Source organism: Planobacterium oryzisoli, assembly GCF_015354315.1.
GTDB classification, from domain to species: Bacteria; Bacteroidota; Bacteroidia; order Flavobacteriales; family Weeksellaceae; genus Planobacterium_A; species Planobacterium_A oryzisoli.
In genome coordinates this window covers 1-56876 of record NZ_JADKYY010000008.1, presented here as the reverse complement: position 1 = coordinate 56876, position 56876 = coordinate 1, and the positions used below count along the sequence as shown (strand labels likewise).

Here is a 56876-nt window from a genome sequence, read left to right as displayed (position 1 = left end):
CCACCGGCGCCACGCGGTCCGTATCCTAGGTCCGGTGGGATAAGGAAGGTAGCCTCATCGCCTTCGTTGAGTAAAAGAATACCCTCGTCCCAACCTTTGATGACCATACCGTTACCCACAGGGAATTCGATAGGCTCTCCTCTTTTGAAAGAGTTGTCAAATTCGGTTCCATTGGTAAGCTTTCCTGCGTAGTGTACGGCTACAGTATTTCCTTTCTCTGCTTTAGGACCCTCACCTTTTTTGGTGATTTTGAACAGCAGTCCTGAAGGGGTCTGCTCCATACCTTCTTTCATCTTTGCAAACTCTTTTTCGGCTTTTTCTTTCTGCTCCTTCTCAAACTCTTCATTACGCTTTAGAATCTGCCCTTTTCCTTCCTGGAATACTTCTGCTGCATCGTAATTCTTATAGGCATCGCCCTTAGAGAATACCGATACCTTTTCCAGCACTACATCGGTTTTTGGCTTGTCCTGAGCGGATTTCTCTACTCCTGCGATCTTGTCCACCACTTCGATTCCTTCCACCACTTTTCCAAAGATGGTGTGTTTTCCGTCAAGCCAAGGTGTAGCAACCTGGGTGATGAAGAATTGGGATCCGTTGGAGTTAGGTCCTGAATTGGCCATGGAAAGAATCCCCTTTCCGGTATGCTGCAGGTCGTTTTTCTCGTCCTGAAACTTATATCCCGGATCGCCCATCCCTGTTCCAAGCGGATCGCCTCCCTGGATCATGAAGTTTTCAATTACACGGTGGAAAATGGTTCCGTCGTAAAACGGCTCGCCCTTTCCTTTCTTATCGTTCTTGATTTTGCCCTCAGCAAGGCCCACAAAATTAGCCACGGTCACTGGTGATTTCTCGTCTTCCAGTTTTACCAGCATGGCACCCTGTGAAGTTTGAAGGTTGGCATAAAGACCCTCGGAGAGTCCTTCATAAATTTCTTTGTCTACGTTCATCTTTTTATATATTGGTGTACAACTCATCAGCGAGATTCCCGCTAATGCCATTAAAATTTTTGGATAATTTTTGCCCATGATTTCTTTATAGCGCTACCGATAGAATTAGGTATTTTCTTTCTTTCCAGCAACTTTCCTGCAATATTAAGAATTTTCTGTATGCAAAAAAAACAACCGGAACAGGTGTCCGGTTATTTTGTTATTTAGTGCAAAGTGGATTAAGCTCCTTCCAGTACATGACGCTCTACCTTTACTCTCCATCCAAAAGGATCTTCAGCTTGGTTGGTTTGTATTGCCACTAGATCTCTTTGAAGGGTAAGCGCATAGCTGTCTTCAAATTCCAACTTCGGAAGGATGAGTTTTTCGTCTTTGTATCCTATGGCTTCAAAGACGCTGGTTACCACGGCGGTGCCCACGCCCCACACTTCCTTAAGGGTTTCGTTACGGTACGCATCAACTACGTCCTTTACTTTCACATCTCCAATGACCACCTCAATTCCTCGGCGCTTGGCCAGGTTAATGAAGCTATCACGCGTGACTCCATCGAGGATTTTTTCGGAAGTTTTCGGCGTATAGATCGTATCTCCGATCCGAACAAAAACATTCATGGTTCCACTCTCTTCAAAATTTTCGTGGGTAGTATCGTCGGTCCAAATCACCTGCTCGTAGCCTTCCTGGTTGGCAAGTTTGGTCGGATAGAACGAAGCGGCGTAATTACCTGCTGCTTTTGCAAATCCTACTCCTCCGCTGGCAGCTCTTGAGTAGTAGTCAGAGATCTTTACCGATACAGGGGCTGTATAGTAGCTCTTGGCAGGAGAAGCCACTATGGCAAACATATACTTATGGGAAACACGGGCCTTAAGGGCTTCTTCGGTTGCAAAGATCAGCGGACGGATATAAAGAGATTTTCCTTCTCCGTACGGTATCCACGCGCGGTCCACATCGACCAGTGCTTTTAGCCCATCGATAAAGACTTCCTTAGGTATTTCCGGCATGGCAAGCCTTGCGGCACTTTTATTAATTCTTTCAAAATTCTTCTCCGGACGGAACAAATACACTTCTCCATCCTTATCTTTATAGGCTTTCATTCCTTCAAAACATGCCTGACCGTAATTAAAAGCCATGTTGGCCGGCGAAAAAGAAAGTGGACCGTAGGGCATTAGCTTCACTTCACCCCATTTACCGTCCTGATATTCGCAGACAATCATATGATCGATGAAGTGGTCACCAAAAGAGTAACTTTCCGGGTCAAACGATCCGATGCGCGGCTGAGTAGATTTTTGAATTATCATTTTTATAAAAATATTTAGAATTAAGCACTATACTTTAATTTTTTAAATATATAAATTTAATTTAATTTTGGCAAATATAGCAATGGAAAGAGAGATTAAAACAACTTCTGACGGTAGCAAAACTTTGTACGTCAGTACTTTAGATGAGTGTTACCACTCCCACCACGGGGCTCTTCAGGAGGCCGAGCATGTATTTATCAAATTTGGATATAATTTACTAGATAATTACGAAATCAATATTCTTGAACTTGGTTTCGGGACCGGACTTAATGTTTTGGTAACAATTAATTCATTTTTGCAAAATGGCAAGAAAAGAAAAGTGCACTACCATACTCTAGAGAAATATCCCGTTTCTCTTCAGGAAATCGAGTCTTTGAATTATCCTTCCCTATTTTCTGGGTCTGATCTTTCGGAAATAAACCAAAAGATCCACTCAGCCCCCTGGGAAGAGGAAACGGAGATTGTTGCGGGTTTTTTTCTTACCAAGTACCAAAGAGATTTTTACGAGCTGGATAGCATAGCGATGCCCCCTATAGATCTAGTATATTTTGACTGTTTTGGCGCAAGAGTGCAACCCGATTTATGGGAAGCGCCCCTCTTTACCCTCGTACATAAAAAGATGCGCAGTGGAGGACTTCTTACCACCTACTCCTCTAAAGGCAGTGTGCGAAGGTTACTGCAGGAATTAGGAATGGAAGTCGAAAAAAGGGAAGGTCCGCCAGGAAAAAGAGAAATGATCACCGCTGTTAAACCCAGTGAATAACCTATGCTACATAAAGTGAACATCCGGGTCTACGGCCTGTATATTAAACAAGATAAGCTTTTGGCACTAGAGGAAATGTATGCCGGAGAAAAACTTCTTAAGCTTCCCGGAGGAGGTCTCGAATTTGGTGAAGGGACTCTGGATTGTCTTTCGCGCGAACTTTTTGAGGAACTAAACCTTCGGCCCAAATCCTTTGCGCATTTTTACACTCAGGAAGAGTATGTAGTTTCCCTATTCAACGCTAAGGAGCAGCTCCTTACCATCTACTACCGAATAGAAATTGAAAACCTCTCGGAACTTCAAATTAAGGATTCCAGCATCGAGAAAATACGATGGGTTTCCCTCTCAGAGGAAAACCCATTCGTTCTTCCGATTGACCGGAAAGTTTTTACTTTGCTGCAGCAGAAGCTGCCTTAAAGAACCTCATTGAGCACTTTTGCCAAACGAAGCCCTCCGTAGTATAATTGGCGTTCCAAAGTGGACTGGAAACGGTAGACATAATCATACGAATAGTTCTTGGCTGGCTCGGTGTAACTATAGAGGCTGTTTGCAATTTGGTGCGAATCGTAAAGCCACTCCTCTAAAGAGCCTTTCATGATGTCTTTCTTTTCCTTCTTGGAAAGTACATCAAGAACTCTTGCGTATTCGGTATAACTGTATTTATTATGGTCCACTAATTTACCGTCCCAAAGGGAATGTAAATTGGTATTGTCCCCAAAGAATTTCAACTTGATAAGATTTCCACCTAGGTCCTCTGCCCTGCCTGTATGCATGGGTTGGGAAAGATCCCCCATCAGGTGGATAAGGAATCGCAGATTTATTTCGCGCTCTTCTTTGGAAAGGTTCCGGTTGGAGAGTTTTTCAGAGGTTGTCTTAATCTCGGTATAGAGAGAAGGTCCTTTCTGCTCACGCAGGGCCTTTTCAAAACTCTGGAAATTGCTCTGTGGGGCAATATTGACATAGTGCCAGACGTCGGCATGTTTCCAGTGGCCGGTGGTATCGCTCTTAATGAAATCCGGCCAGTTGGCCCAGTAGGCCAGTTTCTGGTTTCCGATAAGTTTTTTAAGCTGGTGTCGTGCAGAAGGCTTTAGGTTGTTTTCTGCCACTTCCGCTATTACGCGGTGACCGGTCGTACCCCAGGCAAAACTCTGGGCCGAGACCATAAGGGCCGCTACGGCGAGTCCCTTTACTACAAGGTTTCGTATCATTCTTTGGATAATTTAAAATCCCGGTACCCGGGATACGGCTGCAAATATCCGATATTCCAGTTACTTTGCAAAAGGGATTCCACAAATTCGTCGTCCCGGTATCGGTACGGGTTGTATTCCCTGCGAAGTTCAATATCGGCAGCGTTGCCTTTTACGTTCCACCAAAATGCACTCCAACCCCCACGAAGTTCCTTTATAATGTCGTAGACACTTTTACCGGTCGCCCTATACATGAGCTTGGCAAAAACCTGTCCTTCACTGGTCGTTAAATCCCGAAGTTGGTTCTCATACTGCGTTGCAAGCTGCTCCTGCCGAATCTTTGCATATTGCCTGCGCTCGTTTCCGCTCATCTTGGAAAGCGTAGAATTTAACTCCCGGTATTGGGAGAGAGCCGTTAAAAACAGAGGATATACTCGATTGAGTTTTTTATTTAAAAAATAGTAGTAGTTAATATCCAATTGGTTATTGAACGTGGGTTTTTTCTGTAGGACTAGCTCGTCCATCACCACCACGGTCTCTCCGTTAATCTCGTAAATTTTGGCTTTCTGTCGCTCGTCGTAGTAGTAGGGAGTTCCAAACTCGTCTTTTTGAAGAAGTTCGGGTGGGTATTGGCTAAGGGGCCTAGCTATGGTGTCGTTCTGGGCACTGAGAAGGCCGGCCAAAAACACCATGGCAATGGGTAGTATTCTGTATAATTTCATTACTTTTACTCAACTTAAAATCACTCAATCAATCAACAAATAACGTTCCTTTTAATGAAATTTGAAAAAAAATCACTTAAATTCTTAGAAGAGTACCTCAATACCGCATCCCCCACCGGCATGGAGCACGCGGGACAGAAAGTCTGGATGGATTACCTAAGGCCTTATGTGGATGAACTCCACTCGGACCATTACGGTACCTGTTACGGTGTAATCAATCCTGAGGCCCAGTTCAAGGTAGTGATTGAAGCGCACGCCGATGAGATCTCCTGGTATGTAAACTATATTACCGACGAGGGGCTCATCTATGTGATTCGCAACGGAGGTTCTGACCAGATGATCGCACCATCCAAAGTGGTACATATTCACGGAGAAAAAGGCATTGTAAAGGGTCTTTTCGGATGGCCGGCCATCCACACCCGTGGCGTCAATTCCAACGAGCCGGTTCCCAAACTGGAAAACATATTCATCGACGTGGGAGCCACTTCCAAGGAAGAGGTCGAAAATTTAGGGGTGTATGTAGGATGCATGATCACGTATCCGGACGAGTTTTTTGAACTAAACGAGCGTTATTTTGTGTGCAGGGCACTAGACAACCGCATCGGAGGATTTATGATTGCCCAGGTAGCGCGGCTGCTTAAAGAAAAGAAAAAGAAACTTCCCTTTGGGCTTTATATCGTCAATTCGGTACAGGAAGAAGTAGGGCTTTACGGAGCGGATATGATAGCCGATACCATCCGGCCTAACCTGGCCCTCATTACCGATGTAACCCATGATACCACCACCCCAATGATTGACAAGAAAAAAGAGGGTGACCAGCGGTGTGGCAAAGGTCCCGTGGTATTCTTTGCACCCAGCGTCCACCATACCTTAAGGAGCGTGGTAGTGGAAGCTGCCAAAAGCAAAAAGATTCCTTTTCAGCGTGCTGCAGCATCCAGGGCAACCGGTACCGATACCGACGTGTTTGCCCATTCCAACGGTGGGGTTCCCAGCGCCCTTATATCCCTACCCCTTCGCTATATGCATACCACGGTAGAAATGGTGCACAAAGAGGACGTGGCACATGTCATAGATCTTATTTATGAAACTCTTCTTTCTCTGGATCCCACAATGAAACTGAAATACCATTAGAAATACCCGCATGAAAAACAGACTTATTGCTCCCTCCCTTCTTTCTGCAGACTTTGGAAACCTACAAAGGGATCTGGAAATGCTTAATCGCAGCCAGGCCGACTGGCTCCACGTCGATGTAATGGACGGACGCTTCGTACCCAATATCTCCTTTGGTTTCCCCGTGATGAAGACCATCCTCGAGCACGGAAAGAAATTCGTAGATGTGCACCTTATGATCCTTCAGCCGGAGAACTACATCAAGGAATTCATTGAAGCAGGGGCCGATTTGGTTTCTGTCCACGTAGAGGCCTCTACGCATCTTCACCGCACGGTAAGCCTTATACAGGACCTTGGCGCCAAAGCAGGGGTAGTGCTCAACCCTTCTACTCCGGTAGCAATGCTTGAAGACATTATAGAACAGGTGGATCTGGTGCTTCTAATGAGCGTGAACCCAGGATTTGGAGGTCAGAAATTCATTGAAAACACCTATAAGAAAGTAGCCCAGACCAAGGAGATGATTCTCTTAAGAAATTCCACTGCCCTTATAGAGATTGATGGTGGAGTGAATCTGGAGAATGCCTCGAAACTTTTTGCCGCAGGAGCGGACGTATTGGTAGCTGGCAATGCCGTCTTTGCTTCCCAGGATCCAGAGCGCACCATCGAACTATTAAAAATCTAAGAATCCCGAATGGAAGAATTTAATGCCTCTGATTCTAGAAAGGAGCTTATTGACCGCGTACTTAAGGAAGCTAAGGAACTTTACACTAAAAAGGCCTTCGAAGAGAGCTTCGACAAACTCTTAGAAGGTCTTAGAGAGGAGCCTTTACATCCTACTCTACTTGATTTGGCGCAGCAAGTAAGCCTTGCGCTCGAAGCGCACGGCGCCTCAGAACTTTTTGAGGGGGCCCTTAAGAGTCCCGACAACCCTGTGGTTTTTGATCAGCTTGGATCGATGTTTCTGGCAGGTAGCCAACATGTATTAGCCCAAAGTTATCTAAAAAAAGCACTGGAACTTCTCCCTGAGTACACTGCGCCCCGGCACGATCTGGCGCTCTCCTACTTTAAGACCGGCGCCAAGGAGAAAGCCAAGGAACTGCTCAGAGAAGATCCGCAGCCGGATTTCTGGAACACCTACCTTCTACTGCGCCTTGAGCTCTTTGAGGGCCACCTTAAGCGCGCACTAGAGCTCATAGCTCGCCTACCACAACTCATGACGGATCCCGAGCAGAAAGAAGCGCAGCAGGAAATAGTGGAACAGGCACAGAAGATGCCTTCCCGCTACGCTCTGTTTAAGTCCGACCAGCCTTTGGATCTTCAGCAGTGGCACTTCATCCTCTATGGCGGCGTTCTCTTACATACCCGCCCTGTAGATGAGTTCAACCCACATCCCCAATACACTTTTCTATCCCCTAGTTACGAGCAGATCGCCTCGGTGCTATTAGAGCTACAATCTACCCTGAAAGCACTTCAATTTACTCCGCGTAAAGTGCTGTATCCCACTATGGAAAAAAATGCCTGGCTTCTGGCTCAAGTGGTTTCCAGGCTAACCGGTGCCGAGCTCCAGGAAATGGACAAGCAGTCGGTACAGAATGAAGACACCATTGTGGTAGCCTCCAGCAGCGAGGAAATTGAGGTGGATATGGATCTAAAGGAAGTCTCAGGCCGTCAAATGACGTTTGCCTTTTTCCACAACTGGACGGCGGGCGCGTTCCAAACGCCTGATGTCATAGGACTCTTCGCTCAGCAACTAGTGTTCCCATGGGAAGGAGGTATGGTGGATTTTACTCAGGAGGAAGAAGATGGATCCAGCAGAGAAAAAGAGCTGGAAGACTGGGAAATAGTACAGAATATCCTTGATTTCATACCCGAGGATGGAGTAATCAAAAAAGCCCCCAAATGGCTACTTACCGCTAAACCTCTACTGAATTATACGGGAGTAGTGCGCATGCGCCCCGAGTATTCTCCGATCAGTCCCATAGAGGGAGCGTATTTCCTTTAGATTGGAAAACCTCTAAGAAAAAAAATGCTGCCGTCTGATTCGTAGTGACTGCAGCATTTTTTTTATCACTATAGCCCTACTGCTAAAGACTAATAAGTATTCTACTACGGATAATCCGCACGCTCCTGGGAAAAATTCAATAACCACTACAATTACTTGGAAACAAAAAAAACCCTCCAAACAAAAGTTTGAAGGGTCTGGTATTTAAGAAAGGTCAGGGATTATTCTCCACCTTCCATTTTCTTCTTAAGTTCTGCAAGAGCGTCGATATCACCAAGTGTGGTTTTCTCGTCTCCTGAAGAAGCAGCTGGCTTGTTGGAAGAAGAAGATTCTTTAACGTTTCTTCTTTCCTCATCCTTGAATGTTCCAGTATGGGACACTACTACTCTTTTGAATTCCTTGTTGAACTCGATTACCTTGAACTGCGCATCTTCCCCTTTCTTGATTTTGGTTCCGTCTTGCTTTTCAAGTAATCTTGAAGGACAGAAAGCTTCCACTTCTACGTCTTCAAACTGTACCTGAGCTCCTTTATCGAATACATCGGTAGCCTTACCATCGTGCACAGTTCCTTCTGCATACTTGGTTTCAAACTTATCCCATGGGTTCTCCTGAAGTTGCTTGTGTCCTAGGGAAAGTCTACGCGCTGCAGTATCTAGTTCTAGTACTACTACGTCCAGTTTATCTCCTACGTTACAGAATTCAGAAGGATGTTTGATTTTCTTAGTCCAAGAAAGGTCTGAGATGTAGATTAGACCGTCGATTCCTTCCTCAAGTTCCACGAACACTCCGAAATTAGTGAAGTTTCTCACCATTCCTTTGTGCTGGGATCCTACTGGATATTTTTCTTCGATCGCTTCCCATGGATCTTTGCTCAGTTGCTTGATACCTAGGGAAATTTTTCTGTCTTCTCTGTCTAAAGTAAGTACTTCTGCTTCCACTTCATCACCTACTTTTACGAAGTCACCTGCACTTCTAAGATGCGTAGACCAAGACATTTCAGAAACGTGGATAAGTCCTTCTACACCTGGGGCAATCTCAACGAATGCACCGTAGTCTGCAAGAACCACTACTTTACCTTTCACTCTGTCTCCCACTTTCATATCTGCAGAAAGGGCATCCCAAGGGTGCGCCTCTAGCTGCTTCATACCCAATTGAATTCTTGTTTTCTCATCGTCGAAGTCAAGGATAACCACTTTCACAGTCTGTCCGTCTTCAAGGATTTCGGATGGATGGTTCACTCTTGACCAAGAAAGGTCAGTGATGTGAATAAGTCCGTCTACGCCACCAAGGTCCACGAATACACCGTAGGAAGTAATGTTCTTAACGGTTCCTTCAAGTACCTGTCCTTTTTCAAGCTGGGCAATAATTTCTTTTTTCTGATCTTCGATGTCTGCCTCGATAAGCGCTTTGTGCGATACCACCACGTTCTTGAACTCAGGGTTGATTTTAACCACTTTGAACTCCATGGTCTTACCAACGTACTGATCGTAGTCTTTGATTGGCTTCACATCGATTTGAGAACCTGGAAGGAACGCTTCGATACCGTGGATATCTACGATCATACCTCCTTTAGTTCTGGATTTCACGTATCCGTTTACAACTTCTCCTGTTTCGTGAAGTTCGTTTACGCGGTCCCAAGCCTTAAGCGTTCTTGCTTTCTTGTGGGAAAGCTGAAGCTGTCCGGACTTGTCTTCTCTTCTGTCTACCATTACTTCCACTTCATCACCTACGGATAAATCTGGCTTGTAACGGAATTCGTTAAGAGAAATAACACCCTCACTCTTAAAGTTGATGTCTACGATAGCTTCCTTGTCTGTAAGGCGTACTACTTTACCAGTAAGTACATCGTTATCAGAAAGGTCGTTAAGTGATCCGTTGTAGATTTCCTCCAGGTCACTTTTCTCTTTTCTCGCATCTGCATCAAGTCCGGATTCAAATGAATCCCAGTCAAACTGCTCAGGTGCTACGTTTTGGTTCATACGAACCATGTCTTTGTTTTCAGACATAATAATTAATCTTTGTATTCCATGTTTTTAGAGCGGTCTTCTACTGCGGTGCTAAAAAAAATGGAAGATGTTAGTTTTAAGTGTGTTAACTTTCGAAGACCTTCCCACAAAAAGTGGTGCAAATTTACGGAAAATATTGAAACAATAGCATCTAGAGATGCATTTTTTCCAAGACCCTCTCGGTGCGCCCGATCTTATTTGACGCAGGGGCTTTGCGGTCCGTTGATTGACGTACTTTCATCAGGTCCGTGTACGGGCTTTAAGGCTCGAAACAAAATATGTATCTTTGGTTTCGCTATGAAACTGAATTTACCAGATAAACTCTATTACTCTATCGGTGAGGTGGCACGGGCCTTTGATGTGAACACGTCGCTGATCCGCTATTGGGAGCAGGAATTCCCTATCCTAATGCCTAAGAAGAATAAGAAAGGCAATCGCTATTTCACGCCCGAGGATATCAAGAATTTAAAAATCATCTACCATTTGGTAAAAGAGAAAGGGTATACTTTGGACGGCGCGCGTATAGCTCTTACCACCAATAGTAAAGTCTCTTCCACCGTATCGATGATCGACCGTCTGGAATTTGTAAAAAGCGAGCTATTAAAACTTAAGGATTCACTGGTTGAAAAACCCCGCGAAGAGGACTCCCAGCAGTAGTAGTATTCTTAGTCACTGGTTTTTTCCGAATCCTTTAGGATCTCTTCGAGCTTTGAGAGTTCTTTTTCTGTAAGGTCACGCCATTTCCCCACCGGCAGATCCAGATGGATATTAAGCACGCGGATACGTTTTAGTTTCTTGACCTCATAGCCTAAATATTCGCACATTCGTCGGATCTGACGGTTTAGACCCTGTGTGAGTACTATTCTAAAGCTCATGGTATCGAGCTGCTCCACTTCACATTTTTTGGTTACCGTACCCAATATAGGTACACCGCTACGCATCTTTTGCAAAAACGAAGGGGTAATGGGTTTATTTACCCGTACGATATATTCCTTACCGTGGTTGTTTCTAGAGCGCAGTATCTTATTTACAATGTCCCCGTCTGAGGTAAGAAGAATCAGTCCCTCACTGGGCTTGTCCAGCCTCCCTATGGGAAAAATCCGCTCGGGATGGCCTATATAATCAATTATATTATTCTTTTCCCTTCGGGTGTCGGTCGTACAGACTATTCCCACCGGCTTGTTAAAGGCAATATAGGTATGGCGCGCCTCAGGGTCTTTACGCACAGGGACCCCATCTACCCGTACGTCGTCCTCCGTACTAACCTTAGTTCCTAGTTCCACTGGGGTAGTTCCAATAGTGATGCGTCCTTCCTGAAGCAGCACGTCGGCCTGCCGCCTGGAACAGTAGCCAATCTCCGACAGGTATTTATTGATGCGTATTTTCTCCATCGCCGTTTGAAAATCTAAAATCGGATTCTAAATACTTGGAATGTGCGTTCGCTACATCGTATTCTCCAATACGGGTTCTGCGAAGGGCCGTAAGGTAAGCCCCTATGCCTAGCCGCTCTCCTATATCGTGCGCAAGGCTTCGTATATAGGTTCCCTTGGAGCAGTGCACCGTAAAACGCACATAGGGAAGTGAAAGCTCCAAATCCGTAATGGAATGGATGGTGGTTTTCCTGGATTTCATCGCAACCTCTTTACCCTGCCGCGCGAGATCATAGGCTCTCTTTCCCTCTATCTTAATGGCAGAAAATACCGGGGGAGTCTGGTCAATCTCGCCCTGGAAGGACAGTACCGCTTCACGAATGTTCTCTGCCGTTACATGGCTGTAGTCGGTGGGAAGTATCTCGGGTTTTTCGGTATCGTAGGACTCGGTCTGTACCCCAATCTTGATTTCCACCTGGTAGGTTTTCGCCGCATCCTGAATTTGGGATATCTGTTTGGTGGCTTTTCCGGTACACACAATCAGAAGACCGGTAGCCTTCGGATCAAGTGTACCTGCGTGTCCAATCTTGAGTTTCTTTAAACGGAACTCTGCCTTTAGCTTATACTTAAGTTTGTTTACTGCCTGAAATGAGGTCCAGTCCAGCGGTTTATCCAAAAGAAGGACCTGGCCTTCAAGAAGTTCTTCTACACTCATCTACTATTGAAACTGCGTAAAATAAACCAAAAGGACAATTCCTACAATGATACGGTACCAACCCCATGGTTTGAAACCGTATTTTGTCAAAACTCCAATGAAAAATTTTATAGCTACTACCGCTACCACAAAGGCCACTACGTTTCCCACAAGGAAAAGCATAAGGTTATTTCCTGTAAGAAGCATTTCGTAGCCCTTCTGCTCTACGCCTTGGTAGTTCCAGTCCTTTACAAAAACCGAGTACACCGCAACGGCAAGCATAGTAGGGACGGCAAGGAAAAAAGAAAATTCCGCTGCAGCCTTACGCGTTAGATTTTGTTGCATCCCTCCAATGATGGAAGCCGCACTGCGGCTGGTACCCGGCATCATGGCAAGGCACTGCCAAAATCCAATCAGAAGGGCACTCTTATAGGTGACATCTTTTTCATCGTCCACCACTGGATTTTTAAACAGCTTATCAATGAAAAGAAGAACAATGCCCCCTAATATTAGAACAATGGCAATGGGCACGGGGTCTCCCAAAACGGCTTCGATCTTATCATCAAAGATCCATCCCAGAACCAGTGCAGGAACTACCGCTAAGGCAAGTTTAAAATAAAATTTAAGATTGCTGAAGTCAAAGAATTTCTTCCAGTAAAGAAACACCACGGCAAGGATAGCTCCAAACTGTATAGAAACCTGGAACATCTTCACAAATTCGTCTTCCTGAATACCGTAGATGGAACTGGTAAAAATCATGTGCGCAGTGGAAGACACCGGCAAATATTCGGTTAGTCCTTCGATGATGGCAATAACTATTGCTTTTATTAAATCCATAGAGTGTATTAAAAAGACCATCAAGCTAGCGAAGGCTTAATGGCCGTAGGTATATAGTTAAACAGTAATTCTACAGGTCTTTGGGTCTCTTTAGAATAGCGTAGGCTTCTACGCACAGTCCCAGCACCACCAGGAAAGGAGCCACTCGGATCCTAACTACGGAGAAGATGCCTTCATTCCAGACAGCGGGATCGTATTTCCCGTCCACCGTATTGGCATCGGCACCGGTCATAAGAGCGTATCCTACCAGTATCAGCAAAAGGCCTATAAGCATCCATTTATAGTTTTCTTTTGCGAAATAAAAATAACCCTTTGAGTGGTTCTCTGTACCGCTTTGCGATTCATCGTAGATCTTCTTACCCATTAGTTGTAGTATAAATCGTCAATGTTCGTCTTAAGAAATCTCCAGGTTGCAAAAATGGTACTTACCACGGTGATCAGGACTCCCACCCCAATAATTAAAAGGGCTAAATAGAGATAATTCACATCGTTCTGGTTGAATTCCTGCCCGATCTGACTGGTGAAGTAATACCACACGCCAAGTAGCGCTGCAATTCCTATGAAAGCCCCTATAAGTCCAAGTAGAACTGCTTCCAGGATAAACGGCTTTAAGATAAACCTGCGGCGGGCACCTACCAGCTGCATGGTTTTGATGATGAAACGTTTGGAGAATATTTTAAGTCGGATGGAATTGTTGATTAAAACTACAGCCAAAACCAAAAAGAGAAGGGAGAATCCAAGGATCCACTGTAAGATGCGGTTCAAATTGTTGTAGACGTCTACCATGAGGGAAGAGTTGTTTTTCACTTCCACTACCCCCGGAACACTTGCAATCTGCTGAATGGCGCCGTCGATTTTCTTGGGATCGACATAGTCGGGCTTAAGGGCCACCTCTACAGACGAAGGAAATATATTGGTGTCGAAAAGCGCTTCGCTGTCAATTCCCATACTCTTTTTTGCCTCCTCGCTTGCCATCTCCCTGGAGATGTATGTAGCGCGCTTTACCGCAGGAAGAACCTGAATTTTGTCAAAAGCAGATTTTTCCAGCTTTGCAATCTTTAAAGAGTCTTTGGCATCGTAGTTCTCGTCAAAGTAGGCATTTACTACAAGCTGCTCCTTGATATAATCCGAGTATTTTTGGGCATTGATAAGGATCATTCCCATAAGTCCCAGTAAAAACAGAACCAACGCAATGGATATTACCACGGTGATGTTGCTTGAACGCAGGCGTCGCTTGTTAAAATCGTCTACAGATTTGGCCATCTAATCAAATTTTTCGGCTAAAATAGAAAAAAACTTCCGAAATTTGCGGGCAGAAGTGATAAAATCCGTGTTAAAAAAAACACAGCAATGGTTTGATTTTCTCAGGAATTTTTAAGACCCTAACCAACCCCACCAAACATGAACGTCAGAGCAAAAAAACACCTGGGACAGCATTTTTTAACCGATGAGAACATCGCAAGGAAAATAGTGGATTCGTTGCCACTTACCCCCTCGGATTTGGTCCTGGAGGTGGGCCCCGGTACAGGAGTACTGACTAAGTATTTGTTAGAGAGTCCGGCCCATGTGTTTTTGGCGGAGATCGACACCGAATCGGTTGCCTACCTCAAACAGCACTACGACGCGCTAGAGGAATCCAGCTTTATTGGGGATTTCCTAAAAACCGATTTTTCCTTTGCCTCAGGAAAACAGGTCCAGGTCATTGGTAACTTCCCCTATAATATATCCTCCCAAATACTTTTCCATGTAGTGGACCATGTCCTGAAGGTTCCTACAGTAGTGGGAATGTTTCAAAAGGAGGTAGCCGAACGTACGGCTAGTGCCCCGAGAACAAAGAGCTACGGCATACTGTCTGTACTTATTCAAGCCTACTATGACGTGGAGTACCTTTTTACCGTCCACGAAAACGTGTTCAATCCTCCGCCCAAAGTAAAATCGGGCGTGATACGTCTAACGCGCAATATTAAGCCGGGCCTTGAAGGAAACGAAGTCCTTTTCAAACGCATTGTAAAGGCAGGTTTTGGCCAAAGAAGAAAGAAACTAAGCAATTCGCTTAAGGTCCTGGGAATCCCCGAACCTATGCAGTCGCATCCGTTTCTCGATCAAAGAGCCGAGGAGCTATCTGTTGCGGATTTCATTGATTTCACCCTACTCTGGCAAGAGTCTATAAACAGTTAACCCTCGGCTTGCAGTATTGTAAAAGCGCTTTAGTACTAATTACTGAGCCAATTTCTGTAAATTTGCAAAACCCTAGAATTAAAATAGTTTTTCATCCTAAAATACAGCGTTTTGACTGAAAGCACACTACAGCAACACGACCACCTCAAGGAAGCCATTTCTCTTCGCAGCGTAAGTGAGGTCTCCTCCGTGCTTTTAGAGATGGAGGCAGTGGACATTGCCAAACTATTTGAAGAGCTCGACACCGAAGGACAGAAGTTTGTCTACGACTTAATGGGTAACGAGCAATCCGCAGAGATGCTTCTGGAGATCGATGAGGACGAAAGGAAAAAATTCTTAACGCAGCTCTCCTCCAAGGAGATCGCCGATGAGATCATCAACGAGATACATTCCGACGATGCGGCCGATATCATCGCAGAACTTCCCGAGAAGCAGCAGGATGAAATCATTCAGCATTTAGATGACGAGGAGCATGCACAAAACATCGTGGATCTACTCCGCTACGACGAAGATACCGCCGGAGGTCTTATGGCCACTGAACTAGTGCAGGTACGAGAGGATTTATCCATAATTGCTGCGGTAAAGGAAATGCGGAAGCAAGCCGAGGAACTGGAAGAAGTCTACTCTATTTATGTAGTGGATGAGACCAATAAACTCTTAGGAATTTTAAGTCTTAAAAAACTACTTACCACTTCTTCAGCCACAAGAGTTTCTGAGGTTTACAACTCCAAGGTTCGCTGGGTCAAGGACTCTGACGAAGCGGAAGAAGTAGCCCGTTTCATGCAGCGTTACGACCTTTTTGAAGTTCCTGTAGTGGATGCGTTGGGAAAACTTGTGGGAAGGATCACTATAGACGACGTGATGGACTTTGTAAAGGAAGAAACTGAAAAAGACTACCAGCTTGCCTCAGGTATCTCCAGTGATGTGGACCATACCGATACCATCTTCAGCATGACCAAAGCAAGGCTTCCATGGCTTTTCATTGGAATGGTAGGGGGACTTGTAGGTTCGCGCGTGCTGCAGGGCAACCAGTCGGCACTTCAGAACGTACCTGCCTTAATGTTCTTTGTACCACTTATTGCCGCAACAGCGGGAAACATTGGAGTACAGGCTTCGGCAATCATCGTACAGGGTCTTGCCAACGACACACTGGGCAAGGACACGTATAAGACGCTACTTAAGGAGGTCAGCGTTTCGGCGGCTTCCGGTGTAATTCTGGCTATTTTGATTTTCGGCTTTAACCTCCTTTTCAACCACCACGACCTTACGGTCTCCCTTACCATCTCTATTTCGCTACTGGCGGTAATACTAGTGGCGGCTGTCATTGGTACGGTGGTACCTATCATTCTTGATAAAAACAAAATCGACCCGGCCATTGCCACAGGACCCTTCATCACCACCTCAAACGACATCCTTGGAGTACTGATCTACTTCACCATTGCACGTCTCATGCTGCATATGTGATAGAGCCTTGTACGCAGGTACTTAACTGTTATGCATGCCCACATTCACTTGATACCTCGATACAAGGGAGATACAGAAAATCCAAGAGGTGGAGTGCGTGGAGTAATCCCTACCAAGCAGTCCTACTGATACAAGAAAAGTATACTATATATGTGCTAGAGCAAGTTACTTTTTTTAGTACATTTGGAGTTCATTCATCAGGAGCATTTCCTACACTAGAGGAAGTCACCAACCGAGAATAGCATTCCACGGTGGTTTAGTATGAGGACACAAGCGGTCAAAATATAATGCTTCTCCCTCCCTTTTGAATGGTTAGTTAAATTCACGTGAAAACATTTTAAGATGAAAAACGACCATTACGGATTCTCCGAGCGCTTTAGAACAATGTCCGGCGCCGAGTTAGTACGAACCTTTAACGAGAAGACCGTGACGTTCCAACCCGTTACTGCCTCTCATTTCTTTTTTTATGCCCTGCTAAAAGAAATGGAATTTCAGGGCATAGATACCAGCGTGCTGTATGTGAAAGGAGGCATCCAGCTAAGACGGCAAGTGGCACTACGCTACGGGAGACTAGAATTGCTAAACACTTAAGGTGAAAAATCCCCACTTACCCCCAGTCCAAAAAGTGCGTAATCGTACTTTCCCGGGTCCTTAGGATCGAGCGTTCGGACAATCAGGTCCAACTCCTCCACTGCCTTCCAGTCGTTCTGCCGGCGGGAAAGGATACCCAGTGCCCGTGCGATATTTCCAACATGCACATCCAATGGAAGCGAGAGTTTATGAGCGGGATGCGTCGTATAGAGCCCAAAATCCACTCCTCTACTGTCCCTACGGACCATCCACCTAAGGAACATTAAAAGCCTCTTGGCCGCCGAGTTTTTATAGGTACTGCTTACGTGCTTGCAGGAGCGGTGGGTACTCTCCAAGAGAAAAGCACAGCGAAATCGGTACAGGGCATGGTAGTAGTTTTCCTCCTGCTGCAAAGGAAGCAGCAGGGGCTCTAGACTTCCATATGCTGAAAAAATTCTCTTGAGATGGCCGGCAAAATGTGCAAAATCTTCACCACTGAAAGTCCGGTGAAGTGGTAGACCTTCAAAAGACTGTAGATCCTTTCGGGAATGGTTAAGTATAAAGTCGTGGGGAGAATTTCCCATCCAGTCTAACATTTTTTCTCCCGATGCGATAATGCTTTTACGGTTTCCCCAGGCAATGGTGGCCATAAGAAAGGCCATGATCTCTGTATCTTCTCGAGAAGAAAACCTATGAGGAATCTGTATGGGGTCGGAATCAATATAGGAAGGATGGTTGTATAGATCCACCTTCTCATCCAAAAAATCCTTCAGCATTTCCCTCTCCATCTAAATAGTTTATTTGATCTCCACTGGCTGAAGCGCTACAGGGAGATAAGTCTCAGCAAAGACCTCGCGCGCCTCTTTAGTAAATACCGAAAGATCGTGGTAGCGGTTGGAGAAGTGTCCAAGGATGAGCTTGCCCACGCCCGCCTTGCGGGCAATCCGCGCGGCCTCCAGTGCGGTGGTGTGTCCGGTATAGTCAGCCATTTTCTTTAGATCGTGTAGAAACGTGGCTTCGTGGTACAGCACATCCACACCTTCAATAATAGGAACTATGCTTTCCAGGTAGCGGGTATCGCTGCAGAAGGCATAGGACACGGACTTGGTAGGATCATTGGTAAGAGTCTCGTTTTTAAGAACGTATCCGTCGGAGAGAACAAAATCCTTTCCGCGCTTTAAGTTATGGTAGTCACAGGTTTCGATCTCCGGATATTTGGAGATTTCCGCCATGTTCAGGTGCCTGTCCTTGGGTTTCTCGCGAAAAAGGTAGCCATTACAGTATACTCTATGGTCCAAGGGAATCGTGGATACCTCAATACGACTGTCCTCATAGATTACCTCACTCTTCTTACTATCGAGCTCGTGGTACACAACTTCAAAACCTTTATGGGTATCGGTCAGGCGAAAGATGGTCTCGAGCATTTCTTGGATGCCTTTCGGACCGTAGATATGAATAGGTGTTTCTCTGCCCAAAAGCCTAAAAGAAGCAATAAGCCCCGGAAGACCAAAACAATGGTCACCGTGGAGGTGCGAGATGAAAATGTGGTTTATCTTTGAAAAGCGTGCTTTGGCCTTGCGGAGTTGGACCTGTGTACCCTCACCGCAGTCAATGAGAAAGTGGCGCTCCTCCATCTCGAGAAACTGCGCCGTAGGCGACGAGTTTACGGTTGGTATCGCGGAATTATATCCCAGAATGGTCAGATGTGCGCTCAAAGAGTGGATTTATTTAGTTAAAGCTGGCTGCAAAGGTATAAAATTTTCTTTGCAGAGCATGCGCTGCAAGGAGTTAGGTACGATAGAAATAGTCTCTTTAAGCGATAGCCTTTCGAAGGTTATTTTAAATCCTCAAGCCACTGGTCCAGGGCCCTCTTACGGTGGGATATCTGGTTCTTATCCTCTGGGAGCATCTGGGCAAAAGTGAGTTCGTGACCCTCGGGTACGAAGATGGGATCGTATCCAAATCCTTTATATCCGCGGTGCTCGGTGAGAAGATTGCCGTAAACCCGTCCCTCGTAGTACTTAGGGCCTTGGGATGTATAATAGCAAAGTACCGTAATGAAATAAGCGCGGCGGTTTTCCACGCCTTCCATTTCCTCTAGGACCTTCGCTATGTTTTTATCGAAATCGTGGTTGGAGGCGTAGCGTGCTGAATAAATTCCAGGCCTTCCGTCGAGGGCTTCAACAACGAGACCCGAATCGTCCCCTAACGAATCTACCTGAGTATTTTCGTAACAGAATTTCGCTTTTATAAGTGCATTCGCGTGAAAGGAATCCCCGTCTTCTTTTATCTCTTCTAAAAGGGCATAATCCGAGAGGCTTTTAATATGGAAGTGGCTCGAGAGAATTTGTTGGATTTCTTCTTTCTTATGGATGTTGTGGGTGGCTACAAGGAGTTCTTTCATTAAAAGGAATTTATTCGCTGTGGTGGATTTCGTATTTGTAGGTGAAAAGATAATAGAAAACGCCAAGCAAGACAAGTCCTAGCGCAAGAAGCAGGTATACAGAGATACCAAAATACTCAGCAAAACTCTCGGTACCTCCTACGTAGATAAGGACTGCTGCAAGGGCGTTGTTGAACATATGAAGCAAGATCGCCAGAAAGAGCGATTTGGTTCTTTCATAGACGTACCCTATGGCTGCTCCCAGGAGTACGGCACCTACAAATTGCCACGGGTTGGCATGTACCAATCCAAAAAGAAACGCTGCGATCCAGATTGCAGCCTTTGCGGAGTACCCCCGATTAATAAGGCCTTTCTGGATGATCCCGCGAAAAACGATTTCCTCAAATACCGGGGCCATCAGAACAGCCATTAGAATCATTCCCCAAAGCGAGGAGGTTAGCTGCTCCATCATCTCGGAGAAATACTCGTAGAGTGGTCCAAAGACAGGTCCTGAGATAGGAATCAGCGAGGTAAAGAATTCAGCGATAAATATAACGCCGAGCATAAGCGGAAACACCAAAAGGTAGGTAGAAAGGTTCTTCGTGGAAAAATTGAACCTTAGGTGCTTTCCGGTCTGAGGCCGGCAGATAAAATAATCAAACGAGAGAATGGCCCCACTCCACATCACCAGGTTCAAAAGCACCATATACCAGGTTTCAAACTGGTAGTTCACCTTAAAAAGCATCATCATTAGTACATTAATGATAGAAAGAGCCATGGCAGGCACAAAGCCGCCAAAGAACAGGGCTGCTGCGCCCTTCCAGTCGAATCGGTACTTAGGAAGAGCTTGGTTGGGGACTTGAGACATCCTTAAAGGGTTTACCGCAAATATAAAAAAAGTCTCACCTTATCCCTAGCGTTTTCTCATCTCGCTAAAAATCACGATTTTTGCACCCACAAATTACCTTATGTCCGAATTACTAGAACAAATACAGAAAAGAAAAACCTTTGGTATCATTGCCCACCCGGATGCCGGAAAGACTACCCTTACGGAAAAGCTGCTCCTCTTTGGAGGCGCTATCCAGGAGGCCGGAGCCGTGAAAAGCAACAAAGTAAAGAAAGGAGCCACTTCCGACTTTATGGAGATCGAAAGGCAGAGAGGAATCTCTGTAGCCACCTCCGTGCTGGCCTTTGAATACCGCGGGCATAAGATCAATATCCTCGATACTCCAGGACACAAGGATTTTGCAGAAGATACCTACCGCACCTTAACGGCCGTAGACTCGGTTATTGTGGTGGTCGATGTTGCCAAAGGGGTCGAGGAACAGACCGAGAAATTAGTTCAGGTATGTCGGATGCGTAACATTCCGATGATCGTATTTATAAACAAACTGGACCGTGAAGGAAAGGATGCCTTTGACCTATTGGATGAGGTAGAACAGAAACTGGGCCTTACAGTCGTTCCTCTGTCACTTCCCATCGGTATGGGCGGGGATTTTCAGGGCATATACAACCTCTGGGAAAAGAACATTGAATTTTTCCTGGAAGAGAAAAAACAGCGCGTTGGGGAGTCTGTAAAGATCACCGATGTTACGGATCCAAAGGTGGATGAGCTGGTCGGCGAAAAGGCGGCTGCTACACTTCGCGAGGAACTGGAACTCATTGAAAGCGTCTACCCCGAATTTAACCGGGACGATTATATGGCCGGAAACCAGCAGCCGGTATTCTTTGGTTCGGCCTTAAATAATTTTGGAGTACGCGAGCTATTGGATGCATTTATCGATATTGCGCCAAATCCACAGCCCAAGGAATCAAGCATTCGGTTAGTACGTCCCGAGGAGCCACAGTTTACCGGTTTTGTATTTAAGATCCATGCCAATATGGATCCCAAGCACCGCGACCGCCTGGCTTTTGTAAAGATCGTATCAGGGACCTTTAAGCGCAACGAGAACTACCTACTTGTTCGGGAGGGAAAGAAAATGAAGTTTGCTGCGCCCAGCGCTTTCTTTGCCGATAAAAAAGAAATCGTAGACCAGAGTTTTCCTGGCGACATCGTGGGTCTGCACGACACTGGTAACTTCCGTATTGGAGATACCCTAACCGCGGGAGAAAAACTGCAGTTTAAAGGAATTCCTAGTTTCTCTCCGGAGCATTTCCGCTATATAAACAACGACGATCCGTTAAAGGCCAAGCAGCTCGCAAAAGGCGTCGACCAGCTTATGGACGAGGGTGTAGCCCAGCTTTTTACTCTGGAAATGAACGGAAGAAAAATCATTGGTACCGTTGGGGCACTTCAGTACGAGGTAATCCAGTACCGACTCGAACATGAATACGGTGCTAAATGCAGCTACGAACCCCTCTCCATTCATAAGGCGTGCTGGGTGGAGGCAGACGAGAAAAGTGAGGAATTCAAGGAATTTGCACGTTTAAAGCAGCGTTTCTTAGCGCGCGATAAATACAACCAACTTGTATTTTTAGCCGATTCATCCTTCACCATCCATATGACTGAGGAGAAATTCCCAAGTATTAAGCTGCATTTCATCAGTGAGTTTAAAAGGGAGAATGCTTAAATAGAAATAAGACAGTTTTTTTCAGTACCAAGGACCGCCCGTAGCGGTCCTTATTTTTTGAAAAGTAGTTGTAAAACTCCATTACAATACCCTTACAATGAGCGCATTATAATTTTTACAAGTGGGTAGTAAAAGGTACTGGCATTCCTTATAAAAAAGAGGAATGCAAATTGCACTAGAGCAGTGCAAATCTAATTGTAACCTATCAATGAAGAACAGTATCAGTATCCTACTCCTGGCAATGGTTTTTGCCGGGTGTTCACAAAAAGAAATCAAAGAGGCCCGCGAAACCATGCGCAGTGCCGATAGTCTTATAAGTTCTACCAAAGAGACGGTAAAGGCGGTAGATTCCCTTACGCAGATCGTAAAAGACACTGCTGCACTGAACCGCGTCGTAGTTCCTGAAATAGAAAAAACAAAGCGAAGCGTAGAGAAAGTCATCACTTCAAATGCCAAGAGCCTGGACTCCATCAGTGCCGTTATCAAGAGTTCCACAAAGACCATTCAAAAAGGCCGAGAAATCCTTATCGACATGGACTCGGCCAGGGCAGTACTGGAAAACTCTTCCTCTCCCCTGGATGCCCTTGCCACTATAAGCAAAACACTGGATAAGATTTCTACCAGCATACAGAACGAGCCCCAGACTTCGGACTCTAAGCAGCCTACTCAGGAGCCTGAGTCTAAGGCCTCTAATGGGAGTGCCAGTGAGCAGCAGGAACCGTCTATGGCTCCCGCGCCAGTACCGTTAATGCGATCAGGAAAAGTAGAAATTGAAACAGAGGATTTTTCAGCAGCAACCAAGCTGACCCAGGAGCTCATTAACAGTTATGGTGGAGAGATCCAGTACGAGAGTTTTGCGCGGGCAGAGGACCGAAACTCACGCGAAATTCGCGCAGAGGTCCCTTCACAGTATTTCGATCGTTTTCTAGAGGAACTCTCTTCAGTAGGACTTATAACCAGTAAAGAGCTCGAATCCCGGGGCTCCGGCTCTGCGCCAAATGCTACGATGGCCCAAGTGGAAATACGGTTAATTGATATGGGACCTGTAGCGGCGCAAAGTCCGTTGGAGTCAGACAGTACTGCTACAGTAGAATCAAGCACGTATAAAGACAAAAGCGCCTCGGCGTTCATGAAAGGACTGGACCTTTTTAAAAGTGCCCTTTTGTTTGTGCTTCCTGCCTGGCCCTTTCTTCTCATTGCAGCGCTTGTTTGGTACTTGGTATACCGCTTCAGGAGACGAAAACAAGTGCCACAAAGTGATGTATTCGAAGAGGAGCGAACTGCCTCAGGGTATAATTCGGAAGATAGCGACTATAAGAGACCTAATGAAATGGAGAATAAGGAAAATACAACTCATGAGTCTAACCTAGAGACAAAATCTCCTTCGTACGAAAGCTCGAATAGTTCGCCCGAGTCATCAAAGGAGGAAGAAGATCCGTGGGCTAAATACAAACCCAAGCAGTAACCAAAAGAAAAGTCCCCCGCGGGACTTTTTTTTAGAGTAAGCCTGCCCCCTCCAGATAAAGGTACCCTCCTACAAGGGCTACCAAAAGAAGCGCCCCATAGATATAGGTTACGATCTTTTTGCCCTTAACTAAAGACACTACAAAGAGACCAAAGATTCCTACAAGAAGCAGCGGTATTTTAGTCAGCGGATCTTCTATAAATGCGGAGGCCACAATGGCCATAAGGGAAAGTAGATGAATTACCGCATGGCGTTTAAGCAGGTAGTTTTTCATGGTAGTACAATGAGGGTTGTAGTATAGTTTTTAAACTGAAGTTAGGAAAAAAGGCAGTCCTTCAAGACTGCCTTCCTTTGTTATAGTATACCTAATATAAGTTACTTTGCAATACTTCTGGAAATAACAATTTTCTGAATTTCCGAAGTACCTTCGTAAATCTGCGTGATTTTCGCATCGCGCATCATACGCTCCACGTGGTATTCTTTCACATACCCGTACCCACCGTGGATTTGCACCGCTTCAATTGTGGTGTCCATTGCTACTTGGGACGAATACAGTTTGGCCATTGCTCCACTCTCGGATATGTCCTTGCCTTCGTCTTTCTCCACCGCTGCCTTGAAGCACAGCATTCTAGCTGCAGTGATTTGCGTAGCCATGTCTGCCAGTTTAAAGGCAATCGCCTGGTGGTTGATTATCTCGGTGCGGAATGCCTTTCTCTGCTTGGCATAGTTAAGGGCCAGTTCGTAGGCTCCGGATGCAATTCCAAGGGCCTGGGAAGCAATCCCGATCCGTCCGCCATTAAGTACCGCCATTGCGAAATTAAATCCAAACCCGTCTTCACCGATACGGTTTTCCTTTGGTACCTTAACATCGGTAAACATCAAAGAATGCGTATCACTTCCCCGGATTCCCAATTTATCTTCCTTAGGGCCTATTTCAAATCCTGCCCATTCCCTCTCTACGATAAAGGCGTTGATTCCTTTGTGTTTTTTCTCAGGGTCGGTCTGGGCAATCACTACATAGTAGGAAGCAGTACCACCGTTGGTAATCCAGTTTTTCGTACCGTTTAAAAGGTAGTAATCTCCCATATCCACGGCTGTGGTTTTTTGGGAAGTGGCATCGGATCCTGCTTCAGGCTCTGAAAGAGCAAAGGCTCCCAATTTTTCTCCAGAGGCCAGTGGAACCAGGTATTTCATTTTCTGCTCTTCACTTGCAAACTTCTCTATTCCGGCGCAGACCAGGGAATTGTTCACAGACATAACCACAGCCGCAGAAGCGTCCACCTTGGCAATCTCTTCCATAGCGAGCACATAGGATACGCTGTCCATTCCGGCGCCACCGTATTTAGGGTCCACCATCATTCCCAAAAGACCCATCTCTCCCATTTTCTTCACCTGTTCGGTGGGAAACTTCTGGTCGCGGTCTCTTTCTATTACACCTGGCAGAAGCTCTTTCTGTGCGAAATCCCTTGCTGCCTGCTGAATCATTAAGTGTTCTTCAGATAAACTAAAATTCATAACTTTTTTAAATTGTTTGCCGGCTAAAATACAATTTTCGCATGGACCTATAAAATAAACTTTTTTTGGAGTTTAGATAAAAAATGATACATTTACGAATATCAAAATTAATATACAGTTAACTTAAAAAAACACCAATAATTATGTCCATCCGAAGACTCTTTGACATTCCCCACCAGGCTTTGGTGAAATTTCCGAACGAAGCAATGTTCGTTACCAAATATAATGGAGAATGGAAGAAAACATCCACCAAGGAATTTGTCAGTTTAGGAAATAAAGTCTCCCGAGGCCTTCTCAAACTGGGAATCAAACCAGGCGATAAGATTGCCCTAATCACTACGGCTTCTAGAACCGAGTGGGCAGTGATGGATCTTGGAATCTCTCAGATTGGAGCCGTATCGGTTCCGGTCTACCCTTCCATTTCTTCCGAGGACTACAATTATATATTCAATAACGCAGAGGTAAAATACTGTTTCCTATCCGATAAGGATCTTTATGAGAAAGTAGCTGCCATCAAACAGGAAGTCTCTACCCTACAAGGCGTATTCTCCTTTGATGAAATCCAGGGAGTACCCAACTGGATGGAAGTGGTGGACATGGGCGCAGACGATGCTAATCAGGGCGAGGTAGAAGACATTTCCTCTACCATTAATCCTGAGGACCTTGCCACCATTATCTACACCTCAGGCACAACCGGTAAACCCAAAGGCGTTATGCTAACCCACCAGAACATTGTCTCCAACGTTCTTGCCTCCGACCACAGGATACCTAGAAGACGGGGTATTGACTACAGGGAAGTAAAAGTACTAAGCTTCCTTCCTATCTGCCACATCTTTGAGCGTATGCTTTTTTATCTGTTCCAGTTCAATGGATTTGCCATTTACTTTGCAGAGAGCATTGAAAAGATGGGAGACAACATCAAGGAAGTGCAGCCGCATTACATGAGTGTGGTGCCAAGGCTTTTAGAGAAAGTCTACGATAAGATCTACGATAAAGGCACCAGCGCAGGAGGAGTGAAAAGTAAGATCTTTTTATGGGCTCTGGGCGTAAACCGGCGCAAGAAACAAATATCCAGACCTTCGGGATTCTCTGAAGTGCTTGCCGACAAGCTGGTATTCAAAAAATGGAGAGAAGGACTGGGAGGAAATATTATTACGCTGGTCTCTGGTTCTGCTGCTCTTTCCTCAAGGCTGAACTATTTGTTTCAGAATGCAGGAATTCCGATTCTAGAAGGCTACGGTCTTACGGAGACTTCTCCGGTAATCTCTGTGAACTCCTTTGAGCGAATGAAAGTAGGAACCGTTGGACACCCACTGGATAATCTGGATGTGAAGATCCAGGCCGATGGAGAGATTACGGTAAAAGGACCAAGCGTGTTTAAAGGCTATTTTAAGAACGAGCAAATGACCAGTGAGGCATTTACTCAGGACGGATACTTTAAGACAGGAGATATCGGCCACATCGATGAGGAGGGCTTCCTTCATATCACGGACCGTAAGAAAGAAATGTTCAAGACCTCAGGTGGTAAATACATCGCTCCACAGGTAATTGAAAACCTAGCCAAGGCTTCCAAGTTCATTGAGCAAATCATGGTGGTGGGTGAAGGCGAGAAGATGCCGTGTGCATTTGTTCAGCCGGACTTTAACTTTGTACGCAGCTGGGCCGAGAGAAAGGGCTATAAACTGGGAGATACTCCTAGGGAAATGGCGCAGAGCCCAGAGCTTAAAGCCCGAATTGAAAAAGAGATTGACTATTTGAACACCAAGCTTGGAAACTGGGAACAAATAAAGAAAATCCAGATCACTCCGGAAGTTTGGAGCATAGAGGACGGACAGCTTACGCCAACCTTAAAACTAAAGAGAAAAGCTATAAAAGAGCGCTATATGGATCTCTACCGCGCTATGTACGGAGAGGAAAAAGCATAACACTTTGGTACTTTATAACTTTCAGCAGGACCTTTAAAGGGGTCCTGCTTTATTTTATATTGAATACTCTATACCAATGAAAAAAGCCACCTTAACAGGTGGCTGTATGTAAAGAAAAAACTATTTCTTATTGGAATTTGATGATTTCCTTCATTTTCTCGGACTCCTCCATTACTAAATCATCGTCCACTAAGATCTTACCACTGTGCTCGTCGATAATGATCTTCTTTCTTTGGGCGATTTCCATTTGCTTCTGAGGTGGAACCATAAAGAAAGATCCTTTGGGTGCGCCTCTCTCAAGTCCTACTACAGCAAGACCGTTTGCAGAGTTGTCACGGATCTTCTGATACGACTTTAAAAGACGCTCGTCGATCTTCTGAGAAAACTCCTTGGATTTTTCAATTAGGTAGTCTTCTTCTTTCTGCGTCTCAGAGATAAGTCCCTCTAGTTCTTCTTTTTTGAATTTAAGGTGGTTCTTGAATTCTTCGATCTTAGTGGTAAGTTCCTCTAGACCTTCTTTCTTGAAATCGATCTTAGCAGAATGCTCTTTGATTCTTTTCTCAGAAAGCTGGATTTCCAGTTCCTGGTATTCTATCTCCTTAGCAAGGGCTTCGAATTCCTTGTTGTTTCTAACGTTGTCCTGCTGCGCCTTGTATTTTTCGATAAGCGTATTGGCATGAGCGATTACCTCGTTTTTCGTGTTGATCTCCGCAGTCTGCTCCTGAATCTCGCTTTCGAACTTCTGGGCTCTTTTTTCCAGTCCTTCGATTTCAATTTCCAGATCTTCCACTTCAATAGGAAGCTCTCCGCGGGTATTGCGGATCTCATCGAGTCTGGAATCGATGATCTGTAGATCGTACAGCGCTCTTAGTTTCTCTTCAACTGATATTTCGGTTGTTTTCTTAGCCATATGTTATTGAAAATAATTAACAGGATTAGTGTTTTCCCTAGATTTAGAGATTGCAAATTTAGGAAATTTTTCCGACAATAGGTCAAATAATTGTCCTACAACGAACTGCTCGGATTCGTAGTGGCCGATGTCAAGAATCACCATACGGTTTTCCCCTTGAAAGAAGTCGTGGTACTTAACGTCCCCCGTGATAAAGGCATCAATTCCTTTCGAGAGTGCCAGAGGTATATACTGTGCTCCGGATCCTCCCAAAACCCCTACCTTTTGGATAGGCCGCCCTATTAAGCTACTGTGCCGGATGACAGGAACATGGAAAGTCTCCTTTACAAACTCCAGAAACTCCCTACTTTCCATAGGACGCTCGAGCTCCCCGTAACGGCCTAGACCCAGATACTGGTTATCGTTAACGATTGGAGTCATCTGATAGGCTACCTCTTCGTAGGGATGCGCCTCTAAAAGCGCGGAAATAACCCTTCCTTTCTTGTAGCGCTCCAGAATCACTGCTACCCTATGCTCCGATACTTTCTCTAGTTCCCCCAAATCTCCCAAGAAAGGATCTGCCCCCGGACGCGGTCTAAACTGCCCTTCCCCTTCCAAGGAGAAACTGCACCGATCGTAATAACCAATCGATCCGGCGCCGGCTGCGAACACTGCGTCCAAGACCTTCTGCTTGTGCTCAGAGGGCACCTGGAAGGAGAGTTCGTACAGATCTTCCTTTTTTGGATCCAGGACTTTCTGCTCCTTTAGACCCAAAGCGTTACAGATCCGGTAATTTACTCCCAAATAGTCGTTATCGAGGGCCGTATGCACCGCAAAAATGGCGATCTTATTCTCTATAGCCTTGAGCAGTGCACGTTCTACATAGTTCTTTCCCGTGAGGGACTTGATACCTCTAAAAAGGATGGGATGAAAGCACACGATAAGATTACGGCCGAGTTCTATCGCTTCCTCTACCACCTTCTCCAGTGCATCGTGGCAGACCAAAATCCCGGTTATTTCCCTTGAAGGGTCTCCGCACAGAAGCCCCACATTATCAAAATCTTCCGCCTGAGCGAGGGGAATTCTACTTTGAAACTCAGAAATGAATTGGGTTATCGTCATTTTTGTTATGTTTGTAGCGAAATTAGTGATAATTTTCAACTACTTCTCTATGCAAGAACATCCGCACCTGGAAAGGGAGTTCCGTTATATTCCCGAAAAAGCCAAGTGGAAACGACAGCTCTGCCGCATCATTTACCGTGCGGATACGCCGATGGGGAAACTCTTTGACATTTCCCTTCTTATCCTGATATTCGTAAGCACCTTCATTGTCATGATGGAGAGTGTGCCGTCCTTTGACCTAAAGTACCATACGATCTTTGTCACCCTTGAGATTATTATTTCGGTGATCTTTACCATTGAGTACGTACTGCGTATCGTTACGATCCGCAATAAAAAAGACTACATATTCAGTTTCTTTGGAGTGATTGATTTCTTAGCTATCGTTCCGTTTTATTTAAGCCTCTTCTTCCCAGTCACCAAGTTCTTCCTTATCATCCGGATGCTTAGGATGCTTAGGATCTTTAGGATCTTAAACCTCCTGGATTTTATGAACGACGGCTTTTTAATCGTTAAAGCCCTTAAGAGCAGTTCTCGAAAGATATACATCTTCCTTCTGTTTCTAATGATTTTCTCAGTGGTGGTGGGCTCCATGATGTATATGGTGGAAGGCCATAAGGCAGGTTTTGAAAGTATCCCGCAGAGTATCTACTGGGCGGTAGTTACGGTAACTACCGTAGGGTATGGGGACGTCTCCCCTACCACGCCCTTGGGGAAATTCTTTGCCATCGTCCTGATGCTTGCCGGTTACTCCATCATTGCAGTTCCCACGGGAATCGTAACGGCCGAGATGCGCAACAAGAGGCAAAACCTGGAGAAAACCTGTCCACGGTGTAAAAATGAGGATATTGACGATGATGCCAACTACTGCAAAAAATGCGGGGAGAGCATTGTGCACTAACTAAAGAAGTACACTGCTGTAGGAACTTTTCGCAGCCTCGTACCCGATGGCAAACATCTCGTCCAGTCGAGGCTTCTTACTCTCAAACATACTGTAATTGGCCAGTTCTACGGGATTTATAAACCAATCGCATACGGTACTTTTTCCAAGCTCACTCTGCGAGGTCATAAGGTCGTAGGCCCTGGAGGTGATATCCAGAAGACTTTTTAAATCCCCCGTTTGAATCTTTTTCTGGGGAGAAAAATACACCCCTATGATTTTTCTTGCGTCGTACTTAAGTACGTCGGCAGGAAAATTATTTAAGATACCACCGTCGTTGTAGAGCGAGCCCTGAATTTTATAGGGCGTAGCAATCATGGGCACGGCGCACGAGGCAATAATTGCATCACTAACCTTTACGCTGGGCCCAAACACTTCTATTTTCCCCGAAACCATGTTGGTAGCAGTAATGCGTACCGTTTTATGGAGATCCCCTATCTTCATGTCGGAGAAAATAGGGTCCAGGTATTTTTTAAAGACGTCGGAATGGATGAATCCTCCCGGCCGCGTAAGGGCAAAGTGGTTCCACCGGAAAAAATACACGCTCTTAAAAAACGCCATAATTTCCTGTGGGCTCTTACCTACCGCATAGAGGCTGGCTACAATAGCCCCAGCACTGGTTCCCGAGAGAATATCCGGAGCAATACCCTTCTCATTTAAAAAGGTAAGGACCCCTGCGTGGGCTACCCCCTTGGTACCCCCACCCGAAAGGGCAAGTCCTAAACTGTACATAGCATAGTTATTTATGGGTAAAAGTACAAAAAAACCGCAGCGATACAGCTGCGGTTGTAGTATAGTTTTGTAAGGGATTAGATATGGATAACTTCTCCGTATGCTGCGGCCACCGCCTCCATGATCGCCTCAGAGACCGTTGGGTGCGGGTGAATGGATTTAATGATTTCATGCCCCGTAGTCTCTAATTTTCTAGCTACCACTGCCTCAGCGATCATATCCGTTACGCCTTCTCCGATCATATGGCATCCGAGCCATTCTCCGTATTTGGCATCAAAGACTACTTTGATGAACCCGTCGGTGTTCCCGTTGGCCGTAGCTTTACCACTGGCCGAGAGCGGAAATTTACCTACCTTAATCTCGTAGCCTTTCTCCTTAGCCTGTTTCTCGGTAAGACCCACGGAGGCAATTTCAGGGGCGCAGTAGGTACATCCCGGGATATTTCCGTAGTCGATTTTTTCGGTGTGGATTCCTTTGATTTTCTCTACGCAGGTGATCCCTTCGGCAGAAGCCACGTGGGCAAGTGCCTGGGTCGGGATGATATCACCAATGGCGTAGTATCCCGGAACACTGGTCTCGTACCATTCGTTTACCAGCACGCGACCTTTGTCGGTCTTAATTCCTGTTTCTTCTAGTCCTATATTTTCAATGTTAGCCGTAATACCCACTGCGGAGAGAAGGATATCGGCCTCTAAGGTTACCATTCCGTCCTTGGTTTTCACACTGGCTTTTACGCCCTCACCACTGGTATCCACGCTTTCCACAGAGGAAGAAGTCATGATATTGATACCTGCTTTTTTAAGGGATTTCTCAAGGTGCTTAGAGATTTCCTCGTCCTCTACAGGAACGATGTTTGGCATGAACTCCACTACCGTCACCTTTGTACCCATCGTGTTATAGAAATCTGCGAACTCCACGCCAATGGCGCCAGAGCCCACTACGATCATGCTTTTTGGCTGCTCTGCAAGAGAAAGTGCCTGGCGGTATCCAATTACTTTCTTTCCGTCCTGAGGAAGGTTAGGAAGCTCTCTGGAACGTGCACCGGTAGCGATGATGATATGGGAGGCAGATAGTTCAGATACTTTTCCGTCTTTATCGGTTACCTGCACTTTCTTGCCGGGCTTCACCTTAGCCTCACCCATCACTACGTCGATTTTGTTTTTCTTCATCAAAAACGAAATACCCCCGCTCATCTTAGTGGCTACCCCGCGGCTTCTCTGAATAACTTTTGAGAAATCGAACCCTGGGTTTTCCACCTTATTGAGTCCGTACTCCTCGGCATGGTTCAGATAATGAAACACGTGTGCTGATTTTAAAAGCGCCTTAGTAGGAATACATCCCCAGTTAAGGCAGATACCTCCTAGGTTTTCCTTTTCTATAATAGCGGTCTTAAAACCCAGCTGCGATGCTCTGATTGCAGTTACGTAACCTCCGGGACCACTCCCGACAACAATGATATCGTAGTTCATTTGATAAGTATTTAACTACAAAAATACGGAAAAATTTCTGGAATTCTCCTGCCCCAATCGCTGACATTTCTCTTGCTTCTAGGGCTGTTGTTTCTCTTTCAAAGCAATAAAAAGAACTGCCGTAAAAGACAGTTCCTTTGGTTTATACTTTTTGGCCACTACGTGCCACTGCTTAACTTTCCTCCTACGGCTTAGAGCGCAGGGTATTTCGATGGATTCACCTCATGGAATAGCATATAGATCTTCTCTACCATATCGTCTACGGAAGGCTTGGAAAAATAATCCCCGTCGCTGGCGTAGGCCGGTCGGTGGTCGTTCGCACAGATGGTAAGAGGATCGCTGTCCAGATGGCGGAAGCCTTTCTGCTTTTCCAGCACCTGTTGCAGGATAAAGGCAGAAGTTCCTCCCTCTACATCCTCATCAATTACTGCAAGACGGTTGGTTTTCTTTAGACTCTCCACGATATCGCTGGAAAGATCAAAAGGAATCAGAGACTGCACGTCGATCACTTCGGCAGAAATTCCAAGCTCTGAAAGTGCCTCGGCAGCTTCCATGACGAGTCTCCACGTGGAGCCGTAGGTCACGAGGGTAATATCGGATCCCTCACGGGTAGTTTCTACTTTTCCTACCGGTACGGTAAACTCTCCGAGATTCTCCGGCTGGCGCTCTTTAAGGCGGTAGCCATTAAGACACTCTACGATAAGGGCCGGCTCGTCGCTCTGAAGCATGGTGTTATAAAATCCTGCCGCTTTCGTAAGGTTTCTAGGAACCAGGACGTGGATTCCTTTGGAAAGATTTAAAATCCCCGCCATAGGAGATCCGGAATGCCAGATTCCTTCCAGTCGGTGGCCGCGGGTACGGATGATAAGAGGCGCCTTTTGTCCTCCACGGGTACGGTACTGTACGGTGGCCAGATCATCGCTCATGCCTTGGAGGCAGTACAGGATATAATCCAGATACTGAATCTCGGCTATGGGCCTAAGTCCGCGCATGGCCATACCTAGACCTTGTCCCAGGATCGTAGCCTCACGAATTCCGGTGTCCGCTACACGCAGCTCTCCGTATTTTTCCTGCATTCCCTCAAGTCCCTGGTTCACATCACCGATGTTTCCGGCATCTTCCCCAAATACTAGGGTCTGCGGGTATTTTTCAAATATCTTGTCAAAATTGTTTCTTACAACTACCCTTCCGTCCACTTCCGGGGAATCCTCGGAATACACCGGCGGCACCTCTTTAACTTCCGTTACTTTTTCACTACTTTGGGAGTAGAGATGAGAGGAGTAGTTTTCTTTTTCCTGCGCAAAAAGGGCTTGGAACTTTTCCTCCAGCGCTACTCTTTGCGGCGTACTGGAACTTCGTGTAAGAAGAAGAGCGCGTCGCGCCAGATGGAAGATATCTTTCTTGGCCTTGGACACCAGCCCTTCAAATTTTTCCAGTTCTTTTTGAACCTGCACACTCTCAATTGCAAGGTCCTTTACCAGCGGAAGTAATGCTGCGTTAATTTCCTTGATTGCTCCCTGGTAGCTTTCCCAGGCTTTTTTCTGTCCCTCGCGGGTTATTTGCTTGGCCTCGGCATCGATTATGTCGAGTTCCTCTACCGTGGCAAGAATATGCTCGGAGCCTTCAATCTCTACCGAATAGCTAAGGATCCACTCACGGAACTTCAGAAGCCCGTCGTATTTGCTTTCCCATTCCAGGCGCTCGCCGTTCTTGTAGCGCTCGTGGGATCCCGAGGTGGAGTGCCCCTGCGGCTGGGTGACTTCCACTACGTGGATCACCACAGGCACACTGTGGTTCCGTGCAAAATCTTCAGCCTTGGCGTAGGCATCCAAAAGCGCCGGGTAGTCCCAGGCTTTCACCTGGATGATCTCGCAGCCTTGATTCTCTCCCTGTTTTCTCTGGAAACCCGAAAGCATCTCAGAGATGTCTTTCTTGGCTCTCTGGTTGTGGGTAGGAACCGAAATCCCGTAGCCGTCGTCCCAGATGGAAACCACCATCGGAACCTGAAGAGCGCAGGCAGCGTTTAACGATTCCCAGAAATGTCCTTCGGCAGTTGAAGCATCCCCTATGGTACCGAAAGCCACTTCCCTACCTTTGGAGGAGAATTTCTCGCTTCCTTCAAATTCCACCTCCTTGAATACTTTGGAGGCAAGGGCAAGACCTAAGAGACGTGGCATCTGCCCTGCGGTCGGAGATATATCGGAAGAGATGTTCTTTATTTGGGTAAGGTCTTTCCAGGTTCCGTCCGGATTCAGAGTACGGGTAGCAAAGTGCCCGTTCATCTGTCTTCCTGCCGAAGCCGGTTCCCTTTCAACGCTAGTATCTGCATAAAGCTGCGCATAGAAACTCTCTACCGACAGGGCGCCGATCGCAAGAGCGAAGGTTTGGTCCCGGTAGTATCCGGCGCGCCAGTCTCCATTGCGGAAGACTTTAGCCATGGCCAGCTGCGGCAGTTCCTTTCCGTCGCCAAATATTCCGAACTTGGCTTTTCCGGTCAGAACCTCACGTCTTCCCATAAGGGACATCTCACGAGAAATTCTTCCCAGCTTGTAGTCCTCAAGCACGGTTTTTTTAAAATCCAGAAAAGAAATCTGCTGGGTTTCTATATAGGTTGTCTGCATGGGTCTTAATTGATTTTTACAAAGATAAGATTTTTGTTCAAATGCAAAAAAGGCCCCTGCATTTTATCAAAATCGCAATAGGAAAAACAAGAAAAAACAGGTAAAACAGCTCTAAAACTTACGTTCAATGACGTAGTCGAGCATCTGGTGAAGTGAGGTTTTGGCCTCTGAATCAGGGAATTCATTAAGCAGCGCCTTAGCTTTTTGCTGGTAGCTCTCCATCACTTCCACGGCGTAGGTAAGTCCTCCGGATTCCTTGACAAAATTTATCAGTTCCTTAACGCGTGAAGACTTCGTATTGTAGCGCTTTATGGTCTGAAAATGGTATTTACGGTCCTTTTCAGAGGCTTCTCTTAAGGAATAAATTAGAGGCAGGGTCATTTTCTGCTCCTTGATGTCGATACCCACGGGCTTTCCAATCACATTGCTGCTTAAGTAATCGAACAGATCGTCCTTTATTTGGAATGCCATGCCCGTGTAGGTCCCAAAATCCTTCATCTTTTCGGCAAGCGCCGCATCAGTTGATGTGGAAAGCACCCCTACTTCGCAGCAGGCCGCAATAAGGGTTGCGGTCTTCTGACGGATGATCTCGTAGTACACTTCCTCAGTGATATCTAATTTTCGGGCTTTCTCAAGCTGCAGCAGTTCCCCCTCACTCATCTCACGAATGGTCCGAGAAATAACGGAAAGAAGGTCGTACTCTTTATTGTCGGTGGAAAGAAGAACGGATTTAGCCAGAAGATAATCCCCTACTAGGACCGCAATCTTGTTCTTCCAAAGCGCATTGATGGAGAAAAAATTCCTGCGCTTATAGCTCTCATCCACCACGTCGTCGTGTACCAGCGTAGCCGTGTGTATAAGCTCTATCATCGAGGCTCCACGAAAGGTTTTTTCCGTTACCTCACCCACAAGCTTGGCACATAAAAACACAAACATCGGTCGCATCTGCTTGCCTTTGGTGGTCACGATAAAACGGGTGACTTTATCGAGTAAAGGCACACTGCTTTTCATCGATTCATAGAACTTTTGCTCGAAAAGCTTCATTTCGCCGGCAATCGGCCTTTTAATATCTTCTACAACAGTGGACACAGAACTCTATAGGCTTTGAAAAGGGTTACAATCTTACAAATATAAAGCTTTTCACCCTACAGAAAAATTTATCTTAGCTTTTCAAAGGGCACAAAGTACAGCATAGGCTCGGCTGAAAGAAACTTATAGGTAAAACGCTCGCCCGCAATATACAGGCCCTTCTCTGTTGCAGTGAGGGACTCGATCTGCCCTAGTCCCGAGGCAAGACCCAGATAGTGTTTCTTGTACGGAAGCGAAAAATAATTGCCTCGGAAGTCCCTTTGAAACACGGAAAGATAGACTTCCATCTTTTTGGTATAGCCGATAAGATACAGGGTTTCTTCATGCACCGCTGCATCGGTTACAAGATACCCCAGTTCTATACGCTCCTTTCTTTTAAGGGTCTGCTGTAAACCCGACTCCATCGTTGGATCCAGCTCGTAGCGGCTCGTTCCAAGGCTCTTCCACTCTTTTGTGAACAGGTGCAGCATCCTTTTGTCAAAGACCATCGCCTCCATGTCAAAATCATGTGCATGGGGCAGGTCCCTTATTTCTTTTTGCTCTTCAAAATCAAAAGAAAAGCTCCGAAGTATCTCACCGGATTCAGGCACTACTTTATAGATCTTTAGATCCTTTCGGTTTCCCCAGTTGTTTCCAAAATCCCCGATGTAAAGGAATCTCCCGTCCCCGGTTAGGGCCTCCCAGTCGCGGTTTTTTTCTGCGATATCTACCCTGGAGCGCACCGAACCTTGCCCTGGATCCAAACGGTAAAGCGCGGCGGGGTTTCCACCGTCGTTCAGTGCATAAAGCTGAGAATCCAGATAAAAGAGACCGGATATTTCTTTTAACTCCTTTTCTAGTGATGCAATCTTGTAGGGCTTAAGTTTTAGCCACTCTTCCCTAGGCTGCGAGGTGCAGGAATAGAGAAAAGAGAATAATACAAGTAGAAAAATTTTTTTAACCATAGCGTTTTCGTCTGTAGAGTGCATGCTGGACTTTAAAAAGGTCACGCACCAAACCAAAAATAAGTAAAATTCCCCCCACCAGAAGACTTCCGATACCTAAATAGGAAAATAGTACGCCTCCTAGTATTCCTCCTAGGAAAAACATCAAAATAATTATAAGGCGAAGGCGTATGGAGCGGTAAAGCTGCGCTTTTTTCTTGAGGTCCGAATAAAAAAACAGCTGCGAACATTCAATGCCCAGGTCGGTAAAAAGACCGGTAAGGTGCGTGGTGCGCACCACCGAGTTGGATATGGTTGTAACCAGAGAGTTCTGCATGCCCATGGCAAATAATAATAGCAGGGCTATAAGGTCGGGCGAATAATCTAGCAGTGCTTCTCCCCAAATTCCAAGGCAAAGCAGTATGCCCGCCTCAATAAGCGTTGGAATTACATACATCCTGGACTCGCGAAGACGGTAGATTTTCTCTACCAGGAAATTAGAAAAGAATGCGCCTAAAAAAAACATCAGCACATACAGAAACACATGCAGGGCCGCCGTATACTTTAAGTCAAAGACTTCCTTTACCATAAAAGCAAAATGGCCCGTGACGTTGGTGGTAAGCACGGCAACGGAGAAAAAACCTACTACATTTACAAGGCCTGCGACCAGGCTTAAGAGCGAAGCTAAAGAGAGGTTGTGGGCATTGGTTCTGGACTTACCCTTATGAAGAAACATTAGTCTGTTGCTTTATTGGCCAGCTGTCCGCAGGCCGCATCAATATCGGATCCCCTGCTTCTTCTAACCATAACGGTGATTCCTGCGCGGGTGAGTTCCCTTTCGTAACGCTCCTCGGCCTCTATGCTCCGATGGTCGAACTTACCTTCACCAATGGGGTTGTACTGGATTAAGTTTACCTTGGAAGGCACTTGACGGCAGAATTTGATAAGGGCCTGTATATGCTCCATGGAATCGTTTATACCTTTCCATACGCAGTATTCAAACGTAACCACCGAGCCAGTTTGCTCGTACCAGTAGCGAAGGGCTTCCATAATGTCTGTGAGAGGAAACTTCTCTGAGAAAGGCATGATTTCGTTTCGGGTGGATTCGATTGCTGAATGCAAGGAAAGTGCGAGCTTAACCTTAAGGTTCTCATCGGCCAGCATTTTTATCATCTTGGGTATTCCGGAAGTAGAGACTGTTATCCTACGCGGAGACATGCCCAGCCCGTCCGGCTGCGTGATCTTACGGATGGCTGCTACAACGTTCTTATAGTTCATCATAGGCTCTCCCATACCCATAAATACGATATTGGAAAGAGGCCTTTGGAAATGTTCCCTACTCTGACGGTCAATAAGTGCTACCTGATCGACAATCTCTGCAACCTCCAGGTTTCGCATACGCTTTAGGCGCGCCGTGGCACAAAACTCGCAGTTGAGCGAGCATCCCACCTGACTCGAAACGCACGCCGTGGTGCGTGTAGGCGTAGGGATAAGCACGGATTCTACAAGTAATCCGTCATGAAGCTTCACTCCGTTTTTAATCGTCCCGTCCTTAGACTGTTGAAACAAATCCACAGAAAGGGGCTTAATAATAAAATCCTTTGCTAGACGCTCTCTAAGCTCTTTCGAAAGATTGCTCATATCCTCTATCGAATGCTGGTTCTTGCTCCAGAGCCAGTCGTATACCTGCTTTGCACGAAAGGGTTTTTCGCCAAGCGCTACAAAATAGGCAGTGAGTTCTTCAAGGGATAAGGTTCGTATATCTTTCAACGTTCTGAGGGATTTAAATTTTAGCGCTGCAAAGATAGTGAATTTACCAAACAACTGATTTTTTGCGTTTTATAAGAAAATTTATTTGAAATTTTAAACTACTAACAGGATCAAATTAACTTTCTTTCAAATGGAAACACTACAGTTCTATTTACTTTTTAATACAAACTTTATGGTCCATACAATTATTACTTTACTTCTAACTTTTACTTTACTTCTAACTTTGGTTTTTGCTGGGTATCTTCCTAACCTTTCTCTCATTAAAAAAGATTGGAAAACCTTCTATCCTACCCTGGGAGTGGGCCTCTTTTTCCTCGCCGTCTGGAGCCTGCTGTACTACCTGTTTTTCTAAGGAAAGTTCTCCTTGGAAAAAAAAAAATCGTCTCCCTACGGATAGAGAGACGACGGTTGCAATACTGTATGAACTTCGTGTTTAGAGTATTAACATCGCATCCCCGTAGGAATAGAACTTGTATTTTTCTTTGATTGCTTCCTCATACGCATGCATGATGAAATCTTTCCCTGCAAACGCTGCAATCATCATGATTAGCGTTGATTTTGGGGTATGGAAATTAGTAATCATCGCATTGGCCACTCCAAAGTCGTGCGGAGGATAGATAAACTTATTGGTCCATCCGTGGTACGGTCCAATCTTACGGTTGGAAGATACGGAAGTTTCAACGGCGCGCATTGTAGTAGTTCCTACAGCGCACACTCTTCTTCCCTCTTCTACGGCCTTATTAATTATGTCGGCATTTTTCTGGTCTATGATAGCCTCCTCGCTTTCCATTTTGTGCTTGGAAAGATCCTCCACTTCAATAGGATTGAAAGTTCCTAGACCCACATGAAGGGTCACTTCTGCAAAATCCACTCCTTTGATTTCAAGTCTTTTCATTAGGTGTCTAGAGAAATGCAGTCCTGCGGTTGGTGCAGCCACAGCGCCTTCTACTTTGGCGTAGATGGTTTGGTACCTTTCTGCATCTTCCGGCTCCACTTCTCTCTTGATGTACTTCGGAAGTGGGGTCTCTCCCAGTTCCTTAAGCTTTGCACGGAATTCCTCGTAGGTTCCATCGTAAAGAAAACGAAGAGTTCTCCCTCTGGAAGTAGTGTTGTCAATAACTTCTGCTACCAGGGATTCATCCTCGGTGAAGAAAAGCTTGTTGCCAATACGGATTTTTCTTGCCGGATCCACCAGTACGTCCCATACGCGGGTCTCTTTGTCAAGTTCCCTAAGTAAGAAAACCTCAATCTTGGCTCCGGTCTTTTCCTTGTTCCCATAAAGACGGGCAGGAAATACTTTAGTATTGTTAAAGATAAAAAGATCGCCTTCATCGAAATAGTCAATGACGTCTTTAAAGAGTTTATGTTCGATCGTCTGGGTTTTACGGTGAAGTACCATCAGGCGCGCGTCGTCTCTGTGCTCGGAAGGATGCTCTGCAAGAAGTTCTGCAGGCAAGTCAAAATTGAAATCGGATGTTTTCATTTTTTAAATTACGGTTTAAAAATTAGCCTGCAAAGATAGGCTATTTGCCAGCGGAAGTCAAGGAGAATCTTTTTTTACTCACCAGCTGAATAAAAAAGTCCCCTGCACACATGCGCAGGGGACCCGTTGAAATTAAATCTTTTGATCAAAACTTAGAGCGTTTCTTTCAGCCATCCGAAGAATTCACGTTGCCATACCAGGGCATTGTGTGGATTAAGCACCCAGTGGTTCTCGTTCGGGAAATAAAGCAGTCGGGACTTAAGTCCTTTAAGCTGCGCGGCCTGGAAAGCGGCTTGGCCCTGTTCGTATGGCACGCGGTAGTCTTTACCCCCTTGCACTACCATTAATGGAGTATTCCACTTATGCACGTAGTTGGCGGGATTGAACTCGGTGAATGCCTTAGGTTTTGGATTTTCGTACGGACTTCCGATATCCCAATTAGCAAACCAGAGTTCTTCGGTGGTATGGTACCAGGAGTTCATATCAAATAGCCCGTTATGAGAGAAAAACGTCTTAAAACGGTTTTCGTGGATGCCTGCTAGCATAAGAACGCTATACCCTCCATAGCTGGCCCCAACAGCCCCTATTCGCTCTGGATCTACCCCAGGTAGTTTCTTAGCGTAGTCTACCGCAGATAAATAATCCTGCATCACCTGTCCGCCCCAGTCTTTGGAGATGTCCTCGTTCCATTTTGTTCCCCAGCCCGGCATTCCTCTACGGTTTGGAGCAATCACTATGTATCCCTGAGCCGCCATAAGTCCTAAGTTCCAACGCGTACTGAACGTCTGGGTAAGGGCCGACTGTGGTCCTCCCTGTGCGTAAAGAAGTGTTGGGTATTTCTTGTTAGGATCAAAATTCGGTGGGTATACCATCCAAACGCCCATCTCTTTTCCGTCGGTAGTAGGTACCATCTTAAGCTCGGTAGAGGCCGGCGTAATACTTGCGTAAAGTGCTTTGTTAATGTCGGTAACCTGCCCCATGGCACCTCCTTTAGTGTTTACGACATAAAGGTCGGCGCTGTGGTTCATATCGGTCCTAGAAACTAGTAACCTCTCTCCTGGCTGCGCGTATATATCGTTTACATCAAATTTTCCAGAAGTGATCTGCGAAATCTTTCCGGTCTTAGCATCGAGGGAGAAGAGTTGCTTGGTAGCCCTAAACGCAGCAGTAAAAAATATCCGCTTTGAATCCTTGTCCCAGAAGGTAGATCCCGTAACGCTCTCGTCCCATCCCTCAGTGAGGTTCTTTTTTACGCCCGTTTTCCAGTCCATTACTACAATATCGTTCTTATCCGCCTCATAGCCTTCCCTCTTCATGCTCTGCCAGAGCAGCATTTTTCCGTCCGGAGAAAACTTAGGATTCATATCGTACCCCATCATGCCTTCGGTAAGGTTCCTGGTGGTTGCAGTACCAATCTCGTATGCGAAAATATCGGTGTTTGTGGAAGTGGCATATTCTTTTCCACTCTTGGGTTTTACGACGTATAGAAGCGACTTTGAATCCGGGCTCCAGATAAAATCCTCTGCGCCCCCGAACGGCCGCTGCGGAGAATCCCAAAGTTTTCCTTCTAAAAGGTCTTTGGCGGAGCTTACTTCAGCGCCTACAGGCACCACAAAGACGTGGTGGTACCTGCCTTCACTGAAAGTGTCCCAGTGGCGATGGTTCAAATCATTGTATATATAGCCGGTAGAATTTGGCGTGTCGCTGTATTTTTCTTTTGCTAGAGTCTCTTCTAGTTTTACTTCCTTGGAAAAAGCGATGAATTTCTGGTCCGGAGAAATGCGGATGTTGTCGACTTTTCCAAGAGCATAAAAACTGCTCCAGGTTTTGCCTAGGTCTTTTGATATGTAGAGGGTCCCTTCTTCTAAAGCATACAGACCGTTCTTATCCCACTGCACGAGGGATTTTTTTCCAAGATCGATTTGCTTTGCTGCGCTGGTTGAAAGATTTAGAAGGAAGTTTTCACTGGAGGATTTCTCGGTCTTAAGGTCGGTTTTACTTACCTTGTAGATTAGTGCACTGTGGTCAGGAGCTACAGCCTGTACTCCCAGACGGTTCATGCTCCACATAAGTTCAGGCGTAAGCACCTGCTGCGCACCGATTAAAAGTGGAGCGATAAAGCCAATGGCCATTAAGCTGTGTTTTAAATTCATATCTTCTTTATTGGTACTTTTTAATTTCGTTTATTAGTTCTAAAGGATCCTGTGGACTTACCATGTAGGTCTTACCTTTCGCTGTTTTGAGTACTACCCTCTTGGACTTATTAGTAACAAGCCAAAGATCTTTTCCATTGTAGTAGCCAAAATAGCCAAATACACCTCCAATTCCAAAAGTGCGGATATTTATAGTTCTTTCTTGATCCATTTCTACCATTTTAATCTCCCTAATTGGGAGTTTAATGGAATAAAGAATACTTCGCATTTCAAAATGCGTAGGACTTACAAAAAGCCGAGGCCTTAGCATATAGCTTAAGGGCAAAATAAGTAGAAGTAGCACGGCTATTCCTACTCCCCAAACTCCAGCGTCACTCCATTCGCCTGCAAAATACATTGTTAGCGTCACCAGTATGAGGAATGCAACTACTATCGTCATGATTTTGGCAAATCGATCGATAGGCGCCGTGGGAATTTCTTTCATAGCATTGAATTTATTTACGACTTCTAATTTCTTCTTGCTCTAAGAGAAAATGGTTTCTTTTAAGCACCATTTTGGAAAGAAAGAGCGATGCCAATGATAACAAGATCACTAGAGCACCAAGGGACAGTAGCACGGCCTTTAGTGCTTGCCAGGCCTCTTTATCTAGTCTTTGCAGTCCCTCTGGAAGATAGAATACCACCAGGCCGCTCGAGGAAGGCCCTGAGAGTAGTACTACCACAAAGGCCAGCATTGCGCAACCAAGTACAATCCAAGAAAGCACGTACACAAACCCTACAATATAAGTACTACCTACCACTCCTGGAGTGGAATCTGCTCTTTTACTTCTTGTGGACATTCGAGCTAGTCTTCTTTGATGAAGAGGGAGCTAAGTACAGAAGTTACAATGGAAAGTAGGATACTGAAAATAAGAGCCCACCAGAACCCATCCACCTGCATACCTTCGACAAAATAGTCGGCAATTAAAATCACAATTGCATTAATAACAAAAGAGAAAAGTCCTAACGTAATGATGGTTAATGGAAGCCCCAAAATCTTTAAAATAGGCTTTAAGATCAGATTCAAAATTCCCAGAACCAGCGCAAAAACTAAGGTAGTGGTAAAATCAGAGAAATGGACTCCTGAGAGAATCATCTGTAACAGATAGGCAGATACTGCAGTAATTAGCAGTCTAATAAGCATATTCATAGGTTATAATTTTACTCAAATATAAGCCCTTACGGGAACTTCTGCAATTTCTTCGCGTGTAAATCAAACTCATAGAGCTCTTTAGTCTCCGGATCATAGAATAGCCACTGCAAAGTTGAAAGATTAGATCCACTTTTGGTGAAAATTCCCATCTGGATATAACTTCTGCCTTCCCATTCACTTCTCTCAAAGGAATAGCCCAATTGGGAGGACGGGTTTTCTAGGTGGTAAATCACCATATCGTTCTTAGAACTGCTGGTATAAAAATTAGCAACATTTTTAATCTCATCGAGTAGGCCCTTAGAGTACTCTTCTCTATCACGATTGAGCACTATTAGTTCTTTTTCAGTGGGAGTAAAACTTTGACTTGTCCCGTTTAGAGTTATTTCTTGTACAACATTGTTTTGGGCAGTAGTCACCTCTTTTTTCTCACAGCTACCAAGAACGGTAAGTAATAAAACACTTACAAAAAAGATTGATCTCATGGGTTACAGAATTAGCTTCTTAAAGATAGTGTATTTCAGTTGAATATCATTTCTTTAGCTAGTAGGTGTAACATACTACCTTCTTATACTACTAATGCCATAAATTAAAACTTAAAAATGATAACTATGAACTTCTTAAAGAAATCGCTGATCGCATCTACCGTACTTACACTATCACTAATCTCAGCCCAAGAGCAAACTGTTACCACATCCGATGGAGTAAACTTATTTACCAAGAAAGCAGGTAAAGGTCCAGTAGTTATCTATGTCCACGGAGGACCAGGAGCTTGGAGCCGCTCCTTTGAGGATTTAAAAGGAAATGAGCTTGAAAAGTTCATGACCGTGATTTACTACGACCAACGCGGCAGTGGAAGGTCCGAGTCTGCGCAAAATCAAGATTACTCTATTGCTAGGATGATTAAGGACATCGAGGAAATTAAAAACCACTACGGAGTCGATAAAACATATATACTAGCACACTCCTTTGGAGGAATTATCGCCACAAATTACGCATACCACTACCCTAACTCTTTAAAAGGGCTAATCTTAATGAACAGTACTCTGAACGTAGAATACTCCCTCCGAAAGCAAGTTGAATTTCTAAATGAATACACGGGAAAGAACCATCAAGTACGCTCTACTCATCTACTGGAAGATTTCATGAGCGCAAAAAAGGAAATTTCCGAGAAAGGTTTGGATTACATTTTACTAACTGATACCAAAGAAGCGTTTGACAAGCTTATGGAAGTAGACTTTGAAAAGCCACAGCAGTGGGATTTTGCTTCAAGAGTTTTTTCTATGCCAGAGTACTTTATGGATTATACCAGAATCTCTGATAAAATAATAACTCCCGTGCTGGTAATTAATGGAACTAAAGATGTAGCTATAGGCAAAGACCATCCCAATGATTTTAAATTTTCTAACATGAAGATTAAAAACATAGAGGGGAGTCATGTACTCTACTATGAAAAAAAACAATAAGTTAATAAGAGAAATAAAGAATTTTATTAAATAGTTTGTACGCAAGTTATCACAGTCCCTCCAATTCCACTCCTTATTTTATTAACCATCTGTTTTACAGTTGGTTGTTTAAAAGCTCCTAGTAGATATTACTACGGACTTAAAGAAAACTTTTTTTGATGAAGGGGGAAGTAGTAAAAAGATAAAATATAAACGAGGATGACAAGGAGATCTGGACGCTTTTTTTATTAAAAAATGAATTTTGTAGCACAAAACGTCTATTCCAACCACAAATATTAATAATATTATAAATCAATTAGTTACAAATAATAGTAACATTATAGAAATAGTATTAATTTCATCATATTTCGATACAGAAAGTGAAATTCCTTTTATTAATGATAGTTTTAGAGTATTGACGTGTACTAAAGTAGTACATAATTTATAATTATAAACCTGTTGTGCATTTAGGAATTAAAAAAGAAAAAAGATTGTCCATTTGATTAAAAAACCGTATATTTAATTGATTACCAAGTCATTAAATACATGAACAATCTTATTCAAAACTACAAAATTATTTTAAAAGAATTGACACACACCTGTAAATATATTACTGCAAGTAAGCAAATTAGGCTTCCAAAAATGTCTGATTTGGAACTTGTGGCACTCAACCTCACCGCAGAATATATGTCTATTAACTCTGAACTACAGTTATTTAGAACGGAATCAGGCTCTGATGAGGAGCAACCTGCCAGGGACAGTTTGGCCGACGAAATATAGTTTTCAAGGGCATCGCTTTTGGCGGTGCTTTTACTGGTCGGAAGGAGCACTGAATAAAGCTTTTCAGAATAAGGCAAAATCTTTATTTGAAGAGAACAGATACGAAGTTTTAGAAACAATGGTAGAAAACGGCTACGATCCGGCAGAAGAACTGGAAAAGCATCTGCAGTAAGATATCGTAATCTTGAAACGCGCGACTGAAGATATTTTCCACGAAGAAACCGAAGGTTTGGACGTACGATTTTTCTCGAACGAAATCGACGTTTCGGAATTGCCGAGTAGCCAAGAAAAGTGCAGCTTCCGCACGCTGCCAATTAGAAGGATTCGGTCTTGGTGAAATCCTTAATGAAGTAATGTCTTTTAGCTGCATTATGGCAGGAAGATAGGAGAAAAATGCGCCGTGGAAAAGGAAGAAGAAAAACAAGAAGTAAGAGAGCAGCGGAGGCTGCTCTTTTTGTATGAACTAATTTGGGAGATTAGGTTTTATAATTGGCAAAATAAAATCCTGAAATACCGTCTCGCTAAGTTTTATCAGTAAAATTCCTCTAATGGTTGAATAGGAAATGGCAGAGATTGCAAAACCTAACTGTGAATTCACTTTAAGCTCATCTCCATCGGCATGTGCAAGTTCCTCCAGATTTGAACAACTGTAAATGAGAACAAATTTGTAATTTGCTTTGGCTTCTTCCGAAGATTCAGAGTTGGTTAAAATTTCAAAATCAAATTCCGCCCTGATCAACTTCTGCTCCAGATTGAAAGAAATACTGAGCTGGTTTGTAGAACCAAATTCTTTAATTAGACTTTCATCAAAAAATTCGGGTACAAAAATATTTTCGCTGATAATTTTAAACGACTCTAAAGCCAATTTTTCAGCATCAAAAGGGTTAGGCATATCTTACTTTTTCCTCATTTAACCATTGTGTATCTTTAGAATAAGTTTCTTTACGTCGTTCAACGGTGAAACTTACTTCAAGTTTTTCCCATTCGTCTTTAAAGCACGCAGAAAAACGCTTCACCGGAATTTCGATAATAGGCTCTCCCAATTCTGCTTCCAGTTTGGCAATGCTTTTTAGGGTAATGTTTTGATTTCCGCTAAGCCATCGGCTGATTTCCGCAGGTTTTTTATCCATTCCTTCAGCAAGTTCTTTTTGAGAAATTCCCTTATCTCTAAGAATCTGATTGATCCGGATAATTAGATCGGAATATTTTTCCACAAAGATTTTAGTTTCCAATGGTGTTTCGTCTAAAATCTTTTTAAAAATTTTGCTTTTCATTTAGAATAATTCGGTGTAAGGTTTTTCTGTAGTTGTATCAAGAATTTCTCTCTTTTTTGCGCAGAGTTTAATATCTCCGTTATTTAAGGCCATCTGTATTTTATCAGCGTAGTGATTTGCCTCTCTGAAAGCTACTTTCGTTTCTCCATCCTGAGCCGTCCAACTTGTTTTTTCGCCGCCGTTAAACAAAATAACACAGGAAGATGATAGGCGCATACAATACAAACGTAGCGGGAAGTCTTCTCCAAAATCTACTTCCTCAATTTCAATTTTTGCAGGTGGTGGAAACGCCTGAGCTTTTCGTTCTTCCCTAAAAAAATCATTGATCGCTCCTCTTTTTGTTCCAATGGTATCTGAAATAAATACCGATAATTGCTGAACGTATGGTTTTAACCTATCTGTTTCATAATGTTTCTCAAAAAATTTATCGGTTTCTGAGAGTTCTTCACCATCCAGTTTTACTGTGTAAAACTGACATTTTGGACTTTCGTCATCAAAAATTTCTAGTGCAAAGTTACTCATATAAATTTAAAAAACAAAAAAAAATTAACATATATGTTAATTTATGAACAAAAATAGCAATAAAATTCAAAACAAGAAATAGGTTATTCTGACATTAATCCTGCTGCAATTAAGAAAGCAAACAGCGGCGACCTTTTTCTATAAATAACACTTGGCAATAGTTCTTTTATTGAAGCTGTGCTGAACGAATTCTGCTGTTTCAGAATTTCCAGAAATGCAATACAATCTTCGCTCAAAATACTTTCCGGCTCACCGTTATTTCTTGAGGGAGAAGAATAAATAATCTCAGCATAAGAAACATCCATAAGTTGATATACTTTTCCGGTAAGTGAATATATTTCTGCTTTATCTACAAGGCTGCCGCAGATTTTTAGCCAGAGTTTTTCGGAGGATAAGTTTGAGGATTTTTCTGATAGTTCATATTTCATAAATCAAATGTTCGATTATGCTTCTTCCTCTTCCTCCTCTTCCTCTTCGTTCGCACCTAAAGCTCTATCTATGATCTCTTGCTTCTCCTTTAATTTTCGTTTTGAGCTTGATTCCAAGATTGCAGCAACCTTGCCCATACCAGGAATACCTTCTAATTTATCAATTGCAAGTTGAAATTTATAACTTTGTTCTAAAGCTTCCATAACAGGATGATCGGAAGCTTCATAATTTGAAATTAATTTACCCGGATTCTCTGATGTCACTTGTAAGAAACTAGATAAAAGCCGGTATTTGAGTTCACTTGTTTGCTCTTCATCTTCAAGATTAGCAATTTGTTTAGACAGTCCTTCATAAGTTTTACTTAGTACTTCTTTGTGAGCGTATTCTTCAATTAATCTTTTTGATAAATTAAGTTTTTTGTTTGCGGAATATGTGAACCAAAGCACAGGAATATACATCGGGATGATTGCTAAGACTAATCTTGGTATCTTACTAATGACCTCTTCAAGTGCAGTTCCGGTGTAAAGAAAATATACACTGACAGCGAAAGGAAGCAAGCTGACCACTATCAACATATAAATTCCCATTGAAAAGCGACTTTGCAGCTGTTGGGAATTTTCTGCTTCTTCTCCTTTCTTTGTAGAAAATGCGGAACTCAATCCCGCTGTTAAAGCTGCCGGAAGTAGGCTTTCAATTTCGTTATTTATTTTCTCATAATTTGATTTGTGGCTGATTTCGAATTCGTCATATTTCTTTTTATAAGAATCTGTAATAGTTGTTATTCTATTGTTTGCTTGCTCAAGTTTTTCATGTAAATCTTCATAAGCTTCATCCAGATCGCTTTTCTTTCCTTCGATAACGATTTCATCACCTGCATCATCCTTATCGATGTAGCCAAAGATATCACGGTGAAAATCATCAATTTCCTTCTTCGTTTTATTTAATGCTGTTAAACTAAGTTTTGATTTTCCAAGATTATCTTCAACGCCAGAAACAAAATCGCTTATGACAGTTAATTTAGAATCTAGGTCAGGATAATCTTCCAGAAAAGAGTTTAGAGTATTTACTTTTAAAATTAACTCATCATACGACAATTTATATCCTTCCTCATTTGTTTCTAATATTGTTTTTAATTCTGTTGCTTTATCATTCTTTTCTCCAATACTTGCAAGCAATCTTTCAGCTTCATCAACTTTTGCCTGAATTGTAACAACAAAATCGTTTGCTTCTGTCGCTCTTTGCTCAGTTTTATTTCTGTATTCTGCCGCTTTCCTAGAACTTTGTGCGGCCTCTTTTTCCGCATCAGTTGCTTTTTTGTTAATTTCTGTTTGGAGTCTTTTATCTTCATTTTCAAGAGCAGTAATTCTTTGCCACAGTTTTTTTCTTTCTTCCTCCAAATATTCTATTTGTTTACTCTTTTTATCACCAAATATATCCATAGTTTTTTTGTTTTTTTAAGAATTCTTTTATGTTTGAGTATTGTACTTTAACTCATCTTCCGCCACCAAAGTCAACACTTCTTTTCTTTCCTCCTTCCCTTCCAGCGCTTCTCTCAACACCTGTTGCAGCAGTTGGGCATTATAGTTTTGGCTTTCTTTTACCGAGGCTTCGAGATTTTCTAAATGCAAAATAAGTTCTTCATATTTATCTTGAATCTCTTTTCTGATCAAAGGAATCGGCGTTTCTTCAATGGATGAAAGTTTTAAAGAAACATTTGCTGCTCCCTTCATTTTTTCAACAAAGAATGTTTGTTTATAAGTATCTAGATAATGAAACAAAAATTTCATATTAAAAAATGCAGGAAGGTATGTTTGAATACAGCCCAAAATATTTCCAACTGCAAACGAGCCTTCCTGATAATGAATTCGTTTCATACTGGCATGTCCATGCCCTGTGCTCGAAACTAAAGGAATTATTACACTAGGTCCGTCAAAATGAATTTCATTGTGAGATTGTCTTTCTTCACTAGTCACAACAAGTGGAATACTTCCAGATTTCTCTGCTCTTTGAATGCCAATTTTACCCTTTTCAACCTTACAAATTTCCCCAAGGCGAATAAAAGACAATTCTTCCGGTATCTCAAAAGGAATTTCTTCTTCGGAAATTGGCGGAAGCTGTTTCCCTTTTTTTATTTTTTTGTCTTTGATAAGTTGTTCTTTCTTGGCTTTTATTTCCGCCAGTAAATCTGCGCCGGTTTTGCCGTCGGAAGTTTCGTTGCTTACCAAAGTGCCCTGCATTGCCTCGCGAAGAAAAGCTTGCCTAAGTTGGGAAATCAGGGATAGTTGGTGCGTGAGTTCATAGGAGAGAATATTGGTAGTTTTAGAACTTTCGTGTAAATCTAAAATATGCTTTTCGATTTCAGGGTCAAAATAAAATTCCCTCTTAAAATCTTCATTTTTCAAATCGTTCAGAAAAGAAATAATCCCAATCTGAATGTCTTTCGGAGGAATAGAAACTTTAATTTTTTCAATCTGTTTTGGACTTACATTGGGAATTGCAGCACCCCAAGCCAAGTTTTTTATTGTATTGGCAACACTTTTTGCAAGCCAGTAAACATATTCTTTCTCAAAAATATTTTCATCAAGAACTTCAAACTTTCCGACACGCTGATTTAAATAAATCTTCCCAAGACCGCCTTGAACAATTCCAAGTTTTGCAATAGTTCCACCTGTCAAGCAAATAATGATATCTCCTTCTTCTAGTAAAAATTTTTGTAGAGATGCATCTTCATCATAAAAAACACAGGAAGACAAATCAATTCTTTCGTTGTTAAAATCAGAAATCCTTATGATAGGAATTCCGCTTTTTTTATAAGAAGAGGTTTTAAATGCGAATCCACCTGCAATCTTTATGAAATTTGCTAATGGTTCGGGAGAATACTTTTTTCCAAGTTCTTTATTGATAATCGACATATAAAAACCTACATTTTCAAAAAACAGTTTTTGCGATTTATCTATTTCAGAATTAATTGTGATTTTTCTGCCTCTACTCATTCTGCTGTAGCCATTTTAAGTTTCGCCAGCAAATCTTCAGATTTATGGAAAGAATCCGACAGTTTCTGCATCAGTTCAGCAGAAGTATGTTCTATAGTTTCCTCGGTTTTGTTCGGGTTTTTAATGTCCAAATCAAAATTGCGGGCTTTCAAAGTTTCAATATCAACTTTCCAGCAGATGTCACTTTCGGTGCGGTTGTTCCACCATTGTTTTATCGGTTCAAACTCTTCTTCTCGGATGGGTTTGGTTTTGCTGTAAGATTTTTGTCCTTCCGGCAAACGGTGTTCGTAATACCAGACTTCCTGCGTGGCAAAACCTGCAGTCTCGTTGTTGTGGTGCAGTTTTTCGAAAAACAGCAGATTCGTAGCCACGGTTGCATACGGCTGAAACACGGAGTTCGGTAAGCGGATAATGGTATGAAGTCGGCAGTCTTTCAACAGTTTTTCGCGCACCCGCATTTTCACACCGTCGCCGGTAAGCGAACCGTCGGGCAAAACAATTCCGGCTCTTCCGCCCACTTTTAAAAGATGAATCATGAGAATAAGAAACAGATCCGCCGATTCCTTGGTGCGGTAACTCTGCGGAAAATTATTTTCGTTGCTGTTCGCCACAATTCCTCCAAATGGCGGATTGGCTTCAATAATATCCACACGGTCAATTTCGCGGTATTGCGATAAAGGCTGATCGAGAGAATCGCGGTACGTAATGTCCGGAACTTCAATATCGTGCAGAATTAAATTGGTGGTTGCCAAAAGGTAAGGCAGTGGTTTGTATTCCCACCCTTTGATACTTTCCTGCAGAATTTTGTGGTCTTCCACGCTTTTCACCTGTGCCGAAAGATGTTCGATAACGCCGGTAAGATAACCGCCGGTTCCACAAGCCGGATCCAGCACTTTTTCGCCGAGTTTGGGATCGATCATTTTGGTGATGAACTGCGTAATGGCTCTCGGCGTGTAAAATTCTCCCGATTTTCCGGCGCTCTGCAAATCTTTGAGCAAAGTTTCGTAGATATCACCAAAATCGTGGCGGTCTTTAGACGAGTTGAAATCAATCTCGTTGAGTTTGTTCAGCACTTTGCGAATGTTGATGCCGCTTTTCATATAATTGTTGTTGCCGGAAAAAACCTCATGCACAATCACGGCACGCTGATTTCCGGTGCTTAAGTCGATGTCGCGCAGTGCCGGAAAAAGTTTTCGGTCGATAAATTCCAGCAGTTCGTCGCCGGTTAAACCTTCATCATCTGCTGCCCAGTTTTCCCAACGGAATTCTGCGGGAATGGGCGATTCGTAATTTTCCTGCATCAGTTCCAGCTCCTGATCTTTGTCGCAGAACACTTTCAGGAAAAGCATCCAGCCCAGCTGTTCCAGCCGCTGTGCATCACCGTTCAGGCCACTGTCCTGCCACATGATTTTTCTGATGGATTCTAAAACTCCGGATATGCTCATGAGATTTTTATTTGAGTTAGATAGTTATGTATTGTTTCTGCAACTTCATCTAAATTTAAATCAAAAAAGTTTTTACTTTCATTTAAAAGGACATAACCACGATGATTCCTTGCAAAACTGTAATTTTTGATAAGCTGTGTCTTACTTAAGACTTCGTTATTGCTGCTTCTCCCTCTTTCAAAAATATCTACAGTTAGTTTATCATAATCGACGTTAATATCAACGGCAATCTTTGAATCTTCTATAAGGAAATCATAAACAATTACATAACGTTCATATCGCCAAACTTTAACCAATGGATCTTCAAAATTAATTCTTTGACTTAATTGGTTTACAGTTCTATAGAGGCTGTTTTCCAGTTTCACTTTCTCGTTTTGTAGTTCAGTTATAGTTTCTGAATTGTCCATTAGAAAAGCAAACATCTCTTTGTTGATCTCTTCCATTTTGAAATGATTTTCAATAGTTTTCATGTAATCCAGTAAAAAAGCAAGATAGTTGCTTTCTCCTTTTAAGATGTATTGACCTAAGTTACTTTTAACTTTTTCAAAAAATTCTTCATAAGTTATACTTACGAAACTTCCTATAACGTTTTCTTTCTTTAATGACAAAACAACATGAAAAGTTTTGTTACCAAAGAATTTTCTATTAATATCAGCTTCGTAAATTTCTAAATCGTTGTGTAACCAATGAAATATTTTATTTTCAATACTAACGCACATCTCAGGGCATTCGACAAGAATATCAATACGCTTTAAGTTGCTGATACCATATTCCCTATAGATATTATTAGTTTTTAACCGATAGGCTGTTTCATCAAATCCTTCAATGCATTGCAAAAGAGATTTTAGAACCAAATCATTTAGCTTATGTTTTTGATTTGTATTCAGGAAAAAACTCAGGATATTGCTACTAACATTTTCAAAATGTGGGTAGCCTGCAATTTCCATATAGGTTGGTGCATTTACTTCAATTTTATTTATTTTTCTAAAATTGAGAAGCATTTTTTCATATTTAATAAAATGTAAAGATGATTTTTCTGCTACTTTCATTTTCTGAGTTTAAACATATTTAATGCCCGCTTCTTCCGAGCATTGGTTTATAATTTTTGTGTAAGGCGGTTTCGAGAATTTCCAGTATATCGGTTTCAATGTCTTCATCGGGCATCTCTACAAACGCGTAATGAATTTCAAGTTTCGCATCTTTCAGATAATTGTCTTCTCCCCAAAATTTCAACTGTAAGGCATAAGTTGAAGGGTTTGCAAGACCTAGATGAGCCTCAATCCTTTTCTTCATATTCCCTTTGGATTTACCTATGTAAAGAATTCTGTTTTCACCTACACAATTTTTCTCATTAACTTTTGGAAATTTGTATTTCCTTTTATTTTTCTTAAACGAATTTACCTTGCTGCAAATTTTTTCAGGTTTTATACTGCAATTTTCAGATAAGGCAATCATATAAATACCGTTGCTTTTATCCAATATTTTTAAATGGGATTCTTGGTAGTCAACGAAGTCTAACTTTATTTTTTGAAAAGATATGCCTTCTGAATATTTGGCAACCCTTTCTAATGTTGCTGTAAGATTTTCGATGTAACTTTTTGCAGCATTTTTTATATCAATCATTTTCCTCTTACTACAGCGTTTTCTATTTTTCCTTCTTTAAATTCATAATGTTCTGCCATCCATCCGAAATAATCAAATTCCTTAATTTTCCATTTGCCTTTTTTATACTCAAAACCGTAGTCAGTCCGGCACTCATTCTCTCTAAACTGAACCGAAATCAGCAATCTGTCCTTTTCAAAAAACTCAAGTGGTTTGTCAAAAATATTCTGTTCGTTAAGCTTCTTCAAAAGTATCTTGGGATTATCGGGATTGTTAATTTGAAGGAGCGTTTCCCAAGAAATAGGCTGTCCCACAATTATTTCTCCTTTTTCGGGATTATACCGGAACAGCATCCAATAATGCTTCAAATTTTCAACATTTGAAACTTTGCAGGTGCACAAGACAATTTTATCTGAGACCGAACACATATTTACGCAAACGAATAAATTTCATCTTCCAGTTCACGCACAGCCTGCAGATACTGATCTTTCCCACCAAAAGATTTTACAATTTCGAGTGGCGAACCAAAATCTGAAAGCGGATTCAGTTTCAGCACTTCCATACTTTCAATATTTTCGATACCTTCATCGGCATATTTTTCGATAAGTGCTTCAATCACTGCTCTTGCTTTTTCGCCGTATTTAGTAAAATAGTTACGCTTCTTCACATTGTTGGCTCGTTCTTTCCGTGTCAACGGCTTTTGGTCGAAGGCAACGTGGCAAATAATATCGAACAGATCGCATTCGCGGTTTACGGCTTTCAGCAGTTCTTCAACGGGAATTCCCTGCTCATTCAGTTCCTCAATGAGAGCTTCCTTACGGTCGGCTGATTTCCAAAGGTTCAGAAATTGGTCGAGCGATTCATACTTTTCACTTAACAGCGACTTGGTATAGTCTTTCATGCTCATCGTGACAGGTTTTCCATCCTTGTCGAAATACATTTCACGGGAATTTAAGATGGTGACGTCCACACCGTTGATATAGATTTTCTGAAGTTTTGTTTTTTTCTTTGTGAATGGATCATCATTACCGTAATTTTCGGGTGGATCTTTTACAACGGGTTTTTCGACATCATTAGGTTCATCATCTTCAGCAGGATCGTTATCGCCTGTAATTGGTTCATCACCTTTGATTTCCTTAATCCTCACCGGATCGCCATCAAAATCTTTATCTGCGAATTTGTCCGTCGCATTGCGGAAATCCATAATGGTAAAATACAGTTTTCCGAACTCTTCGTTCACTCTTGTTCCACGCCCCACAATCTGTTTAAACTTCGTCATTGAACCGATTTCCGTATCCAAAACAATCAGTTTACACGTTTGGGCATCAACTCCGGTCGTCATCAGTTCGGAAGTGGTGGCAATAACGGGATAAGTCTGTTCGGGATCAATAAAATTATCGAGTTCGCGTTTACCTTCATCATTGTCACCTGTAATCCGCATCACATATTTATGATTTTGCCCTACCAAATCCGAATTCAGATTGGCCAAAGCGGAGCGCATTCTTTCCGCATGATCCACATCGCGGCAAAAGACGATAGTTTTTTGGAAACGCCCGGAATTTTTAAGAAACTCTGTCACTTTTTGAGCAACAATTTGTGTTCTTTCGTCTATAACCAAATTGCGGTCATAATCTTTGCGATTGTAGATTCGATCTTCAACAATATTTCCGTCTTTGTCTTTCTTATTCTTATCTGGTCTATAACCTTCTAAATCCACATCAATACTTACTCTCACAACTTGATAAGGTGCAAGAAATCCGTCTTCGATACCTTGTTTTAAAGTGTAAGTATAAATTGGTTCTCCAAAATATTCAGAATTACTGATTGTGTCCGTTTCTTTTGGAGTCGCAGTTAAACCGATTTGAGTGGCGGATTCAAAATAGGTTAAAACTTCACGCCAAGCAGAATCTTCATTTGCACTTCCACGATGACATTCGTCGATCACAATTAAATCGAAAAAGTCTTTGCTAAACTGCTTAAAAATATTTTTTTCTTCCTCCGTTCCGGTCAATCCTTGATAAATTGCCAAGTAAACTTCATAAGATTTATCGACCTGCCTTTTTTGAACAATCGTCATTTTATCTTTGAAGTGCTTAAAATCCCCACGTTTAGTTTGGTCAATCAAAGCATTTCGATCCGCCAAAAACAAAATTCGCTTCTTCGTTTTTGACTTCCAAAGTCGATGAACAATTTGGAATGCCGTATAAGTTTTACCAGTTCCTGTCGCCATTACTAAAAGGATTCTATTTTGTCCTTTCGCAATGGCTTCAAGCGTTAAATTAACTGCATTTTGTTGATAATATCTTGGAGATCTTCCTGAACCGTCAAAGAAATAATCTTGCTCCACAACCTTTTTTGCTTCATTAGTTGCAATGCCTTTGTGTTTCAAGTATTTTTCCCATAAAACTTCGGGAGATGGAAAATCAGTTAATTCAATTTCACTTTCAAGATTTTCGGAATTTGTTTTATCGTGAAATAAAAATCGATCTCCATTCGTAGAAAAGACAAAAGGTAAATCCAAAATATCGGCATACTCTAAAGCTTGTTGCATTCCAGCTCCCACGGAATGGTTATTTTCTTTAACCTCAATAATCCCAATTGGAATATTGGGTTTGTAATAGAGTATGTAATCTGCCCTTTTCCTTTTTCCTCTCGTAGAAAGCTTTCCACGAATAATAATTCTACCATCTGTAAAATTAACTTCCTCTTTGAATTGACGAAATTTATCCCACTCTGAATTTTCAAGAGCGGGAGTTATGAATTTCGTGCAAATATCTCTTTCAGAGAGTAATTTTTTATCCATTCAATAAAATGATAGAATTTCAAATTTAAGAATTTTTATCATCCTCGTCCGATAAACATTAAGTTATAGATTATTTATTTTTTATCATTGTTGTCCGATAAAACAAGAAGCCAATTTAATGGCTTCTTGAAAACATCGTAAATTTGTGTTTGCGACATAAAAAATACGATGAGTAAAAATAGTCATTTTTCGACAAAATCCGTTTT

Annotated in this window: 58 protein-coding genes, 1 pseudogene and 1 riboswitch (1 of these 60 running past the window's edge); of the genes and pseudogenes, 16 read left to right on the top strand and 43 right to left on the bottom strand. The window is 43.3% G+C overall.

The window, feature by feature from the left end:
* Both IC612_RS07435 and IC612_RS07430 read right to left on the bottom strand, forming a co-directional pair.
* A protein-coding gene (locus tag IC612_RS07435) for a peptidylprolyl isomerase (RefSeq protein WP_194739588.1) crosses the window boundary here: on the bottom strand, positions 1–947 show its 5' portion. Its footprint begins 58 nt before the window's first position; the window shows 947 of its 1005 coding nt (coding positions 1–947); the start codon lies at positions 945–947; its stop codon lies beyond the left edge, outside the window.
* A 218-nt stretch (positions 948–1165) separates the two neighbouring features.
* Complete coding sequence (locus tag IC612_RS07430; protein WP_194739554.1) at positions 1166–2239, bottom strand: branched-chain amino acid aminotransferase; 1074 nt, start codon at positions 2237–2239, stop codon at positions 1166–1168.
* Between the two features lie 82 nt (positions 2240–2321).
* Between IC612_RS07430 and mnmD the strand changes: the two genes are divergently transcribed.
* Positions 2322–3002 (top strand): tRNA (5-methylaminomethyl-2-thiouridine)(34)-methyltransferase MnmD, encoded by a 681-nt coding sequence (mnmD, locus tag IC612_RS07425; RefSeq protein ID WP_194739587.1) that lies wholly within the window; start codon positions 2322–2324, stop codon positions 3000–3002.
* Between the two features lie 3 nt (positions 3003–3005).
* Positions 3006–3419 (top strand): NUDIX domain-containing protein, encoded by a 414-nt coding sequence (locus IC612_RS07420; protein ID WP_194739553.1) that lies wholly within the window; start codon positions 3006–3008, stop codon positions 3417–3419.
* Here IC612_RS07420 and IC612_RS07415 read toward each other — a convergent pair.
* Both IC612_RS07415 and IC612_RS07410 read right to left on the bottom strand, forming a co-directional pair.
* Positions 3416–4210: a S1/P1 nuclease gene (locus IC612_RS07415; protein ID WP_194739552.1), complete on the bottom strand. Its 795-nt coding sequence runs from the start codon at positions 4208–4210 to the stop codon at positions 3416–3418. The two genes, IC612_RS07420 and IC612_RS07415, sit on opposite strands and share 4 nt — an antisense overlap.
* Entirely contained in the window at positions 4207–4911 is a 705-nt protein-coding gene (locus IC612_RS07410) for a DUF4294 domain-containing protein (protein WP_194739551.1), read from the bottom strand. Before IC612_RS07410 ends, IC612_RS07415 begins: the two co-directional genes overlap by 4 nt.
* A gap of 54 nt (positions 4912–4965) precedes the next feature.
* On the opposite strand from IC612_RS07410, the gene IC612_RS07405 reads away from it, so the two are divergent.
* Genes IC612_RS07405 through IC612_RS07395 form a run of 3 tightly spaced genes read left to right on the top strand, consistent with a single transcriptional unit; the run spans position 4966 to position 8023 of the window.
* Positions 4966–6042: a zinc-binding metallopeptidase family protein gene (locus IC612_RS07405; RefSeq protein ID WP_194739550.1), complete on the top strand. Its 1077-nt coding sequence runs from the start codon at positions 4966–4968 to the stop codon at positions 6040–6042.
* 10 nt (positions 6043–6052) lie between these two features.
* Positions 6053–6703: a ribulose-phosphate 3-epimerase gene (gene rpe, locus IC612_RS07400; protein WP_194739549.1), complete on the top strand. Its 651-nt coding sequence runs from the start codon at positions 6053–6055 to the stop codon at positions 6701–6703.
* Positions 6704–6712: 9 nt separating this feature from the next.
* Positions 6713–8023 (top strand): tetratricopeptide repeat protein, encoded by a 1311-nt coding sequence (locus IC612_RS07395; protein ID WP_194739548.1) that lies wholly within the window; start codon positions 6713–6715, stop codon positions 8021–8023.
* Positions 8024–8244: 221 nt separating this feature from the next.
* On the opposite strand, the gene rpsA is transcribed toward IC612_RS07395, so the two are convergent.
* On the bottom strand, positions 8245–10029 hold the full coding sequence (rpsA, locus tag IC612_RS07390; RefSeq protein ID WP_194739547.1) for a 30S ribosomal protein S1: 1785 nt from the start codon (positions 10027–10029) through the stop codon (positions 8245–8247).
* A 297-nt stretch (positions 10030–10326) separates the two neighbouring features.
* On the opposite strand from rpsA, the gene IC612_RS07385 reads away from it, so the two are divergent.
* Positions 10327–10686: a MerR family transcriptional regulator gene (locus IC612_RS07385; RefSeq protein ID WP_194739546.1), complete on the top strand. Its 360-nt coding sequence runs from the start codon at positions 10327–10329 to the stop codon at positions 10684–10686.
* An 8-nt stretch (positions 10687–10694) separates the two neighbouring features.
* On the opposite strand, the gene IC612_RS07380 is transcribed toward IC612_RS07385, so the two are convergent.
* The 5 genes from IC612_RS07380 to IC612_RS07360 all read right to left on the bottom strand — a co-directional run bounded on the left by IC612_RS07380 (position 10695) and on the right by IC612_RS07360 (position 14193).
* A complete protein-coding gene (locus IC612_RS07380; protein WP_194739545.1) occupies positions 10695–11420 on the bottom strand; it encodes a pseudouridine synthase in 726 nt (241 codons plus the stop codon).
* Positions 11398–12114: a tRNA pseudouridine(55) synthase TruB gene (gene truB, locus IC612_RS07375; protein ID WP_194739544.1), complete on the bottom strand. Its 717-nt coding sequence runs from the start codon at positions 12112–12114 to the stop codon at positions 11398–11400. Before truB ends, IC612_RS07380 begins: the two co-directional genes overlap by 23 nt.
* A gap of 3 nt (positions 12115–12117) precedes the next feature.
* Positions 12118–12930: an undecaprenyl-diphosphate phosphatase gene (locus IC612_RS07370; protein WP_194739543.1), complete on the bottom strand. Its 813-nt coding sequence runs from the start codon at positions 12928–12930 to the stop codon at positions 12118–12120.
* 70 nt (positions 12931–13000) lie between these two features.
* Positions 13001–13294 carry a DUF3098 domain-containing protein gene (locus IC612_RS07365; RefSeq protein WP_194739542.1) on the bottom strand — a complete coding sequence of 98 codons (294 nt, stop codon included), beginning with the start codon at positions 13292–13294 and terminating at the stop codon, positions 13001–13003.
* Positions 13294–14193: a cell division protein FtsX gene (locus IC612_RS07360; protein WP_194739541.1), complete on the bottom strand. Its 900-nt coding sequence runs from the start codon at positions 14191–14193 to the stop codon at positions 13294–13296. The genes IC612_RS07365 and IC612_RS07360 overlap by 1 nt, the downstream gene beginning before the upstream one ends.
* A 138-nt stretch (positions 14194–14331) precedes the next feature.
* Here IC612_RS07360 and rsmA point away from each other — a divergent pair, with 138 nt between their 5' ends.
* From rsmA to IC612_RS07345, 3 genes are all read left to right on the top strand, one after another.
* The gene (rsmA, locus tag IC612_RS07355) at positions 14332–15108 is read left to right on the top strand and encodes a 16S rRNA (adenine(1518)-N(6)/adenine(1519)-N(6))-dimethyltransferase RsmA (RefSeq protein ID WP_194739540.1); all 777 of its coding nucleotides are present in this window, start codon (positions 14332–14334) and stop codon (positions 15106–15108) included.
* A gap of 156 nt (positions 15109–15264) precedes the next feature.
* Entirely contained in the window at positions 15265–16572 is a 1308-nt protein-coding gene (mgtE, locus tag IC612_RS07350; protein WP_407676052.1) for a magnesium transporter, read from the top strand.
* Positions 16573–16761: 189 nt separating this feature from the next.
* A riboswitch (SAM-I-IV-variant riboswitch) is annotated at positions 16762–16867 on the top strand.
* A 47-nt stretch (positions 16868–16914) separates the two neighbouring features.
* A complete protein-coding gene (locus tag IC612_RS07345) occupies positions 16915–17163 on the top strand; it encodes a hypothetical protein (protein WP_194739538.1) in 249 nt (82 codons plus the stop codon).
* Here the strand turns inward: IC612_RS07345 and IC612_RS07340 are convergent.
* The 4 genes from IC612_RS07340 to IC612_RS07325 form a co-directional block, all read right to left on the bottom strand.
* On the bottom strand, positions 17160–17930 hold the full coding sequence (locus IC612_RS07340; RefSeq protein WP_194739537.1) for a TIGR02757 family protein: 771 nt from the start codon (positions 17928–17930) through the stop codon (positions 17160–17162). The two genes, IC612_RS07345 and IC612_RS07340, sit on opposite strands and share 4 nt — an antisense overlap.
* A gap of 9 nt (positions 17931–17939) precedes the next feature.
* Positions 17940–18857: a ribonuclease Z gene (locus tag IC612_RS07335; RefSeq protein WP_194739536.1), complete on the bottom strand. Its 918-nt coding sequence runs from the start codon at positions 18855–18857 to the stop codon at positions 17940–17942.
* 119 nt (positions 18858–18976) lie between these two features.
* Entirely contained in the window at positions 18977–19546 is a 570-nt protein-coding gene (gene rdgB, locus IC612_RS07330) for an RdgB/HAM1 family non-canonical purine NTP pyrophosphatase (protein ID WP_194739535.1), read from the bottom strand.
* A 10-nt stretch (positions 19547–19556) separates the two neighbouring features.
* Entirely contained in the window at positions 19557–20393 is an 837-nt protein-coding gene (locus tag IC612_RS07325; protein WP_194739534.1) for a CPBP family intramembrane glutamic endopeptidase, read from the bottom strand.
* Between the two features lie 100 nt (positions 20394–20493).
* On the opposite strand from IC612_RS07325, the gene IC612_RS07320 reads away from it, so the two are divergent.
* Together IC612_RS07320 and IC612_RS07315 are read left to right on the top strand one after the other, a co-directional pair.
* Positions 20494–22095 (top strand): peptide chain release factor 3, encoded by a 1602-nt coding sequence (locus IC612_RS07320; protein ID WP_194739533.1) that lies wholly within the window; start codon positions 20494–20496, stop codon positions 22093–22095.
* Positions 22096–22303: 208 nt separating this feature from the next.
* Positions 22304–23560: a DUF4349 domain-containing protein gene (locus IC612_RS07315; protein ID WP_194739532.1), complete on the top strand. Its 1257-nt coding sequence runs from the start codon at positions 22304–22306 to the stop codon at positions 23558–23560.
* A 31-nt stretch (positions 23561–23591) separates the two neighbouring features.
* On the opposite strand, the gene IC612_RS07310 is transcribed toward IC612_RS07315, so the two are convergent.
* Together IC612_RS07310 and IC612_RS07305 are read right to left on the bottom strand one after the other, a co-directional pair.
* A complete protein-coding gene (locus IC612_RS07310; RefSeq protein ID WP_194739531.1) occupies positions 23592–23834 on the bottom strand; it encodes a hypothetical protein in 243 nt (80 codons plus the stop codon).
* A 101-nt stretch (positions 23835–23935) separates the two neighbouring features.
* Positions 23936–25075, bottom strand: coding sequence for an acyl-CoA dehydrogenase (locus tag IC612_RS07305; protein WP_194739530.1), 1140 nt, complete (start codon positions 25073–25075; stop codon positions 23936–23938).
* Positions 25076–25218: 143 nt separating this feature from the next.
* On the opposite strand from IC612_RS07305, the gene IC612_RS07300 reads away from it, so the two are divergent.
* Positions 25219–27000: an AMP-dependent synthetase/ligase gene (locus IC612_RS07300; RefSeq protein ID WP_194739529.1), complete on the top strand. Its 1782-nt coding sequence runs from the start codon at positions 25219–25221 to the stop codon at positions 26998–27000.
* A 127-nt stretch (positions 27001–27127) separates the two neighbouring features.
* Here IC612_RS07300 and IC612_RS07295 read toward each other — a convergent pair whose 3' ends face one another.
* The gene (locus tag IC612_RS07295; RefSeq protein ID WP_194739528.1) at positions 27128–27910 is read right to left on the bottom strand and encodes a zinc ribbon domain-containing protein; all 783 of its coding nucleotides are present in this window, start codon (positions 27908–27910) and stop codon (positions 27128–27130) included.
* Positions 27911–27913: 3 nt separating this feature from the next.
* Positions 27914–29011 carry a Nif3-like dinuclear metal center hexameric protein gene (locus IC612_RS07290; protein ID WP_194739527.1) on the bottom strand — a complete coding sequence of 366 codons (1098 nt, stop codon included), beginning with the start codon at positions 29009–29011 and terminating at the stop codon, positions 27914–27916.
* A gap of 49 nt (positions 29012–29060) precedes the next feature.
* Between IC612_RS07290 and IC612_RS07285 the strand changes: the two genes are divergently transcribed.
* Complete coding sequence (locus IC612_RS07285; protein WP_194739526.1) at positions 29061–29909, top strand: ion transporter; 849 nt, start codon at positions 29061–29063, stop codon at positions 29907–29909.
* Here IC612_RS07285 and IC612_RS07280 read toward each other — a convergent pair whose 3' ends face one another.
* The 7 genes from IC612_RS07280 to rlmN form a co-directional block, all read right to left on the bottom strand.
* Entirely contained in the window at positions 29910–30680 is a 771-nt protein-coding gene (locus IC612_RS07280; protein ID WP_194739525.1) for a patatin-like phospholipase family protein, read from the bottom strand. It lies immediately after the preceding gene.
* Positions 30681–30757: 77 nt separating this feature from the next.
* Positions 30758–32149: a dihydrolipoyl dehydrogenase gene (lpdA, locus tag IC612_RS07275; RefSeq protein WP_194739524.1), complete on the bottom strand. Its 1392-nt coding sequence runs from the start codon at positions 32147–32149 to the stop codon at positions 30758–30760.
* 191 nt (positions 32150–32340) lie between these two features.
* The gene (locus IC612_RS07270; RefSeq protein WP_194739523.1) at positions 32341–34770 is read right to left on the bottom strand and encodes an alpha-ketoacid dehydrogenase subunit alpha/beta; all 2430 of its coding nucleotides are present in this window, start codon (positions 34768–34770) and stop codon (positions 32341–32343) included.
* Between the two features lie 111 nt (positions 34771–34881).
* Positions 34882–35814 (bottom strand): polyprenyl synthetase family protein, encoded by a 933-nt coding sequence (locus IC612_RS07265; protein ID WP_228512933.1) that lies wholly within the window; start codon positions 35812–35814, stop codon positions 34882–34884.
* A 113-nt stretch (positions 35815–35927) separates the two neighbouring features.
* Positions 35928–36827 carry a hypothetical protein gene (locus IC612_RS07260; RefSeq protein ID WP_194739521.1) on the bottom strand — a complete coding sequence of 300 codons (900 nt, stop codon included), beginning with the start codon at positions 36825–36827 and terminating at the stop codon, positions 35928–35930.
* A complete protein-coding gene (locus IC612_RS07255) occupies positions 36796–37518 on the bottom strand; it encodes a YoaK family protein (RefSeq protein WP_194739520.1) in 723 nt (240 codons plus the stop codon). Before IC612_RS07255 ends, IC612_RS07260 begins: the two co-directional genes overlap by 32 nt.
* Positions 37518–38552 carry a 23S rRNA (adenine(2503)-C(2))-methyltransferase RlmN gene (rlmN, locus tag IC612_RS07250; RefSeq protein WP_194739519.1) on the bottom strand — a complete coding sequence of 345 codons (1035 nt, stop codon included), beginning with the start codon at positions 38550–38552 and terminating at the stop codon, positions 37518–37520. The genes IC612_RS07255 and rlmN overlap by 1 nt, the downstream gene beginning before the upstream one ends.
* A 130-nt stretch (positions 38553–38682) precedes the next feature.
* Between rlmN and IC612_RS07245 the strand changes: the two genes are divergently transcribed.
* Positions 38683–38904 (top strand): hypothetical protein, encoded by a 222-nt coding sequence (locus tag IC612_RS07245; RefSeq protein ID WP_194739518.1) that lies wholly within the window; start codon positions 38683–38685, stop codon positions 38902–38904.
* 81 nt (positions 38905–38985) lie between these two features.
* On the opposite strand, the gene queA is transcribed toward IC612_RS07245, so the two are convergent.
* The 6 genes from queA to IC612_RS07215 form a co-directional block, all read right to left on the bottom strand.
* Positions 38986–40035, bottom strand: a complete 1050-nt coding sequence (queA, locus tag IC612_RS07240) for a tRNA preQ1(34) S-adenosylmethionine ribosyltransferase-isomerase QueA (RefSeq protein WP_194739517.1) — start codon at positions 40033–40035, stop codon at positions 38986–38988.
* A 152-nt stretch (positions 40036–40187) separates the two neighbouring features.
* A complete protein-coding gene (locus tag IC612_RS07235) occupies positions 40188–42188 on the bottom strand; it encodes a S9 family peptidase (protein ID WP_194739516.1) in 2001 nt (666 codons plus the stop codon).
* A 7-nt stretch (positions 42189–42195) separates the two neighbouring features.
* Positions 42196–42672, bottom strand: a complete 477-nt coding sequence (locus IC612_RS07230; RefSeq protein ID WP_194739515.1) for a PH domain-containing protein — start codon at positions 42670–42672, stop codon at positions 42196–42198.
* Between the two features lie 10 nt (positions 42673–42682).
* Entirely contained in the window at positions 42683–43027 is a 345-nt protein-coding gene (locus IC612_RS07225; protein ID WP_194739514.1) for a hypothetical protein, read from the bottom strand.
* 5 nt (positions 43028–43032) lie between these two features.
* A complete protein-coding gene (locus IC612_RS07220; RefSeq protein WP_194739513.1) occupies positions 43033–43377 on the bottom strand; it encodes a phage holin family protein in 345 nt (114 codons plus the stop codon).
* 29 nt (positions 43378–43406) lie between these two features.
* A complete protein-coding gene (locus IC612_RS07215) occupies positions 43407–43862 on the bottom strand; it encodes a hypothetical protein (protein ID WP_194739512.1) in 456 nt (151 codons plus the stop codon).
* A gap of 126 nt (positions 43863–43988) precedes the next feature.
* On the opposite strand from IC612_RS07215, the gene IC612_RS07210 reads away from it, so the two are divergent.
* Entirely contained in the window at positions 43989–44843 is an 855-nt protein-coding gene (locus IC612_RS07210; RefSeq protein ID WP_194739511.1) for an alpha/beta hydrolase, read from the top strand.
* 525 nt (positions 44844–45368) lie between these two features.
* Positions 45369–45560, top strand: a pseudogene (locus IC612_RS10095) (IS982 family transposase); the annotation flags it as partial.
* A gap of 151 nt (positions 45561–45711) precedes the next feature.
* Here the strand turns inward: IC612_RS10095 and IC612_RS10075 are convergent.
* The 12 genes from IC612_RS10075 to hsdR all read right to left on the bottom strand — a co-directional run bounded on the left by IC612_RS10075 (position 45712) and on the right by hsdR (position 56670).
* Positions 45712–45972: a hypothetical protein gene (locus IC612_RS10075; RefSeq protein WP_194739510.1), complete on the bottom strand. Its 261-nt coding sequence runs from the start codon at positions 45970–45972 to the stop codon at positions 45712–45714.
* A gap of 93 nt (positions 45973–46065) precedes the next feature.
* Positions 46066–46494 carry a hypothetical protein gene (locus tag IC612_RS07195; protein ID WP_194739509.1) on the bottom strand — a complete coding sequence of 143 codons (429 nt, stop codon included), beginning with the start codon at positions 46492–46494 and terminating at the stop codon, positions 46066–46068.
* Positions 46487–46876 (bottom strand): helix-turn-helix domain-containing protein, encoded by a 390-nt coding sequence (locus IC612_RS07190; protein ID WP_095069485.1) that lies wholly within the window; start codon positions 46874–46876, stop codon positions 46487–46489. Before IC612_RS07190 ends, IC612_RS07195 begins: the two co-directional genes overlap by 8 nt.
* Positions 46877–47398, bottom strand: coding sequence for a hypothetical protein (locus tag IC612_RS07185; protein ID WP_194739508.1), 522 nt, complete (start codon positions 47396–47398; stop codon positions 46877–46879). It lies immediately after the preceding gene.
* Positions 47399–47481: 83 nt separating this feature from the next.
* Positions 47482–47826 carry a hypothetical protein gene (locus IC612_RS07180; RefSeq protein WP_194739507.1) on the bottom strand — a complete coding sequence of 115 codons (345 nt, stop codon included), beginning with the start codon at positions 47824–47826 and terminating at the stop codon, positions 47482–47484.
* A gap of 15 nt (positions 47827–47841) precedes the next feature.
* A complete protein-coding gene (locus tag IC612_RS07175; RefSeq protein ID WP_194739506.1) occupies positions 47842–49266 on the bottom strand; it encodes a hypothetical protein in 1425 nt (474 codons plus the stop codon).
* Positions 49267–49293: 27 nt separating this feature from the next.
* The gene (locus IC612_RS07170; RefSeq protein ID WP_194739505.1) at positions 49294–50820 is read right to left on the bottom strand and encodes a restriction endonuclease subunit S; all 1527 of its coding nucleotides are present in this window, start codon (positions 50818–50820) and stop codon (positions 49294–49296) included.
* Complete coding sequence (locus IC612_RS07165) at positions 50817–52265, bottom strand: N-6 DNA methylase (RefSeq protein WP_194739504.1); 1449 nt, start codon at positions 52263–52265, stop codon at positions 50817–50819. The genes IC612_RS07170 and IC612_RS07165 overlap by 4 nt, the downstream gene beginning before the upstream one ends.
* Positions 52262–53314: a PD-(D/E)XK nuclease family protein gene (locus IC612_RS07160; RefSeq protein WP_194739503.1), complete on the bottom strand. Its 1053-nt coding sequence runs from the start codon at positions 53312–53314 to the stop codon at positions 52262–52264. Before IC612_RS07160 ends, IC612_RS07165 begins: the two co-directional genes overlap by 4 nt.
* A gap of 19 nt (positions 53315–53333) precedes the next feature.
* Entirely contained in the window at positions 53334–53888 is a 555-nt protein-coding gene (locus IC612_RS07155; RefSeq protein WP_194739502.1) for a hypothetical protein, read from the bottom strand.
* Positions 53885–54235: a hypothetical protein gene (locus IC612_RS07150; RefSeq protein WP_194739501.1), complete on the bottom strand. Its 351-nt coding sequence runs from the start codon at positions 54233–54235 to the stop codon at positions 53885–53887. The genes IC612_RS07155 and IC612_RS07150 overlap by 4 nt, the downstream gene beginning before the upstream one ends.
* A 62-nt stretch (positions 54236–54297) precedes the next feature.
* Positions 54298–56670: an EcoAI/FtnUII family type I restriction enzme subunit R gene (hsdR, locus tag IC612_RS07145; protein ID WP_194739500.1), complete on the bottom strand. Its 2373-nt coding sequence runs from the start codon at positions 56668–56670 to the stop codon at positions 54298–54300.
* Between the last annotated feature and the right edge of the window lie 206 nt (positions 56671–56876).

Coding starts and splice junctions, on each gene's coding strand:
- IC612_RS07430 (WP_194739554.1), bottom strand. CDS start 2,239: ATGATAATTCAAAAATCTACTCAGCCGCGCATCGGATCGTTTGACCCG.
- mnmD (WP_194739587.1), top strand. CDS start 2,322: ATGGAAAGAGAGATTAAAACAACTTCTGACGGTAGCAAAACTTTGTAC.
- IC612_RS07420 (WP_194739553.1), top strand. CDS start 3,006: ATGCTACATAAAGTGAACATCCGGGTCTACGGCCTGTATATTAAACAA.
- IC612_RS07415 (WP_194739552.1), bottom strand. CDS start 4,210: ATGATACGAAACCTTGTAGTAAAGGGACTCGCCGTAGCGGCCCTTATG.
- IC612_RS07410 (WP_194739551.1), bottom strand. CDS start 4,911: ATGAAATTATACAGAATACTACCCATTGCCATGGTGTTTTTGGCCGGC.
- IC612_RS07405 (WP_194739550.1), top strand. CDS start 4,966: ATGAAATTTGAAAAAAAATCACTTAAATTCTTAGAAGAGTACCTCAAT.
- rpe (WP_194739549.1), top strand. CDS start 6,053: ATGAAAAACAGACTTATTGCTCCCTCCCTTCTTTCTGCAGACTTTGGA.
- IC612_RS07395 (WP_194739548.1), top strand. CDS start 6,713: ATGGAAGAATTTAATGCCTCTGATTCTAGAAAGGAGCTTATTGACCGC.
- rpsA (WP_194739547.1), bottom strand. CDS start 10,029: ATGTCTGAAAACAAAGACATGGTTCGTATGAACCAAAACGTAGCACCT.
- IC612_RS07385 (WP_194739546.1), top strand. CDS start 10,327: ATGAAACTGAATTTACCAGATAAACTCTATTACTCTATCGGTGAGGTG.
- IC612_RS07380 (WP_194739545.1), bottom strand. CDS start 11,420: ATGGAGAAAATACGCATCAATAAATACCTGTCGGAGATTGGCTACTGT.
- truB (WP_194739544.1), bottom strand. CDS start 12,114: ATGAGTGTAGAAGAACTTCTTGAAGGCCAGGTCCTTCTTTTGGATAAA.
- IC612_RS07370 (WP_194739543.1), bottom strand. CDS start 12,930: ATGGATTTAATAAAAGCAATAGTTATTGCCATCATCGAAGGACTAACC.
- IC612_RS07365 (WP_194739542.1), bottom strand. CDS start 13,294: ATGGGTAAGAAGATCTACGATGAATCGCAAAGCGGTACAGAGAACCAC.
- IC612_RS07360 (WP_194739541.1), bottom strand. CDS start 14,193: ATGGCCAAATCTGTAGACGATTTTAACAAGCGACGCCTGCGTTCAAGC.
- rsmA (WP_194739540.1), top strand. CDS start 14,332: ATGAACGTCAGAGCAAAAAAACACCTGGGACAGCATTTTTTAACCGAT.
- IC612_RS07345 (WP_194739538.1), top strand. CDS start 16,915: ATGAAAAACGACCATTACGGATTCTCCGAGCGCTTTAGAACAATGTCC.
- IC612_RS07340 (WP_194739537.1), bottom strand. CDS start 17,930: ATGGAGAGGGAAATGCTGAAGGATTTTTTGGATGAGAAGGTGGATCTA.
- rdgB (WP_194739535.1), bottom strand. CDS start 19,546: ATGAAAGAACTCCTTGTAGCCACCCACAACATCCATAAGAAAGAAGAA.
- IC612_RS07325 (WP_194739534.1), bottom strand. CDS start 20,393: ATGTCTCAAGTCCCCAACCAAGCTCTTCCTAAGTACCGATTCGACTGG.
- IC612_RS07320 (WP_194739533.1), top strand. CDS start 20,494: ATGTCCGAATTACTAGAACAAATACAGAAAAGAAAAACCTTTGGTATC.
- IC612_RS07315 (WP_194739532.1), top strand. CDS start 22,304: ATGAAGAACAGTATCAGTATCCTACTCCTGGCAATGGTTTTTGCCGGG.
- IC612_RS07310 (WP_194739531.1), bottom strand. CDS start 23,834: ATGAAAAACTACCTGCTTAAACGCCATGCGGTAATTCATCTACTTTCC.
- IC612_RS07305 (WP_194739530.1), bottom strand. CDS start 25,075: ATGAATTTTAGTTTATCTGAAGAACACTTAATGATTCAGCAGGCAGCA.
- IC612_RS07300 (WP_194739529.1), top strand. CDS start 25,219: ATGTCCATCCGAAGACTCTTTGACATTCCCCACCAGGCTTTGGTGAAA.
- IC612_RS07295 (WP_194739528.1), bottom strand. CDS start 27,910: ATGGCTAAGAAAACAACCGAAATATCAGTTGAAGAGAAACTAAGAGCG.
- IC612_RS07290 (WP_194739527.1), bottom strand. CDS start 29,011: ATGACGATAACCCAATTCATTTCTGAGTTTCAAAGTAGAATTCCCCTC.
- IC612_RS07285 (WP_194739526.1), top strand. CDS start 29,061: ATGCAAGAACATCCGCACCTGGAAAGGGAGTTCCGTTATATTCCCGAA.
- IC612_RS07280 (WP_194739525.1), bottom strand. CDS start 30,680: ATGTACAGTTTAGGACTTGCCCTTTCGGGTGGGGGTACCAAGGGGGTA.
- lpdA (WP_194739524.1), bottom strand. CDS start 32,149: ATGAACTACGATATCATTGTTGTCGGGAGTGGTCCCGGAGGTTACGTA.
- IC612_RS07270 (WP_194739523.1), bottom strand. CDS start 34,770: ATGCAGACAACCTATATAGAAACCCAGCAGATTTCTTTTCTGGATTTT.
- IC612_RS07265 (WP_228512933.1), bottom strand. CDS start 35,814: ATGAAGCTTTTCGAGCAAAAGTTCTATGAATCGATGAAAAGCAGTGTG.
- IC612_RS07260 (WP_194739521.1), bottom strand. CDS start 36,827: ATGCACTCTACAGACGAAAACGCTATGGTTAAAAAAATTTTTCTACTT.
- IC612_RS07255 (WP_194739520.1), bottom strand. CDS start 37,518: ATGTTTCTTCATAAGGGTAAGTCCAGAACCAATGCCCACAACCTCTCT.
- IC612_RS07245 (WP_194739518.1), top strand. CDS start 38,683: ATGGAAACACTACAGTTCTATTTACTTTTTAATACAAACTTTATGGTC.
- queA (WP_194739517.1), bottom strand. CDS start 40,035: ATGAAAACATCCGATTTCAATTTTGACTTGCCTGCAGAACTTCTTGCA.
- IC612_RS07235 (WP_194739516.1), bottom strand. CDS start 42,188: ATGAATTTAAAACACAGCTTAATGGCCATTGGCTTTATCGCTCCACTT.
- IC612_RS07230 (WP_194739515.1), bottom strand. CDS start 42,672: ATGAAAGAAATTCCCACGGCGCCTATCGATCGATTTGCCAAAATCATG.
- IC612_RS07225 (WP_194739514.1), bottom strand. CDS start 43,027: ATGTCCACAAGAAGTAAAAGAGCAGATTCCACTCCAGGAGTGGTAGGT.
- IC612_RS07220 (WP_194739513.1), bottom strand. CDS start 43,377: ATGAATATGCTTATTAGACTGCTAATTACTGCAGTATCTGCCTATCTG.
- IC612_RS07215 (WP_194739512.1), bottom strand. CDS start 43,862: ATGAGATCAATCTTTTTTGTAAGTGTTTTATTACTTACCGTTCTTGGT.
- IC612_RS07210 (WP_194739511.1), top strand. CDS start 43,989: ATGAACTTCTTAAAGAAATCGCTGATCGCATCTACCGTACTTACACTA.
- IC612_RS10075 (WP_194739510.1), bottom strand. CDS start 45,972: ATGCAGCTAAAAGACATTACTTCATTAAGGATTTCACCAAGACCGAAT.
- IC612_RS07195 (WP_194739509.1), bottom strand. CDS start 46,494: ATGCCTAACCCTTTTGATGCTGAAAAATTGGCTTTAGAGTCGTTTAAA.
- IC612_RS07190 (WP_095069485.1), bottom strand. CDS start 46,876: ATGAAAAGCAAAATTTTTAAAAAGATTTTAGACGAAACACCATTGGAA.
- IC612_RS07185 (WP_194739508.1), bottom strand. CDS start 47,398: ATGAGTAACTTTGCACTAGAAATTTTTGATGACGAAAGTCCAAAATGT.
- IC612_RS07180 (WP_194739507.1), bottom strand. CDS start 47,826: ATGAAATATGAACTATCAGAAAAATCCTCAAACTTATCCTCCGAAAAA.
- IC612_RS07175 (WP_194739506.1), bottom strand. CDS start 49,266: ATGGATATATTTGGTGATAAAAAGAGTAAACAAATAGAATATTTGGAG.
- IC612_RS07170 (WP_194739505.1), bottom strand. CDS start 50,820: ATGAGTAGAGGCAGAAAAATCACAATTAATTCTGAAATAGATAAATCG.
- IC612_RS07165 (WP_194739504.1), bottom strand. CDS start 52,265: ATGAGCATATCCGGAGTTTTAGAATCCATCAGAAAAATCATGTGGCAG.
- IC612_RS07160 (WP_194739503.1), bottom strand. CDS start 53,314: ATGAAAGTAGCAGAAAAATCATCTTTACATTTTATTAAATATGAAAAA.
- IC612_RS07155 (WP_194739502.1), bottom strand. CDS start 53,888: ATGATTGATATAAAAAATGCTGCAAAAAGTTACATCGAAAATCTTACA.
- hsdR (WP_194739500.1), bottom strand. CDS start 56,670: ATGGATAAAAAATTACTCTCTGAAAGAGATATTTGCACGAAATTCATA.